The following is a 57671-nucleotide window of genomic DNA, read 5'->3' as shown; positions in this document are numbered from 1 at the left end:
CGCCCCGCTCGGCCGCGCCGAGGTCAGCCTCACCATCGACAACGGCGACGGCGCCCTGCCGATCGACTACGCCGAGCTGACGATCACCCGGACCATGTTCCGCAACGGCGGCAGCGAGTACGCGCTCAACGGCGAGACCTGCCGCCTGCTGGACATCCAGGAGCTGCTCTCCGACTCCGGCATCGGCCGCGAGATGCACGTCATCGTCGGCCAGGGCCAGCTCGACTCCGTCCTGCACGCCGACCCGATGGGCCGCCGCGCCTTCATCGAGGAGGCGGCCGGCGTCCTCAAGCACCGCAAGCGCAAGGAGAAGGCGCTGCGGAAGCTGGACGCGATGCAGGCCAACCTCAACCGCGTTCAGGACCTGGTGGCCGAACTGCGCCGCCAACTCGGACCGCTCGGCCGACAGGCCAGGATCGCCCGCCGCGCCGCCGGCATCCAGGCCGACCTGCGCGACGCACGGCTGCGGCTGCTCGCCGACGACCTGCTCACCCTGCGCCAGGCCGTCGAAGCCGAGATCGCCGACGAACTCGCGCTGCGACTGCGCCGCACCACCGTCGAACAGGAACTGGCCCGCGCCGTGCAGCGCGAACGGGTCCTTGAGGCGCAGGTCCAGCAGCTCGGTCCGAGCCTGGAGACCGCCCGGCAGACCTGGTACCGGCTCTCCGCGCTCGCCGAACGCACCCGCGGCACCATCGGACTGGCCGAGGCCCGGGCCCGGCACGCCGCCGCCGGGGGACAGGCCGAGGAGCGGCGCGGTCGTGACCCGGAGGAACTGGAGCGGGAGGCCGAGCGGGTCCGCGAGGAGGAGGCCGCCCTCGCCGAGGCACTGGAGGAGGCCCAGTACGCGTTGGCCGAGGCGGTCGAGCGCAAGAGCGAGCTGGAACGTGAGCTGGCCGCGGAGGAACGCCGGCTGCGGGACGCAGCCCGGGCCATCGCGGACCGCCGGGAGGGCCTGGCCCGGCTGCAGGGGCAGGCGGTCGCCGCCCGCTCCAAGGCCGCCTCGGCCGAGGCCGAGATCGGCCGGCTCACCGAGGCCCGGGACGAGGCGCTGCTGCGCGCCGAGGCCGCCCAGGGTGAACTGGACGAGCTCCAGCAGCAGGTCGACGGCCTGACCGGGGACGACGAGCAGGCCGAGGCCGGGCACCGGCAGGCCCGGGAACGGCTGGCCGCGGTGGAACGGGAGCTGGCCGCCGCCCGGGAGACAGCCGGGGCCGCCGAGCGCGAACGGGCCGGTCTCACCGCGCGACACGAGGCGCTCTCGCTCGGGCTGCGCCGCAAGGACGGCACCGGCGCGCTGCTGGACGCGGGGGCGCGGCTGACCGGACTGTTGGGCCCGGCGGCCGCGCTGCTGCGGATCGAGACCGGGTGCGAGGTACCCGTCGCCGCGGCGCTCGGGGCGGCGGCCGACGCGGTGGCCGTGGACTCGCCGTCCGCCGCCGCCGGGGCGCTGCGGCTGCTGCGCGACCAGGACGCCGGGCGGGCCGCGCTGCTGATCGCCGGGGCCGCGGAAGTTCCGCATCCGGCCGGGGAGTTGCCGGACGGGGCCCGCTGGGCCGGAGAACTGGTGGACGGCCCGGCCGAGTTGCTCGCCGCCGTCCGGAACCTGCTGGCCGGGGTGGCGGTGGTCGCCGACCTGGAATCGGCGCTGCGACTGGTCGCCGAACGCCCCGGACTGTCCGCCGTCACCGCCGAGGGGGACCGGCTGGGCGCCGGCTTCGCTCAGGGCGGTTCCGGCGGCGCGCCCAGCCTGCTGGAGACCCAGGCGGCCGTGGACGAGGCGGCCCGGGCGATCGGGGAACTCGCCCTGCGCTGCACCGAGTCGGCCGAGCGGCTGGCCGAACTCACCGAGCTGCGCCGGGAGTCGGCCGCCGAGGTGGACCAACTCGCCGAGCTGCGGCGGCAGGCGGAGAAGGAGCGGGCCCAGGTGGCCGGTGCGCTCGGCCGCCTCGGGGGGCAGGCCCGCGCCGCCGCCGGGGAGGCCGAACGGCTGTCGGCCGCCGCCGCCCGGGCCGAACAGGGCCTGGCCGAACTGCTCGCCACCGCCGAGGAGCTGGCCGAACGGCTCGCCGTGGCCGAGGAGTCGGCGGACGCCGGGGAGGACGAGCCGGACCCCGCCGAGCAGCAGCGGCTGGCCGAGGCCGCCTCCGCCGCCCGGCAGGCCGAGCTGGAGGCCCGGCTCGCGGTGCGCACCCACGAGGAGCGGGTCCGCGCCCTGGCCGGCCGGGCCGATCAGCTGGACCGGGCCGCCCGCGCCGAACGGGAGGCGCGCGCCCGGGCCGCCGAGCGCCGCCGCCGCGCCGAGCACGACGCCGGGGTGGCGACGGCCGTCGCGGCGGGAGCCCGGCAACTGCTGGCCTGCCTGGAGGTGTCGCTGTCCCGCGCGGACGCCGGGCGTGCGGCGGTCGAACAGGCGCGTGCCGAGCGTGAGGACGAACTACGGGAGCACCGGGAGCACGGCCGCGGTCTCAAGGAGGAGCTGGACAAGCTGGTCGACGCCGGGCACCGGGACGAGGTGCTGCGGGCGGAGAAGCGGCTGCGGATCGAGCAGCTGGAGGCCCGGGCGCTGGAGGAGTTCGGCATCGACGGGGGCGAACTGCTCGCCTCGTACGGGCCGGACCAGCTCGTCCCGCCGACCGCGGCGTCAGCCGCTGATGTCGCTACGCCCGAGGAGGGGCAGGAGCCGGGGGAGCCGTACCCGTACGTCCGGGCCGAGCAGGAGAGGCGGCTGAAGGCCGCCGAGAAGGCGTACCAGCAGCTCGGTAAGGTCAACCCGCTGGCGCTGGAGGAGTTCGCCGCGCTGGAGGAGCGCCACCAGTTCCTCGGCGAGCAGCTGGACGACCTCAAGCGCAGCCGGCGCGACCTGCTGGACATCGTCCGGGACGTGGACCAGCGGGTCGAGCAGCTGTTCACCTCGGCGTACCACGACACCGCGGCCCAGTTCGAGGGCGTCTTCGCCCGGCTCTTCCCGGGCGGCGAGGGGCGGCTGGTGCTGACCGACCCGGACAACATGCTCACCAGCGGGGTCGAGGTGGAGGCCCGCCCGCCCGGCAAGAAGGTCAAGCGGCTGTCGCTGCTGTCCGGCGGCGAGCGCTCGCTGACCGCGGTGGCGCTACTGGTGGCGATCTTCAAGGCCCGGCCCAGCCCGTTCTACGTGATGGACGAGGTGGAGGCGGCGCTGGACGAGACCAACCTGCGCCGGCTGATCGGGATCATGGAGGAGCTGCGGGAGAGTTCCCAGCTGATCGTGATCACCCACCAGAAGCTGACCATGGAGTCCGCCGACGCCCTGTACGGCGTGACCATGAAGGGCGACGGGATCTCGCAGGTGATCAGCCAGCGGCTGCGCGAGGGGGCACCTCCGGGGCGCCCGGCCGGGGAAGAGCGGCGCGAGCGGCGGCCGGCGGGCGTCCGTACGGTGACGGTCTAGGTCGGCTGCGGCCCATCCGGGCTCCGGTCGCGGATACTGGAGCAGTTATGGAATACGTGATCCTTGCCGTAGTCATCGCCGTGATCGCCATCGGCGCGATCGCGGGCCTCGTCGTTTCCGGCAGACGACGCCAGCAGCTGCCCCCGAAGTCGCAGGCGCCGGTCATCACGGCGCCGAAGACCCCGCAGGAGCCCCAGGTCGGCGAGGAGGCCGCGCCGCCGACCGAGGAGCCGCGCCGCACCGTCGAGGAGGTTCCGCTTCCGGAGGCCCCCGAAGCCCCCGAAGCCCCCGAGGCCGTCGAGGTCGTCGAGGTCGAGGCCCCCGAGGTGGCCGAGGCGGCGCCCGCCGTCGAGGTCCCCGAGCCCACCGCCGGCCGGCTGGTCCGGCTGCGCTCCCGGCTCTCCCGCTCGCAGACCTCGATCGGCAAGGGCTTGCTCTCGCTGCTCTCCCGCGAGCACCTGGACGAGGACACCTGGGAGGAGATCGAGGACACCCTGCTCACCGCCGACGTCGGCGTCGCCCCGACCCAGGAGCTGGTCGAGCGGCTGCGCACCCGGGTGAAGGTGCTCGGCACCCGGACGCCCGACGAGCTGCGCGCGCTGTTGCGCGAGGAGTTGGTCGAGCTGATCGGCAAGGACTCCGACCGCACCGTCCGCTCCGTCAAGCACGAGGAGGGCCCGGCCGTGGTCCTGGTGGTCGGCGTCAACGGCGTCGGCAAGACCACCACCACCGGCAAGCTGGCCCGCGTCCTGGTCGCCGACGGCCGCAGGGTGGTGCTCGGCGCCGCCGACACCTTCCGGGCCGCCGCCGCGGACCAGCTGCAGACCTGGGGCGAGCGGGTCGGTGCGCACACCGTGCGCGGCCCGGAGGGCGGGGACCCGGCCTCGATCGCCTTCGACGCGGTCAAGGAGGGCATCGCCGAGGGCGTGGACACCGTGCTGATCGACACGGCCGGCCGACTGCACACCAAGACCGGCCTGATGGACGAGCTGGGCAAGGTCAAGCGGGTCGTCGAGAAGCACGGCCCGGTGGACGAGGTGCTGCTGGTGCTGGATGCCACCACCGGTCAGAACGGCCTGATCCAGGCCCGGGTGTTCGCCGAGGTGGTGGACATCACCGGCATCGTGCTGACCAAGCTGGACGGCACCGCCAAGGGCGGCATCGTGGTCGCGGTGCAGCGCGACCTGGGCGTGCCGGTCAAGCTGATCGGTCTGGGCGAGGGCGCGGACGACTTGGCGCCGTTCGAGCCGGGTGCGTTCGTGGACGCGCTGATCGGGGACTGACCGGGGCTCTCCGTCGGTCGAAGGGTCCGCCCCTGCGGGGGCGGGCCCTTTCGCGTGCCCGGCGAGGGCCCGCCCCGAGCCGAAGGGGCGCGCCGGTGCCGAAAGCGAGAAGCGACCAGCGACCGACGGAGGAGGGAGTGCCGGAGCGAAGAGCGTCGGCGCCGGGTCAGAGCGCCCCGGAGGCGAGCGGGCGAGTCACGAGGCGATCCAGGCGGGCTCGGCGGTGCGCTCACGGCCGCGGTGGCAGGCGTAGGCGAGGGTGCCGAGCAGCAGCCGGGCCTCGGGCGGGCAGCCGGCGTTGTCGCGAGTGGGGCGGCGCAGCCAGCGGACCGGGCCGAGCTCGCCGAGGACGGTGGGCGGGGCGGCGACGTAGCCGCCCTCGCCGTGGCAGGTCAGGTCGAGCGCGGCGTCGTCCCAGCCCATCCGGTAGAGCAGGTCGGGCAGTCGGCGGGCGGTGCCGGCGGCGACCAGGAACTGCAGCCGGCCGGTGGGCGGGGCGAGCACCGGCCCGACCTGGGTGCCCATCCGCTCCAGCCGGACCAGCGCCTGCAGGCCGGCCTGCTCGGGGACGTCCAGGACGTCGAAGGCGCGGCCGGTGGGGAACAGTACGGAGCCTTCGGCGCCGACGGTCCGGGCCCGGCTCCCGGCGCCCGGCACGGGGTGCAGGCCGGGTGCGGCGCAGCGGTGGGCGCCGCAGGGACAGCGGGTCGGGGAGGTGGCGCCGGTGGCCGGGGTGCCAGTGGCCGGGTCGCCGGTGGCGACCGCCCAGCCCCAGCGGCCGGTGTACTCCGCGGCGGCCTGGGACGCGGTGACCTTGGTGCGGCGGCGCGCGCCCAGCGGTGCCAGCCGCAGGTGTCCCAGTCGAAGTTCGCCGAACAGGTTGTCCATGCCTCCCCCAACAGGTTCTCGTTGCCGATGGTTACGGGATGGTGACTGTGCGTTGATTGTCCGTTGCGTGGTGCGTTGTGCGGTGGCGGCGCGCAGCGCTTGGCGTGCGCCTGTTGCGGTGGTGCGCCTCGGGCGCCGCCTTGTGGGGGCGGCGCCGATGCCGGATCGTCGTGTGCGTGAGGCTGTTGCTGTTCCGAGTGGGCGGCGAACTCGCTTGTGACTGCGGTGGATTGTGAGGTCCGCCGGGTCCGCCGGAGCTGGCCGGAGGACTTGGCGGCCCGCATATGCCGGACTGTCGGGGCCTATCCAGTGAAGCGTGTGCTCCCTGGCTTCGGTTCACTCCTGGGGGTGGCGAATGGTGGCGTTTCGCCAGGGCCGCTCCCACGGGTGCCTCGCGGGGCACTACGTTCAGCACACGGACGTCGCCATGGAGCCTGCTCCGGGCCGCCGGGGAACGGGAGTTGGGGATCTGAACGTACCGTCCGGGGCGATGGCACACCAGTACGACGAGGCGGTACCGCAACACCTCAGGCACGGCACGTCTGGCAAGAGCCCGCAACCGTCGGGCGGTCACGATCGGGGGCCCCGAAGGGGCCGGGCGGGATGGGGACGTTCCCATGGCAGAGAAGCAACCCAATGAGAAGCTGACCACGTGGTTCGCCCGCAGCGGCTGGTCCAAGGGGGAGTTGGCCCGCCAGGTCAACCGCCGGGCCCGGCAGATCGGCGCCCACCACGTGTCCACCGACACCTCCCGGGTGCGCCGCTGGCTCGACGGCGAGCAGCCCCGCGAGCCGATCCCCAAGATCATGTCGGAGCTGTTCTCCGAGCGCTTCGGCTCCGTGGTCTCGATCGAGGACCTCGGCCTGCGCGCCGCGATCCCGGTGTCCACCGTCGGCGGCGGCGTGGACCTGCCCTGGAGCGCCCCGCAGACCGTCCAGCTGATCAGCGAGTACTCCCGCAGCGACCTGATGCTCAACCGCCGGGGCTTCCTCGGCACCTCGCTCGCGCTGACCGCCGGCGCCGCGCTGATCGAGCCGATGCAGCGCTGGCTCGCCCCCGGCCCGACCGGCATGCCCACCCCGATCCTCACCGCAGCCAACGGCGGCGAGGCGTTCACCGGCCGGCTCTCCGAGCCCGAGCTGGAACTGCTGGAGCAGACCACGGTCATGTTCCGCCAGTGGGACGCCCAGAACGGTGGCGGGCTGCGCCGCAAGGCCGTGGTCGGCCAGCTCCACGAGGTCACCGACCTGCTCCAGGAGACGTACACCGAGGACACCACCAAGCGGCTGTTCCGGCTCACCGCCGAGCTCGCCCACCTGGCCGGCTGGATGTCCTACGACGTCGGGATGCACCCGAGCGCGCAGAAGTACTACGTGCTCGCCCTGCACGCGGCCAAGGAGGCCGGCGACCGCCCGTTCGGCGCCCTGATCCTCACCGACATGAGCCGCCAGATGATCCACCTCAACCGGGGTGAGGACGCCCTGGAACTGATCCACCTGGCGCAGTACGGCAGCCGGGACACCGCCACCCCGCGCCAGCAGTCCCTGCTGTACGCGATGGAGGCGCGCGCCTACGCCACCATCGGCGAGGTGAACCGCTGCGCCCGGGCGATCCGGCTGGCCGAGGACACCTTCACCGACATCCGGGACGGGGACGGCGAGCCGGACTGGCTGAAGTTCTTCTCGCCGGCCGAGCTGAACGCCGAGAACGCGCACTCCTTCCGCGACCTCGCGTACCACTCGGACAACGCCCAGCTGTACGCCTCGCTGTCCGCGCCGGTGATGGAGCGCGCGGTCGACCTGTTCCGCCAGGACGACGACCACGTGCGCTCGTACGCCTTCAACCTGATCGGCATGGCCAGCGTGCACCTGCTGCAGAAGGAGGCCGAGGAGGCGGTGGTGTACGCCGAGCAGGCGGTGGACATCGCGACCAAGGTGCGCTCGGAGCGGCTGAACTCCCGGGTGCGCAAGACCACGGAGGCCGCCTCCGCCCGGTTCAAGGGCGTGGACGCGGTGAGCCGGCTCAAGGAGCGGGTGGTCCAGGACATCCCGGAGTACGTCTCGGTGGTCTGAGCGACCCCCCGCACCGGACTCCACCGACCGTGACGGCCGCCGCCGCCGCGGTCGGTGGCTTCTGGGGCGCCGGTGGTGGCATGCGGCGGCACGGTAGCCCATCCGGCCCCTCGGCGTGGCCGCGGTTCACGTGCCCGTAACCCGCGCGACGCACGCGTCACGGCCGCGAAACAACCGACCGCACTGGCCGAAATCAGCCTTCGGCACTCTCCTCTTCATCGCCGCCACCCCGGGCGGCACGGGACAGGTACCCGGGGTGTGGAGCGGCTTTCACGCAGAGGAGACGCCGATGCCGGACGGCTTCAGCGCGGGCGACACCGCCTTCGTGCTCATCAGTGCGGCCCTGGTCATGGTGATGACCCCGGGCCTGGCCTTCTTCTACGGGGGCATGGTCAGGGCCAAGAGCACACTGAACATGCTGGCGATGAGTTTCCTCTCGCTCGGCATCGTCAGCGTGCTCTGGGTCCTCTACGGGTACTCGCTCAGCTTCGGGCCCGACTCCTTCGCCGGACTCATCGGCAACCTGGACTTCCTCGGGATGCGCGGGATCGGGCTGAACGAGCTGACCGGGTCCATCCCGGTGACCGCGTTCGCGGTCTTCCAGCTGATGTTCGCGATCATCACCCCGGCGCTGATCAGCGGCGCCATCGCGGACCGGGCCAAGTTCGCCGCCTGGGGCCTGTTCATCGCGCTCTGGGTGACGATCGTCTACTTCCCGGTCGCGCACTGGGTGTTCTTCTTCGACAACGGCCACGGCGGCTGGCTCGGCGACAGAAACGGTGTGATCGACTTCGCCGGCGGGACGGCCGTGCACATCAACGCCGGTGTCGCGGGCCTCGCGCTCTGCCTGGTGCTGGGCAAGCGGGTCGGCTTCAAGAAGGACCCGATGCGCCCGCACAGCCTGCCGCTGGTGATGCTCGGCTCCGGGCTGCTGTGGTTCGGCTGGTTCGGCTTCAACGCCGGCTCGGCGCTGGCCGCCAACGGTGTGGCCGCGATGGCGATGGTCAACACCCAGGTCGCCACCGGCGCGGCGCTGGTCGGCTGGCTGATCTACGAGAAGTTCAAGCACGGCGCGTTCACCACGCTGGGCGCCGCCTCCGGCGCGGTGGCCGGACTGGTCGCGATCACCCCGGCCTGCGGCTCGGTCAGCCCGCTCGGCGCCGTGGCGATCGGCCTGATCGCCGGCGCGGTCTGCGCCGCCGCCGTCTCGCTGAAGTACCGCTGGGGCTTCGACGACTCCCTCGACGTGGTGGGCGTGCACGCGGTCGGCGGGGCGATCGGCTCGCTGCTGATCGGCCTGTTCGCCACCGGCGGGGTCGGCCAGACCGCCAAGGGCCTGTTCTACGGCGGCGGGCTGGGCCAGCTCGGCAAGCAGGCGATGGGCGTGGCGGTGGTCGCGGCGTACTCGTTCGTGCTGTCCTGGCTGCTGGCGAAGGCGGTCGACAAGCTGGTCGGCTTCCGGGTCACCGAGGAGGTCGAGGTGGCCGGCATCGACCAGGCCGAACACGCCGAGTCCGCCTACGATTTCAGCGCCGTGGGCGCCGGCCTGGCCCGGGCCCTGCCGAGCCTGGGCGGTGTCGCCCCCGCGCCGGTTGCCGTGTCCGTCGAGAAGCCCGTTGAGAAGACCGAGGTCGACGCCTGATGAAGCTCATCACCGCTGTGATCAAGCCGTACCGCCTGGACGAGGTGAAGGCCGCCCTGCAGGCCTTCGGGGTCCACGGCCTGACCGTCACCGAGGCCAGCGGCTACGGCCGCCAGCGCGGCCACACCGAGGTCTACCGGGGCGCCGAGTACACCGTGGACCTGGTGCCGAAGATCCGGATCGAGGTCCTGGTCGAGGACGAGGACGCCGACGGCCTCATCGACGCCCTGGTGAAGGCCGCCCGGACCGGGAAGATCGGCGACGGCAAGGTGTGGAGCATCCCGGTCGACACCGCCGTCCGGGTCCGCACCGGCGAACGCGGGCCGGACGCCCTGTGAGGCCCTGACCGATCGGCGGGCCCGCACCCCTCCCGGGGCGCGGGCCCGCCGACGGCGTATCGGCGCCCGGCCGGGCCGCAGGCCGTACGGCGCCGACGACCGACCGCTCGGCGGCCCACCTGACGGACGGGACCCACGCGCATGACCACCGAGACCAGCCCCTCCGACTCCTCCGCCCCCTCCGACCACGCCGCCGCCCGGGCCCAGCTGCTCGACCGGCCCGGTCTGACCGGCCGACCCCGCCGGGCCGCGCTCGCCCGGCTCACCGACGACTGGCTGGCCGGGCTGCTCGCCGCCGCCGGCGCCCCCGCCTCCGGCGTCGCCCTGGTCGCCGTCGGCGGCTACGGGCGCGGCGAACTGTCCCCGCGCAGCGACCTGGACGTCCTGCTGCTGCACGACGGCCCGATCGCCTGCGAGCTGCCCGAGCGGATCTGGTACCCGGTCTGGGACGCGGGCGCCAAGCTCGACCACTCGGTGCGCACCGTCGCCGAGGCCCGCTCCGTCGCGGCCGCCGACCTCAAGGCCCAGCTCGGCCTGCTGGACGCCCGCCACCTCGCCGGGGACGCGGCGCTCACCGCCGCGCTGCGCTCCGCGGTGCTCACCGACTGGCGCGCCGGCGCCCCCGCGCGTCTGCCCGAGCTGCGCGAGCTGGGCCGGGAGCGGGCCGAACGCCACGGCGAGCTCTCCTTCCTGCTGGAGCCCGACCTCAAGGAGGCCCGCGGCGGGTTGCGCGACCTGGTCGCGCTGGACGCGATCGCCGCCACCTGGCTCGCCGACGCGCCCCGGGACGGCCTGGAGACCGCCGCGCTGCGGCTCGCCGACGTCCGCGACGCGCTGCACCTGGCCACCGGACGGGCCACCGAGCGGCTCAGCCTCCAGGACCAGGACCAGGTCGCCGAGCGGCTCGGTGTGCTGGACGCCGACACCCTGCTGCGCCAGGTCTACGAGGCCGCCCGGACCATCGCCTACGCGAGCGACGTCACCTGGCGGGCGGTGGACCGGATACTGGCCGCCCGCTCCGGCCGGGGCCGCCGGACGGGCCGGCGGGGCTTCCCGTTCACCGGCGCCGGCCGCGGCACCGGCGCGGTGGCCCGGGGCGCGGTCGAGCGCCGCCCGCTCGCCGAGGGCGTGGTCGAGCAGGACGGCGAGGCGGTGCTCGCCCAGGCCGCCCGTCCGGCCACCGACCCGGTGCTGCCGCTGCGCGCCGCGGCCGCCGCCGCCCAGAACGGGCTGACCGTCTCGTACGCGACGGTGCGCCGGCTGGCCGCCGAGTGCCGACCGCTGCCGGTGCCCTGGCCGGACGAGGCGCGCGCGCAGCTGGTCACCCTGCTCGGTGCGGGGGAGGCCGCCGTGCCCGTGTGGGAGGCGCTGGAGGCGGAAGGACTGGTCACCCGGCTGCTGCCGGACTGGGAGCGGGTGCGTTGCCGTCCGCAGCGCAACGCGGTGCACCGCTGGACGGTGGACCGGCACCTGGTGGAGACGGCGGTGCGGGCCGCCGCGATGACCCGCCGGGTGGCCCGGCCGGACCTGCTGCTGGTCGCCGCGCTGCTGCACGACATCGGCAAGGGCTGGCCCGGTGACCACAGCGAGGCGGGCGAGGTGATCGTCCGCGACGTGGCCGCCCGGATGGGCTTCGGGGCCGAGGACACCGAGACACTGGCGGTGCTGGTCCGCCACCACCTGACCCTGGTGGACACCGCGACCCGGCGCGATCCGGACGACCCGGCCACCGTCGAGGCGATCACCAAGGCGGTCGGCACCCTGCCGGAGCTGGAACTGCTGCACGCGCTCACCGAGGCGGACGCGCTGGCCACCGGCCCGGCCGCGTGGAGCAGCTGGCGGGCCTCACTGGTGGACGGCCTGGTGGCCCGGGCCGCCGCCCGGCTCGCCGGGGCCGGCGGCGCGCCCGCGGAGGGTGCGCCTACCGCCGGGCAGGAGCGGCTCGCGGTCGAGGCCGCCCGCACCGGCGAGCCGGCGCTGTCGCTGCTGGCCCAGGCCGCGGGGGCGGACCCGGGCACCGAACCGATGGGCGTCGAGCTGACCCTGGCCGTCCAGGACCGTCCGGGGCTGCTCGGCACGGTCGCCGGGGTGCTCGCGCTGCACCGGCTGACCGTCCGCTCGGCCGGCCTGCGCGAGCTGGACCCGATCGGCGCGGGCCCGGTGCTGCTGCTGTCCTGGCGGGTGGCCGCCGAGTTCGGCGAGCTGCCGGAGGCCGCCAGGCTGCGCGCCGACCTGCGCCGGGCGCTGGACGGCTCGCTGGACGTCTCCCGCCGCCTCGCCGAACGGGACGCCGCCGCCCCGCGCCGCAAGGGCATCCCCACCCCGCCGCCGCTGGTCGCGGTGGCGCCCGCGGTGGCCTCGGCGACCGCGACCGTTCTGGAGGTCCGCGCGCACGACGCCCCCGGACTGCTGCACCGGATCGGCCGGGCGCTGGACGGGGCGGGGGTGCGGGTGCGCACCGCCCACGTCTCCACGCTGGGCGCGGAGGCCGTCGACTCGTTCTACCTGACCGACGCGGGGGGCCGTCCGCTCACCGCCGAGCGGGCCGGGGAGGTGGCGGCGGCGGTGCGGGCGGCGCTGGGCTGAGAACCGGTCGGGGCAGGGGTTTCGGCAGGGGTGGAGACCGTACCCGGGGCGGCCGGATACCCTGGGGGACGACGACCGTACCGATACCGATGCCGCAGAGGACCCGCGCCGACGTGTTCGACACCCTTTCCGATCGCCTCGCAGCGACGTTCAAGAACCTCCGGGGCAAGGGCCGCCTGAGCGAGGCGGACATCGACGCCACCGCCCGCGAGATCCGCATCGCGCTGCTGGAGGCGGACGTCGCGCTGCCGGTCGTCCGGGCCTTCATCAAGCAGGTCAAGGAGCGGGCGCTCGGCGCCGAGGTCTCCGGCGCGCTGAACCCGGCGCAGCAGATCATCAAGATCGTCAACGAGGAGCTCATCGCGATCCTCGGTGGCGAGACCCGCCGGGTGCGGTTCGCCAAGAACGGCCCGACGGTCATCATGCTCGCCGGTCTGCAGGGTGCCGGTAAGACCACCCTCGCGGGCAAGCTCGGCTTCTGGCTGAAGAGCCAGAAGCACACCCCGCTGCTGGTCGCCTGTGACCTCCAGCGCCCCAACGCGGTCAACCAGCTCCAGGTGGTCGCCGAGCGGGCCGGCGTGGCCTTCTACGGCCCGCAGCCGGGCAACGGCGTCGGCGACCCGGTGCAGGTCGCCAAGGACTCGATCGAGTACGCCAAGCAGAAGCAGTACGACGTCGTCATCGTCGACACCGCCGGCCGCCTGGGCATCGACGCCGAGCTGATGCAGCAGGCCGCCGACATCCGCGCCGCGGTGAACCCGGACGAGGTCCTGTTCGTCGTCGACGCGATGATCGGTCAGGACGCGGTCACCACCGCGCAGGCCTTCCTCGACGGCGTCGACTTCACCGGTGTGGTGCTCTCCAAGCTCGACGGCGACGCCCGCGGCGGTGCCGCCCTGTCGGTCGCGCACGTCACCGGCCGACAGGTCATGTTCGCCTCCAACGGCGAGAAGGTCGACGACTTCGACGCCTTCCACCCGGACCGGATGGCCTCGCGCATCCTGGGCATGGGTGACGTCCTCTCGCTGATCGAGAAGGCCGAGCAGACCTTCTCGCAGGCCGAGGCCGAGAAGATCGCCGCCAAGCTGCGCGGCGGCCCGAAGCAGTTCACCCTGGACGACTTCCTGTCGCAGCTGGAGCAGGTCCAGAAGATGGGCTCCATCTCCAAGCTGCTCGGCATGCTGCCCGGCATGGGCCAGATCCGCGAGCAGATCAACAACATCGACGACAAGGACGTCAACCGGGTCGGCGCGATCATCAAGTCGATGACCCCGGCCGAGCGCGCCGAGCCGGAGCTGATCAACGGCTCCCGCCGGGCCCGCATCGCCAAGGGTTCGGGTGTCCAGGTCGGCGAGGTGAAGAACCTGGTCGAGAGGTTCTTCGACGCCCGCAAGATGATGTCCGCGATGGCCTCCGGCAAGGGCATGCCCGGCATGCCGGGGATCCCGGGCATGGGCGGCGGCGCGAAGAAGTCCGCCAAGAAGGCTCCGCAGGCCAAGGGCAAGCGGAAGAGCGGCAACCCGCTGAAGCGCGCCCAGGAGGAGGCCGCGGCCGCCGAGCGCCGGGCGCTCGGCCCGGGCGCCGGCCAGGGGCCCGCCGATGGCGGCGCGTTCGGCCTCGGTGCGGGCAAGGGCCCGGCCGACTTCGAGCTGCCCAAGGAGTTCAAGGACCTGCTGTAGTCCTCGGTCCTCGGCCCGGCCTGTTCGGCCTGAGCCGTTCTGATCGGCTTCGGTCGGTCCTGAGCCGTTCTGATCGGCCCGTCGTTCGGTGATCTCCGGGCGGCGGGCCGTTCATATGTCCGATGATGCTGCCATGTCTGATGATGTTGGCGTGCGAGTGATGATCAGGGCCCCGAGGGCCGAGGACGAGGCTGTGTACGCCGAGGCGGTCCGCCGGTCCGCCGAGCACATCGGGCGGTGGAACCCGGTCGAGCCGGACGGGCTGCCGGAACTGCTGGAGCGCCAGGGGCCGGGCCTGCGCACTTTCCTGATCTTCGACCGGGACTCCGGCGGGCTGGTCGGCAAGGTGAACGTCGCCAACATCGTGATGGGCCGGTTCTGCAACGGCGCGCTGGGCTACGACTCGTACTTGCCGTTCGCCGGCACCGGGCGGATGACCGAGGGCCTGCGGCTGGTCCTGGAACGCTGCTTCGCTCCGCAGTCGGCCGGCGGGCTGGGCCTGCACCGGCTGGAGATCAACGTGCAGCCGGAGAACGAGCGCTCGATCGCGATGGCCAAGCGGCTGGGCTTCCGGCACGAGGGCTTCACGCCGCGGATGCTGTTCCTGCAGGGGGACTGGCGCGACCACGAGCGCTTCGCGCTGACCGCCGAGGAATGGCCGGGCACCGCGGCATAGCCGCCGGGGGCGCGGGCTCCGGCGCGGCCGTACGGCCGATGGGGCGCGGCGTTGCGGTTGGCTCGTCCGAGCACCTGTCCGTATCGTCCGGTGGGTGACCGAACCCGCGCCGCCGCGCCAGACCCCCGACCAGCCCTGGCGGTCCGAGGGCGCCCCACCCCCGCCGCCGCCCCGACGCCGGATGCCCGGCGGCTGGGCGGGCCTCGTCCTCACCGCACTCGTGGTGTTCCTGATCTCCGACCTGCTGTTGTCGTTCTTCGGCAACGAGGGCGCCACCACGATCTCCTACACCGAGTTCAACAACCAGTTGAACAAGGGAAACATCACCAAGATCTACTCCAAGGGCGACGCGATCGAGGGCACCCTCAAGAGCGCCCAGCCCAAACCGGACGGCGGCAAGGGCAGCTACACCGAGTTCGACACCCAGCGCCCCTCCTTCGCGGGTGACAACCTGTGGGCCACCCTGCAGCAGCAGGGCGTCGAGGTGACCGCGACCTCGCCGGTGCAGCAGCGCAGCTTCCTCACCAACCTGCTGCTCTCGCTCGCCCCGATGCTGCTGCTGGTCTTCATCTGGGTGCTGCTCGCCCGCCGGATGGCCGGCGGCCTCGGTGCCGGGCCGCTCGGCCGCAAGGCCCCGCCCAAGCCGGTCACCGCCGAGCAGGGCAAGCGCACCACCTTCGCCGACGTGGCCGGCATCGACGAGGTCGAGGCCGAACTCACCGAGGTGGTCGACTACTTGAAGAACCCCGACCGGTACCGCAGGCTCGGCGCCAAGATGCCGCGCGGGGTGCTGCTCAGCGGCCCGCCCGGGACTGGCAAGACCCTGCTGGCCCGGGCCGTGGCCGGAGAGGCGGACGTGCCGTTCTTCTCCGCCTCCGCCTCCGAGTTCATCGAGATGATCGTCGGCGTCGGCGCCAGCCGGGTGCGCGAACTGTTCGCCGAGGCCCGCAAGGTCGCCCCGGCGATCATCTTCATCGACGAGATCGACACCATCGGCCGCCAGCGCGGCGCCGGCGGCGGCATGGGCGGGCACGACGAGCGCGAGCAGACGCTCAACCAGATCCTCACCGAGATGGACGGCTTCTCCGGCTCCGAGGGCGTCATCGTGATCGCCGCGACCAACCGGGCGGACGTGCTCGACCCGGCGCTGCTGCGCCCCGGCCGCTTCGACCGGCGGATCACCGTCAGCCCGCCCGACCGGGAGGGCCGCGCCGCCATCCTGCGCATCCACACCCGGACCGTCCCGCTGGCCGGCGGCACCGACCTCACCCAGCTGGCCAAGGTCACGCCCGGAATGACCGGCGCCGAACTCGCCAACCTGGTCAACGAGGCCGCCCTGTTGGCCGTCAAGCGCAAGCAGGACGCGGTCAACGAGCGGGACCTCTCGGACGCCCTGGAGAAGGTCCAACTCGGCGCCGTGCGGCCGCTGGTGATGCCCCAGGAGGAGCGCGAGCGGACGGCGTACCACGAGAGCGGGCACGCGCTGCTGGGCATGCTCCAGCCCGGTGCGGACCCGGTCCGCAAGATCACCATCGTGCCGCGCGGCCGCGCGCTCGGCGTCACCCTCTCCACCCCGGAGAACGACCGCTACTCGTACACCGAGCCCTACCTGCGCGGCCGGATTATCGGCGCACTCGGCGGGATGGCGGCCGAGCAGGTCGTCTACGGGGTGATCACCACCGGCGCGGAGAGCGACCTGGAGCAGGTCACCAACATCGCGCGCGGGATGGCCGGGCGATGGGGGATGAGCGAGCGGGTCGGGCGGCTCACTGCCGTGCCCGCGGACGCGCAGGGCGCGTACGGGCTCTCGGCCGCGCCGACCACGCTGGACGCGGTGGACGAGGAGGCCCGGCGGATCGTCGCCGAGTGCTACGAGGACGCGGTGCGGCTGCTGACCGAGCAGCGGCACCGGCTGGACGCGCTGGCGGCGGCGCTGCTGGAGGCGGAGACGCTGGACGAGGAGGCGGCGTACCGGGCGGCGGGGGTGCCGCGGGAGGCCTCGGACTCGGATGCGGAGCCGGCTTCGGGCTCGGGCTCGGCTTCCGCCTCGGGCTCGGGTAGGGACGGGAACGGGGACGGGCACGGGCACGGGGACGGCGGGTCGGACGGGAAGGCGCTCGACCAGGCGTGAAGTCGGTGCCGGGGGCGCTCGCCGAGATGGCGGGCGCCCCCGGTTTCCGTTGTCCGGCTTCCGTTTCCGATCGGTTCCGTTCCCGCCCGGTTCCGTCTCCGCCTGGTCCTGGCGCGGTCGTTCTCTGCGAACGCCCTACCGCGGCCGTTCGGCGACCAGGTAGCGGAAGACGTTCTCCATCCGGACCGTGTCGTCCGGGCGCAGGTACGGCTGCAGCGCCTCCTCCAGCTCCTTGGCCACCAGCGAGGCGCCGGAGAACTCCTCGGCCGCCTCGAACAGCCCGGTGGAGAGCAGGCCGCGGACCGCGCTGTCGAGGTCCGGGTAGGCGAACGGGCAGCTCACGCGGCCGCTGCCGGCCGGGCGCAGGCCGGCCGGGGCGAGCAGGTCCTCCAGCGTGCCGGGCGCGCTCAGCTCGAACGGGTCGCGCGCGGTGGTCCGGCCCGCCCTCCGGCGGGCCACGTCCAGCACCGGGGCGCTCTGGCAGCGCTCCGGCGGACCCCAGGCGGCGAGCACCACGTGCCCGCCCGGAAGGGTGAGCCCGGCCGCCTCGGCGACCACCGCGCGGGGCTCGGCGGCGCCGGGCAGCTGGTCGAAAACGGTCACCAGGGAATGGGCCGAGCGGGGGACGGCGGCGGTCGGCCGGGACCCGGCACACACCCGCAGCCGACGGTTGCGGGCCAGCTCGCGCAGCTCGTCCCGCGGCTCCTGCCCGGCGACCTGGGCGCCCCGTCCGGCCGCCAGCAGCAGGGCCAGTCCGGACCGGCAGCCCAGTCCCAGCACGCTGCTCGCCGGGCCGACCTCCAGGCGGTCGTACACCGCCTCGTAGAGCGGTACCAGCATGCGTTCCTGGATCTCCGCCCAGTCGCGCGCCCGCGCGGGCGCGGCGGCCCCGGGCTGCGGGTGGTGCGATCGTGCGCCTGTTGGTCGTACGGTCGTGCCGGTCGTCCGAGCTGAAGCCATCGCGGCCTCCCATCCGGTCCTTCGGTGTGCTGCTACGGCTCCCCCAAAGTCCCGCCCCACTCCAGCGAACAGCGGGTCGGGCCCGGCGTCCAGAGGGGTGCAGGGTGGTGCGCGCGTGTCGCGGTCGTGCGCCCCCTGCGGGTGCCGTACCACTGCCGCGGGTGTGATACCGATTCGAAACCGGAGGGCCGCGCCCCGTACGATTCGGCCCATGGCTAAGGCACCCGTTCTCACCCCCCAGGCGGAAGACTTCCCCCGCTGGTACCAGGACCTCATCAACAAGGCCGAGCTGGCCGACAACGGTCCGGTGCGCGGCACCATGGTCATCCGACCGTACGGCTACGGCCTGTGGGAGCGGATGCAGCAGGAGATGGACGCGCGCATCAAGAAGGCGGGCGCGCAGAACGCCTACTTCCCGATGTTCATCCCGCAGTCCTACCTGACCAAGGAAGCCGAGCACGTCGAGGGCTTCGCGCCCGAGCTCGCGGTGGTCACCCACGGCGGCGGCAAGCAGTTGGAGGAGCCGGTCGTCGTCCGGCCGACCTCCGAGACGATCATCAACGAGTACTTCTCCAAGTGGGTGCAGAGCCACCGCGACCTGCCGCTGCTGATCAACCAGTGGGCCAACGTGGTCCGTTGGGAGCTGCGCCCGCGCGTCTTCTTGCGCACCACCGAGTTCCTCTGGCAGGAGGGGCACACCGCCCACGCCACCTACGAGGACGCCCGTGAGTACGCGTCGATGATCCACACCCAGGTCTACGGCGACTTCATGACCAATGTGCTCGGCATCGACGTCGTCCTCGGCCGCAAGACCGCCAAGGAGCGCTTCGCCGGCGCCATCAACACCCTCACCCTCGAGGGCATGATGGGCGACGGCAAGGCCCTGCAGATGGGCACCAGCCACGAGCTGGGCCAGAACTTCGCCAAGGCGTTCAACACCACCTACCAGCTGCAGGGCGCCGAGCGCGAGCACGTCTGGCAGACCTCCTGGGGCGTCTCGACCCGCATGGTCGGCGGCCTGATCATGTCCCACGGCGACGACAACGGCCTGCGGGTGCCCCCGCGCCTGGCCGCGGTCCAGGCCGTCGTGCTGGCCATCAAGGGCGACGACGCCGTCATCGCCAAGGTCCGCGAGATCGGTGCCGCGCTGGAGGCGGCCGGCATCCGGACCGTCGTCGACGACCGCACCGACACCCCGTTCGGCCGCCGCGCCGTCGACTGGGAGCTCAAGGGCGTTCCGCTGCGCATCGAGGTCGGCCCGCGCGACCTGGAGAACGGCACCGCGATGCTGGCCCGCCGCATCCCGGGCGGCAAGGAGCCGGTCGCCATCGACGCCCTGGCCGCGCTGCTGCCGGGCATCCTGGAGGAGGACCAGGCGCTGCTGCTGCGCCAGTCCCGCGAGCGTCGCGAGGCCCGCACCGTCGACGTCAAGACCCTCGACGAGGCCGTCGAGGCCGCCGCGACCGGCTGGGGCCGGATCTCCTGGGCCGACCTCGGCCCGGAGGGCGAGGCCAAGCTGTCCGAGCAGGGCGTCACGGTGCGCTGCATCGTCGCGGCCGACGGTTCGGTGCCGCAGTCGGACGACCAGGAGGGCAATATCGCGATCGTCGCGCGTGCGTACTGATGCCTGTCACCCGCAGGCGATGACCGTTAGCGGCGACATTTGCCCGGAATGCGGATTGGTAAGAATCCGGTAACGCTCCCGGGGGACCACCGACACCCGACATCCCTACTGGCCGGTCAACTGCCGGTATTAACGGAATAGCGGTACGGTGTACGGCCCGTGGCCCTGTCAACTTCGGCGGGTCCACGGGCCGTACGTCCCTGGGGCGACAGCCCGCCCCTCGGACGGAATTCACGAGGCCCGTCGACTCTGCGGCGGGCCGAAACCGGCAGGGGGTTGGTCTTGCGTCAGATCCGGAACGCGCAATTCGCGCACAGTCGCGCATTCCTGGGAGTTCCCTGGGAATTCCCGGAGAACGGGAACATGCGGAACATCGGCTCGCCCTGCATCGTTGGTCTAGCGTGAGCACGACACAGCCCCTCGTCCTCGCGGCCGAACTGGCCGCCGCCTGGAGTGACATCCAGGCCTACCACCAGGACCTCCCGGACCTGGCCTCGCCCGAGGCCCTGATCGGCGAGTCCTCCTCGGCCTGTGGCACGCGGCTCGGTTTCGAGCGGCTCCTCCACGAGGCTGCCCACGGTCTGGCCGCGGCCCGGGACATCCGGGACACCTCGCGCGCGGGCCGCTACCACAACCGGCGCTTCCTGATGCTCGCCTCCGAGCTGGGCCTGGCGCACCCGGTCGAGCCGCACGCTAGCAGCGGCTTCTCCCAGGTGACCATGCTCAAGGAGACGCAGGAGCGCTACGCCGAGACCATCGAGCGCCTGGACCGCGCCCTCGGCGCGCACCAGGAAGCGGTGGCCGGCGACGGCGCCAACCGAGCCTTCCGCGGCCCGGCCGCCCGGCACGGGTCCTCCGGCGGCGGCGTCCGGGTCAAGGCGGTCTGCGGCTGCGGACGCAACGTCCGGGTCGTGCCGTCCGTGCTGGCGCAGGCGTCCATCGTCTGCGGCGCGTGCCAGCAGCCGTTCAAGATCGCGTAACCGGTCGGCCGGGACCGGTCGGCGACTGTGCGGGCAGTCGGTGCGACCGGGATGATCGGACGGTCGGAGTCGGTGAGTCTGTGGGCTGTGACCGGGAGCGGGGGCTCCCGGTCGAGCCCTGAACCTTGGGTTCCGGGCCTTGAGTGCCACTGTCCCCGGTGCTCTGAGCAGCTCAGTCCGCGGAGGTCGGGTGAAGACCGTCCTCGCCGGTATGGCAGAATGGACAGCTGAGTACTCGGCAGCCGGGCAGGACCCCTCTCTCCTACGGCTGGCGTGTCCCTTGAACGCCCCGCCCCGCAACCCCACGCGGATGGCGAGGACGCTCACCCACGTCAACACCAGGAGAATCCACTCCCGTGGCAGTCAAGATCAAGCTGAAGCGTCTCGGCAAGATTCGCTCCCCGCACTACCGCATCGTCGTCGCCGACGCCCGCACCAAGCGTGACGGTCGCGCGATCGAGGAGATCGGCATCTACCAGCCGACCTACAACCCCTCGAAGATCGAGGTCGACAGCGACCGCGCCCAGTACTGGCTGTCCGTCGGCGCCCAGCCGACCGAGCCGGTGCTCGCCATCCTGAAGCTGACCGGCGACTGGCAGAAGTTCAAGGGCCTGCCGGCTCCGGAGCCGCTGAAGGTCGCCGAGCCGAAGGTCGAGGACTTCTCGCACCTGTTCGCCAAGGCCGTCGCCGGCTTCGAGGACGCCACCACCGGTGTCGCCATCACCCCGAAGGCCAAGAAGTCGGACAAGGCCGAGGCTGAGGCCGACGCCGCCGCCGAGGCCTGATCGTGATCGAGGACGCCCTCGACCACTTGGTGAAGGGCATCGTCGAGCACCCCGACGAGGTGCAGGTGCGCTCGCGCAACCTGCGTCGGGGCAACACCATCGAGGTGCGAGTGCACCCCGATGACCTCGGCAAGGTGATCGGCCGGGGCGGCCGCACGGCGCGCGCTCTGCGCACCGTGGTCGGCGCCCTCGGCGGTCGCAACGTCCGGGTCGACCTGGTCGACGTGGACAACATTCGCTGACGCAGCTGCTCGTTCAGCCGTCGGGCTTGAGGCCGACCGGGACGCATGTCGTCCCGGTCGGCCTTTTTTGCTGGCTCCCGCGGCGCGTGTGCCACGCGCCGCCACGTGCCGGCTGCTCTGCTTACCTGTCTCTGCCCTCTCGCTCAGCAACTCCAGGAGAACGATCACCGTGCAGCTCGTCGTCGGCAGGATCGGCCGCGCCCACGGCATCAGGGGGGACGTCAGTGTCGAGGTCCGCACCGACGAGCCGGAACTCCGGCTCGGCCCCGGTGCCGTCCTGCTCACCGACCCGGCCTCGGCCGGACCGCTGACCATCGAGTCCGGCCGGGTACACAGCGGCCGACTGCTGCTGCGCTTCGCCGGCGTCAAGGACCGCAACGCGGCCGAGGCGCTGCGGGGCACCCTGCTCATCTCCGAGGTCGACCCGGAGGAGCGGCCCGAGGACCCGGAGGAGTACTACGACCACCAGCTGATCGGCCTCGACGTGGTGCTGCTCGACGGCACCCCGGTCGGCGAGCTGACCGAGGTGGTCCACCTCCCGTACCAGGACCTGCTCACGGTGAAGAAGGCCGACGGGACGGAGGTGCTGGTGCCCTTCGTCAGCCAGATCGTGCCGACCATCGACCTGGAGAACCAGCGGGCCGTGATCACCCCGCCGGCCGGGCTGATCGACCCCGAGCAGGCCGAGGTCGCCGGTGCGGCGGCTGAGGCGTCGGCTGAGCCCGGCGAGGCGGGCGGGTCCGGCGAGTCCGGTGATTCGGCGAAGCCGGGGGAGTCGGAGTGACCGGCGAGCAGACCCCTCAGGTCGACGGGCCGGGTGTCGTTCCCGATGCCGGTCCGGGAGCCGGTCCGGGCTCCGGCCGGGATGCCGCTGCGGGCGTCCAGTCCGGGATGCGGATCGACGTCGTCACGATCTTCCCCGAGTACCTGGAGCCGCTGAACATCTCGCTGGTCGGCAAGGCCCGCGCCCGAGGCCAGCTGGACGTGCACGTCCACGACCTGCGCGAGTGGACCCACGACGTGCACCGCACGGTGGACGACAGCCCGTACGGCGGCGGCCCCGGCATGGTGATGAAGCCCGAGCCGTGGGGCGAGGCGCTGGACGCGGTCGTCGCCGGCGGACCCGAGGGCGAGCTGCCCACGCTGGTCGTGCCCACCCCGAGCGGGCGCCCGTTCACCCAGGAGCTCGCCCAGGAGCTGGCCGGCCGCCCCTGGCTGGCGTTCACCCCCGCGCGGTACGAGGGCATCGACCGCCGGGTGATCGAGGAGGCGGCCACCCGGATGCCAGTGGTCGAGGCCTCGATCGGCGACTACGTGCTGGCCGGCGGCGAGGTCGCGGTGCTGGTGATGGTCGAGGCGATCGCCCGGCTGCTGCCCGGCGTGCTCGGCAACGCCGAGTCCCACCGGGACGACTCCTTCGCCCCCGGCGCGATGGCCGACCTGCTGGAGGGCCCGGTCTTCACCAAGCCCGCCGAGTGGCGCGGCCGGACCGTGCCGGACGTGCTGCTCAGCGGCAACCACGGCAAGATCGCCCGTTGGCGCCGGGAGCAGGCCTTCGCCCGCACCCTGGCCAACCGGCCCGACCTGGTCGAGCGCTGGCAGTACGGCGCCTTCGACAAGAAGGACCGCCAGGCGCTCAGCGCCCTGGGCCTGGCCTGGGACGAGGAGCTCGGCCGATTTCGGTCCGTGGCCGGTGGTGTGGAAGAATAGGCGGCTGCTGTCTGTCGCTGGTCCCCTCCCGTAGGGGGCACGTGGACCGGCGCCCCCGCCACGGGGGGATCGCCGTCAGCCGACGCGGCCCGCAGCAGACCCCATTGTGACGAACTTCCGTGGGCGGCCCGTGGCGCCTGCGATGGAGAGCAACATGAGCAACAAGCTCGCTGCTGTCGACGCGGCCTCGCTGCGTAGCGACATCCCGGCCTTCCGCGCCGGTGACACCCTGAAGGTCCACGTCCGGGTCATCGAGGGCAACCGCTCCCGTGTCCAGGTCTTCCAGGGCGTCGTCATCCGTCGCCACGGCGCCGGTGTCGGTGAGACCTTCACCGTCCGCAAGGTCAGCTTCAACGTCGGCGTGGAGCGCACCTTCCCGGTGCACACCCCGGTCGTCGAGAAGATCGAGGTCGTGACCCGCGGTGCGGTTCGCCGCGCCAAGCTGTACTACCTGCGTGACCTCCGCGGCAAGGCCGCGAAGATCAAGGAGAAGCGCGACCGCTGATCCACCGGCCCCCGGCCACGCCGGGGGATCGGAGCGCTCTGAAGGGCCGGGCGGCCGCAAGGTAAGCTCAGCCCCCGATGAGCACGCACGAACCACCCGCGGACCGCGACGGCATTCCCGCACCCACCGGTGCGGACTCGCTGTCGCGGTCCGCGGTCGTTTCCGGGGGTGTTTCGGGGGAGGCTTCCGCGGCGGTTTCTGCTGCGGGTGCGGGTGTCAGCGTCGGTACCGGTGTCCTCGCCGAGGAGCCGCGTGAGGCCGAGGACTCGTGTGAGGGCGAGCAGCGGCACGAGGGTGCGGAGCCGGGCGAAGGCGAGGGCGAGGAGCCGGACGAGGAGTCCGGGCACCCGCGGTCGCGGGACCTGTTGTTGTTGGTCGGTATCTGCTTGGCGGCCGTGCTCCTGGTGAACGCCTTCGTCGCCCGTCCGTTCACGGTGCCCTCCGGCTCGATGGAGGACACCCTGCGGCCCGGTGACCGGCTGATCGCCAACCAGCTCGCCTACGCCTTCGGTGGCCACCCCCAGCGGGGCGATGTCGTGGTCTTCGACGGGACGGGCTCCTTCCTCCCCGAGTCGGCCGTGCAGCCGGGCTTCTGGGACAACCTTCGTTCGCTCGGCCGGGACCTCGGGCTCGCCCCGGCCGGGGACACGCTCTACGTCAAGCGCGTGATCGGCGTCGGCGGAGACCGGGTGACCAGCACCGGCCCGGGCAAGCCGATCACCGTCAACGGCGTGCCGGTCGACGAGACCTCCTACCTGGACCCGGGCGACCAGCCGTCCGACGTGGCCTTCGACATCGTGGTGCCGGCCGGCAAGCTGTTCGTGCTGGGCGACCACCGGAGCGCCTCCCGGGACTCCCGCGACCACCTCGGCGAGCCCGGCGGAGGCTTCGTGCCCGAGGACAAGGTGATCGGCCGGGCGGACTGGCTGGTCTACCCGTTCTCGCGCTGGACCGGCCTGGACCGGCCTGCGGCCTTCGCTGCGATTGCGGGGACGGGTGGTCATGGGGACCAGAGGTAGGGGGCGGGTCGCCGACCATCCGGCCCCGGAGCAAGGTGACACCGGACCGGGCGGTGCCGGGCCCGACCCTGCCCCGCCGGTCCGCCGCCGTGCCGAGCGCCGCCGTGCCGAGCGCCGCCGCGCCGAGCGCCGCCGCAGCGCCCGACGCGCGGCCCGTCGGCGCAAGCGCTCGCTGCTGCGCGAGTTCCCGCTGATCATCCTGGTGGCGCTGCTGGTGGCGCTGGTGATCAAGACCTTCCTGATCCAGGTCTTCGTGATCCCCTCGGGCTCGATGGAGCAGACCATCCAGGTCGGGGACCGGGTGCTGGTGGACAAGTTGACCCCCTGGTTCGGCAGTGAGCCGCAGCGCGGCGATGTGGTGGTGTTCAAGGACCCGGGCGGCTGGCTGGAGAACGATCACAAGCCGTCCGACGACGGTCCGGTGCTGGGCGCGGCCAAACACGTACTGACCTTCGTCGGGCTGTTGCCGTCCGACAACGAGCAGGACCTGATCAAGCGCGTCATCGGTGTCGGCGGGGATACCGTCGAGTGCTGCGACCCGCAGGGCCGGCTCAGCGTCGACGGCCGCGCGGTGGCGGAGCCGTACCTCGCGTCGGGCAACCCGCCGTCCCGGCAGCCCTTCAAGGTGACGGTGCCGAAGGGGCGCCTGTGGGTCATGGGTGACCACCGCGACGTCTCCGCCGACTCCCGCTTCCACATGGGCAATCCGGGGCAGGGGACCATCCCGCTGAGCGGTGTGGTCGGTCGCGCGTTCGTGATCGCCTGGCCGCTGGACCGCTTCCATCAACTCGATGAGCCGAGTTCACTCTCCTCTCTTGCCGGGGCTTCGCCGCCCGGCGGAACTGCGCCGAAATCGATGGGCGTTGGGCCGGTTCCAATGCAACCTCCGCTCGTTATGGGTTTGTTGGGCATCCTGCCGCTCGTCATTCGCCGACCGGGGACGGCCTCCCGAGTGAGCCGCTCCGGCCGTTGAACGGCCGGGCCGCGCGTGTGGAACCGCGAGCCGGATGCCTTGGAGTGATAGAGAAGTGCAGGTGCGGCCGGGATCCCGGCTGTGCGCCGAGGCCGCGTTGGTGTCAGGGGAGCCCCTTGTGGGCAGCCCTGATGCGTTCATGGTCGTGGCGAGCGTGGTGCCCGCTGTGCGGCACTCTGAGCGCGGGCGCGCGGGCGTCCGCACAGCAGGGAGGAGACGTTGTGGGGGATTTGGTGATCGGTGCCCGTTCGGGCGCCGGGGAACCCGAGCGCCCGGGCGGTGGCCGGGTGACCCGGTCCGCTGATTCCTCGGCGCCCTCGGCCGCGGTCGATGACACGACCGCTCAGACCGCCGACGAGCATGGCACCGGACCGGAGGACTCCTCGGAGCCCCTGCGGCGGGGGACCGAGCCGGCGGAGGAGTCGGAGTCGGAGGCTCCGGCCGAGCCGCACAAGCAGCGGTCCTTCCTGAAGGAGCTGCCGATCCTGATCGGCATCGCGCTGATCCTCGCGCTGGTGATCAAGACCTTCTTCGTCCAGGCGTTCTCCATTCCGTCGGAGTCGATGCAGAACACGCTGCAGGTCGGCGACCGCGTCCTGGTGGACAAGCTGACCCCCTGGTTCGGGGCCGAGCCCGAGCGCGGTGAGGTCGTGGTGTTCCACGACCCGGGCGGCTGGCTGAACGACGAGCCGTCCCAGCGGAGCAACAACTCCTTCGTCCGGGGTTTCCAGGACGTGCTCAGCTTCATCGGCCTGATGCCCTCCACCAATGAGAAGGACCTGATCAAGCGCGTCATCGCGGTCGGCGGGGACACCGTCGAGTGCAAGGGCGACGGGCCGGTCATGGTGAACGGCGTCGCGCTCGACGAGCCGTACATCTACCAGGGCAACACCCCCTGCGGGACTCAGCCCTTCGGCCCGGTGAGGGTGCCGAACGGCCGGATCTGGGTGATGGGAGACCACCGCGCGGACTCGCTGGACTCCCGTTTCCACATGGACCAGCCGGGTGGCGGGGCCGTGCCGGTGGATAACGTGATCGGGCGTGCCTTTGTGGTGGCCTGGCCGATCGGCCACTGGTCCACGCTGCCGGTGCCGGACACCTTCGACCAGAAAGACTTGGCGGAGACCTTGCCGATGGTGCCTCCCGCGGCCGGTGCGGTGGGTGCCGTCGTCCTGCTTCCGCTGGTGCGTCGGGTCGGGACCCGGGCGGACCGCCGGAAGGAGTCCTGAGCTCCACCGGGTCGTCTCCAGCTCTTGCGCGGGCCGTGGTACCGACGAGTAATCTGCTCGGACGTGCCACGGCCCGTCGGCGTTCGCGCCCGAGCCACCGGCGTGCCAGTGGTGTTCTCCGGTCGGCCTGAGGTGGACGGTGTCGATGAGCAGTGTCGTGGAACAGTCGGCCGACCGTCCGACCACTCCCGCCCCTCCCCGCCGCGGGCCCGCCGCGGTGCTGCAGGGCATCGCGCTCGCACTCGGGCTGGTGCTGATGATCGGCGGCTTCGCCCTCATCGCGGTCGACTACCGGCCGTACAAGGTCCCCACCGCCTCGATGTCCCCGGCCCTCCAGGCCGGGGACACCGTGCTCGCCCGGAAGGTGGACGGCGGTGCTATCGGCCGGGGCGATGTGGTGGTCTTCCGCGACCAGGCCTGGGGCGGGGAACTCATGGTCAAGCGGGTGGTCGCGGTCGGTGGGGACACCGTCGCCACCACCGACAGTGACCACCGGCTGACGGTCAACGGCCAGCCGGTGGAGGAGCCCTACCTCGCGACCCAGGGCCGCCAGGGCGAGTCGTTCAGCGCGACGGTGCCGCAGGGACGGCTGTTCCTGCTCGGCGACAACCGGGTCGGCTCGCTCGACTCCCGCACCCACCTGGAGGTCGAGGGCGGGAGCATCCCGACCACCGAGGTCGAGGCCAGGGTCGAGGCCACCCTGCAGCCCTTCGGCCGGATGGGCCTGCTCGACCGCACCACGGCCTTCGACTCCTTCGCGGGCCCCAAGGCCAGCGAGCCCGGGCCGCTGGAGCCGGCCGCCTACGCCAGCGTTGCGGGCGCGGCGCTGATCGTCGTGACCTCGGCGGTGGGCGGGGTGGCCGGCCTGGCCCGCAGGCTTCGCCGGGGGCGCAGCTCCTGAGCGCGGCCGTCGACGGCCGGGCCGCTCTGCCGAACATCGCCCCGGACGGACGCGTCGGGTGGCAGGATCGATAGCGCCACCGATGCGTACGGAAGGAGCGTGGAGCGCTGCCGTGACAACACAGCGCCGCCGGGCGGCGCGGATCCTGCTGCTGGACGGGCTGGACCGCATCCTCCTCTTCCTGGGCGCCGATCCGGCCGTGCCCGGGGAGACGTGGTGGTTCACGCCCGGGGGCGGCTTGGAGCCGGGGGAGGACGTGCGCGAGGCCGCCGAACGGGAGCTCGCGGAGGAGACCGGCTTGCGAGGTGTGGACCTGGGGCCCTTGGTGGCGTACGGCACGGTGTCGTTCTCCTTTCAGGGACAGCGCTACGAGCAGGAGCAGTGGTTCCACCTGGCCCGGACCACGGAGACGGGTCTGGACCACTCGGGTATGGGCGAGGACGAACACGCCCAGCTGCTCGCGGCGCGCTGGTGGACGGTCGAGGAACTGCGGGGGACTGCCGAGACGGTCCATCCGGCCGGACTGGTGGACTTCCTCGGGCGGCTGCTGGCAGAGGGCCCGCCGGTCGATCCGGTACGGCTCTGAGCGTGGGTGCGGTGGTCCACAATGGGTGGACGTGACAAGTTGAGGGGACGCCTGGATGAGTGCCGAAGATCTCGAGAAGTACGAGACCGAGATGGAGCTCAAGCTCTACCGGGAGTACCGGGACGTCGTCGGCCTGTTCAAGTACGTGATCGAGACCGAGCGACGGTTCTACCTCACCAATGACTACGAGCTGCAGGTGCACTCGGTCCAGGGCGAGGTGTTCTTCGAGGTGTCGATGGCGGATGCGTGGGTCTGGGACATGTACCGGCCGGCCCGGTTCGTCCGCAAGGTCCGGGTGCTGACCTTCAAGGACGTGAACATCGAGGAACTCGCGAAGAGCGATCTGGAGCTGCCCTCGGACGAGCCCGGCTTCGGGAACTGACGTTGGACGACTCCGTCCCGCGTTGTCCAGCCGAATTTCGCGCGACGGGGGCTTCTCACTCCTGCGGGTGACAAAAGTTATCCACAGGGCCGAGTTATCCACAGGGCCAGGGAATTCCCCGGCTTCGTCGCGCACGGTGGTGCAGCCTCCTCGGCGGAGGTGGTCACCGTGCAGAACACCGTCGTGCAGGACCAGGCCGTACCGAACGCGGCCGCAGCCGGGGCGGGCACCGGGAAGAGCCCGGACCGCAACACCAAGAACGGGCTCGGCCGCTACGGGGAGCGGGTCGCCGCCCGCCGCCTCGCGGAGGCCGGGCTCCGCATCCTGGACCGCAACTGGCGCTGTGTCGAGGGCGAGCTGGACATCGTCGCCCTCGACGGCGACACCGTCGCGGTCTGCGAGGTGAAGACCCGCTCCGAGCGGGGCTTCCAACAACCCAGCGAGGCCATCGGCCGGGCCAAGGCCGCCCGGCTGCAACGCCTGGCCGAGCGCTGGATGGCCGAACGCTGGCCAGGCCATTTCGCCCGGCTCGCCGGGCCCGGGTACGACCCCGGTCCGGCCGATCCGCAATGGCCGCCCGCTCCACCGGGCGGGGTGCGGATCGACCTGGTGGCCGTGGTCAACCGGGCGCGGGGTGCGGCTCTGGTCGACCACCTGCGGGGGGTGGTCTGAGATGGCCTTCGCCCGAACCTGTTCCGTCGCGCTGGTCGGGGTCGACGGAGTGATCGTCGAGGTCCAGGCCGATCTGGAGCCCGGGGTGGCCGCGTTCACCCTGGTCGGCCTGCCCGACAAGGCACTCACCGAGGCCCGCGACAGAGTCCGCGCCGCGGTCTGCAACAGCGGGGAGGCCTGGCCGCAGCGCAAGCTGACCGTCGGCCTCAGCCCCGCCTCGGTGCCCAAGAGCGGCAGCGGTTTCGACCTCGCGGTGGCCTGCGCCGTGCTGGCCGCCGCCGAGCGGCTCGACCCGTCCTCCATCGCCGACCTGCTGCTCATCGGCGAGCTGGGACTGGACGGCCGGGTGCGACCGGTCCGCGGGGTGCTGCCGTCGGTGCTGGCCGCCGCCGACGCCGGGTACGAGCGGGTGGTGGTCGCCGAGCAGACCGCGCCCGAGGCCTCGCTCGTCCCCGGGGTGACGGTGATCGGTGTCCGCAGTCTGCGCCAGCTGGTCGCCGTCCTGACCGGGGCGACGGCGCCGGAGGAGCCGCCCGACCCGATCGGTGGCCGACCGGATCCGCTGATGGCCGGCCTGATGCTGCCCAGCGCCTGCGTGCGGGGCTTGCCCGACGACCGGGCGTTCCGCCTCGACATGGCCGACGTGGCCGGCCAGTACGAGGCCCGGCGGGCGCTGGAGATCGCCGCCGCCGGGGGACACCACCTCTACTTGAAGGGGCCGCCGGGTGCGGGCAAGACGATGCTGGCGGAGCGGCTGCCCTCGCTGCTCCCGCCGCTGACCCAGAAGGAGGCGTTGGAGGTCACCGCCGTCCACTCGGTGGCGGGCCTGCTCCCGGCCGGGCGCCCACTGATCGACACCGCGCCCTACTGCGCCCCGCACCACTCCACCACGATGCCCGCGATCGTCGGCGGCGGCAGCGGCCTGCCGAGACCGGGGGCGGTCTCGCTGGCGCATCGGGGCGTGCTCTTCCTGGACGAGGCACCGGAGTTCCCGGTGCGGGTGCTCGACGCGCTGCGCCAGCCGCTGGAGTCGGGCGAGGTGGTGATCGCCCGCTCGGCCGGATCGCTCCGGCTCCCGGCCCGGTTCCTCCTCTGCCTGGCCGCCAACCCCTGCCCGTGCGGCCGGTATTCACGGCGGGGCGAGGGCTGCGAGTGCACGCCCGCGATGGTCAGCCGGTACCAAGGGCGGATCTCCGGCCCGATGTTGGACCGGGTCGACCTCCAGGTCCAGGTCGCCCCGGTGACCAGGGTCGAGCTGATGGAGCGGGACGTCACGGCGGAGAGCACCGAGACCGTCGCGGCCCGGGTGCTGGCCGCGCGGGAGCGGGCGGCGGCCCGGCTGGAGCACACCCCGTGGCGGACTAACGCGGAGGTGCCGGGCCACGAACTGCGCACCCGCTGGCAGCTGGCGCCCGGCGCACTCAATGACGCCGCGCGCCAGCTGGAGCGCGGCCTGCTGACCGCCCGAGGCCTGGACCGGGTGCTCCGGGTCGCCTGGACGGTCGCCGATCTGGCCGGCCGCGACCGGCCGGACCAGCGGGACGTGCGCACCGCCCTGGTCATGCGCACCGGGGTCGAGCAGGGCCTGCCGCTGACCGAACGCCCCTTCGGCCGGCTCCGGGGCATCCCGGCCCAGCGCCGGAGCGGCCCGGACGACGACTGGCCGCAGGAGCGGGAGCAACCCCCGGCGAAGGAGGAGGACGCGGCATGAACCGGCTGTTGAGGAACCCTCAAGCACCCCGGACGGCGGGGGTCGGCAACGGAGCCGTGCCGGAGACCGTGGCAGGTCCGGAGGCCGGAGCCGCGCTGGACATCGCAGCCGCGGCCGGCATCGCGGCGGAGCCCGACACCACTGCCGTCCCCGATCCGGAGCGTCTCGCCCGCGTCCTGCTCAACCGGCTGAGCGAACCGGGGGACGCGGTGGTCGGCCGCTGGCTTGGCCAGCTCTCCGCCGTGGAGGTGGTCCGGGCGATTCGGGCGGGTACCGTCCCCGACCACCCCGGGCTGGATGCGGCCCGGCTGGCCGCCTACCAGGCTCGGCTGCCCGGCCTCGACCCAGCGGACGACCTGAAACGGGTACGAGCCGTCGGCGGACGCTTCATCATTCCGGGGGACACGGAATGGCCCAGCCAACTGGACGACCTGGGCGACGGACGCCCGATCGGGCTGTGGACCAGCGGCACCGGATCACTGCGGCTGCTCGCCCTGCGCTCGGTGGCGGTGGTGGGCTCCCGGGCCTGCACGGCCTACGGCGCCCACGTCGCGGGGGAGCTGTCGGCCCAGCTGGCGGAGCGCGGGTGGGTGGTGGTCTCCGGAGCCGCCTACGGGATCGACGCGGCCGCCCACCGAGGGGCGCTCGCCGTCGGTGGGATGACGATCGCCGTGCTCGCCTGCGGGGTCGACGTGGCCTACCCGAAGGGGAACGCCGAACTGATCCGGCGGATCGGCGTCCAGGGCCTGCTGGTCAGCGAACTCCCGCCGGGGGAGCACCCGAACCGGTTCCGCTTCGTGCTCCGCAACCGGGTCATCGCGGCGCTCACCCGGGGCACCGTGGTGGTCGAGGCGGCCGTGCGCAGCGGAGCCCTCAGTACGGCCAGACGGGCGCGGGACCTCAACCGCCACACCATGGGCGTGGCCGGCCCGGTCACCTCGGAGCTCTCCGCCGGGGTGCACGCCCTGATTCGCAGCGGCAGCGCCACCCTGGTCACCGACGCGGCCGAGATCACCGAGCTGATCGGGGCGATCGGGGAGGACCTGGCGCCACAGCGCAGCGGTCCGGTGCTGCCACGGGACCTGCTGGAGCCCGCAGTGGCCAGGGTGCTGGAGGCCGTCCCGGCCACGGCGGAGGGCGCCCCGGTCGAGCGGCTGGCCCGTCAGTCCGGACTCTCGCCGGACGAAGCCCTGCAGCGGCTCTACGAGTTGACGTCGCTCGGTTTCGTGGAGCGGCAAGGTGCGCACTGGCGCGTGGTGCGGAGAAGGGGGTGACCGTCGGGAAGGAGAACGCACGTGCGCCTGGGGAGGGCGCGCCGGGACGGCCCGGCTGACCTGCTGATCCGGTTCTTCCGCTCGCGTGGCCGGATCCGGTGGGCGAACGCCACCGGATCGGGGGACCACCGAGTGGCGGTAGCGCTTTGCAGTGAGTCGGTCACGCTACGCTCCACCTGCCTTCCCTATCAGCACATGACTCGGCAGAACGGCGCAGACCAACGTATGCCCACACACATTCCCGGACACAGAGTGACCGGTGGCGCTCGGTCCTCGGGAGGGCCGCGGACCGAGCGGCGACCGGCGACCGAGTTCCCGTCCAAGTCGGCGGGGACGATGGGAGGTCTGTCGCGCCAGGGCGGCCGGCCGACGGTGGTACCGGGCCAGCCCGCGGACGCGGCCCGCGACACCGAACCGGCCCACGCCAACAGGGCGGCCGGTGAGGCGGGCGCGGCAGGCGGCGCGACCGCCGACCGCGCGCCCGGCAGCGCCCCCACCCCGGGCGTCACCTCCCCGCCGGGCGTCACCTCCCCACCGGACGCCACCTCCCCGCCCGGCACCCCGGGGCGCAGCGCGCTCGAAGAGCTCTGGCGCTCCTACAAGGAGACCGGCGATCAGCGGCTGCGCGAGCAGCTGATCCTGCACTACTCACCGCTCGTCAAGTACGTCGCGGGCCGGGTCGGTGTCGGTCTGCCCTCCAATGTCGAGCAGGCCGACTTCGTCTCCTCCGGGGTCTTCGGGCTGATCGACGCGATCGAGAAGTTCGACATCGACCGCGCCATCAAGTTCGAGACCTACGCGATCAGCCGCATCCGCGGCGCGATCATCGACGAACTGCGCGCCCTCGACTGGATCCCCCGCTCCGTGCGGCAGAAGGCGAAGGCCGTCGAACGGACGTACGCGACGCTGGAGGCCCGGCTGCGCCGGACGCCGTACGATCCCGAGGTCGCGGCCGAGATGGGCATCGCGATCGAGGACCTGCACGCGATCTTCAGCCAGCTGTCGCTCGCCAACGTGGTGGCCCTGGACGAGCTGCTGCACCCGGTCGGCGAGGGTGGTGACCGACTGAGCCTGATGGACACCCTTGAGGACCACGGCGCGGACGACCCGGTCGAGGTGGCCGAGGACCGCGAGCTGCGCAGGCTGCTGGCCCAGGCGGTCAACACCCTCCCCGAGCGGGAGAAGACCGTGGTGACCCTTTACTACTACGAGGGACTCACCCTCGCCGAGATCGGACAGGTGCTGGGGGTGACGGAGAGCCGGGTGAGCCAGATCCACACCAAGTCCGTCCTCCAGCTGCGTGCCAAGCTCTCGGACGTCCGGTAGCGCACGCCGGATCCACCCGGCGGGCCGGTACCTCGTCCGAACGCGCGGCACCGTATCGGCCGCAGGTATGGGCTCCGTACAGTGGGGGCGTGCCCAAGATCCGAGCGGCCACGGTGGCCGAGCATCGCCAGCTGCAGCGGGCAGCCCTCCTCGACGCTGCCCGCACCCTGCTCACCGAGGGCGGCATGGAGGCCCTGACCTTCCCCGCGCTCGCGGCGCACACCGGGCTGGCGCGCTCCTCGGTCTATGAGTACTTCCGCTCCCGGGCCTCCGTGGTCGAGGCGCTCTGCGAGGTGGACTTCCCGCTCTGGGCGGCCGAGATCGAGGCCGGGATGGACAGCTGCGACACCGCGGCCGAGCGGATCGAGGCATATGTCCGGGGCCAGCTGGCGCTGGCCGCCGACCCGAGGCACCGCGCGGTCGTGGCGATCTCGGCGCTGGAGCTTGACGAGGCCGCGCGCGAGCGCATCCGGGCGGCGCACGGCCGACTGATCGGCCCAGTCGTCCAGGCGCTGGAGGACCTCGGCCACGAACAGCCCCGGCTTGCCGGGGCTCTGCTGCAGGGGGTCGTGGAGGCGGCCGTCCGCAGGGCCGAGCAGCTGGCAGCCGGGGACCGCGCGGGCTGCCAGGCCGAGACCCCCGAGGCGATCGCCGACGCCGCCGTCGCCCTGGCGCTGCACGGCCTCGCCCGCGCCTGAGCCACCGCCCACGCCTGAACCATCACCCACGACGGGGCCACTAGATGACTGATGCCAAGGGCTCGCTGGCACGCATGACATGAAGCGAGGGAGTCCAAAGATCGGTTGTGACGCCTGATCTGGACTCCCTCGCGACCGCACTCTACGTGAAGACCGACGACCTGCTGAAGGAATCGCCGCATCTGGCGCCGTGGCGTCCCAAGATCGGCATCGAACCGCAGCTCAGCGATGCCGAACTGGTCACGCTGTCGGTGATGCAAGCACTGCTCGGCTTCGTCTCCGAGCGCCGCTGGATCCGCTACGCCCACTCCAACCTCCAGCACCTGTTCCCGTACCTTCCAGGGCAGTGCGGCTACAACCGGTGCCTGCGCAAGAGCGCGGACCTGATCGCCCGCGTCAACCGGCCACTGGCCACCGACACCAGCCTGTGGACGGACAACGTCTGGGTGGTCGACTCCACCCCGATCGAATGCGGACGCTCCCGCGAGACGGTCAAGCGCTCCGATCTGGCCGGATGGGCCGAGTACGGCTACTGCGCCAGCCATTCGCGGTTCTTCTGGGGCCTGCGGCTGCACCTGGTGTGCACCCTGCACGGCCTGCCCGTCGCCTTCGTGCTCACCGGCGCCAAGGCCGACGAGCGCACCACCCTGCTGGACATCCTGGACACCGAGACCGCCCTCGTGGCCGCCCGGCCCGGCCAGACCCTGATCGGGGACAGGAACTACTACGGCGCCGCGTTCGAGCGTGAGCTCGCCGAGCTGGAGATCCGGCTCCTGCGACCGGCCCGCAAGGGCGAATCCGTGCGGGCCGGATCACAGCTGTTCAAGCCGCTACGGCAGGTCATCGAGTCCGTCAACGACACCTTCAAGGGCCAGCTCGACCTCGAACGACACCACGGCCGCACACCCGGCGGCGTCATGGTCCGCGTCCTCCAGCGGATCCTCGCACTGACCGCCGCGATCTGGCACAACGACCACACAGGCCAGCCCGTCATGCGCTCGCTGACCGCCTACGACCACTAAACCCCTTGGCATCAGTCATCTAGCTACGCCCGAACCACCGCCCACAACAGGGCCACCGCCCACAACAGGGCCACCGCCTACGACGGGGCCGCCCGCAGCCGGCCCGTGCAACCCGGAGCCATCCGCCCGCTCGGCCCCGCCCAGCGGCAGCAGTCGCGCCGCGCCGACGCCGAGCAGGGCCAGCGGATCGAGGTAGCGGCCGCCGCGCAGCAGCCCCCAGTGCAGGCAGTCCCGCGCGCCGCAGTGCCGCCCGCCCGGGGCGACCTGCCCGATGACCTGCCCGGCGGCCACCGCGGTGCCGACCGGGACGGCGCCGGTGACGGGCAGGTAGGTGGTCCGCAGCGGCGGAGTCCCCGAGCCCGGGTGGGTGACGGTCAGCACCGGCCGCCCGGCCACCAGCCCGGAGAACGCGACCACCCCGTCGGCCGCCGCCCGCACCTCGGCCCCGGGCGCGGCGGCGAGGTCCACTCCCCGGTGCCCGGCCGCCCAGGGCTTCGCCGGCGGCTCGAACCGCCTCAGCACTCCATCGGGCCCGCCCGTCGGCCAGGCCCGCGCCACCGCTCCGCGACCGGAAGCGCCACCCGGGCCGTCCGCACCGGGCGCGGCGGCCGCCGCCCCCGCACCGCCCGGCCATCCGAGCACCAGTGCCGCCACCACGGCCAGCACCAGCACCACCCCGCCGAACACGGCAAGCACGGTGAACGCGGCGGACACGGCGGACACCCCTCGAACCCCACTGAGCCCAGTCATGCCCCGAGGCTGATCCCACGCCCGCCCCCACACCACCCCGTTCCGGATTCCTGTGGACAAACCGCCCCCGCCCCCGACCGCCGTCCCCCCAACGGGTGTACGGACGCCGCCATCCGGTGTACAAACGGCATGCGAGCACCGAACCGCGGGCAGGCAGCCGGCCGACGCGCACTCGGCCCGCACTGCTCTCCCGCCGTCGCGGACCCACCCGTCGCGACCGTTCCCAGGCTTCTCCCAGGCCCTCCGCAGGCCCTCCGTCGCTTGCGAAGTCGCTCGCCCCTCGGGGCTTCCCGTACACTTCACACGCGACCCGGTCCACCGGGTCGACTTCGCACGCCCCGCCACCGGTGGTCGGACGCGGTTCTTCCGCGGCCCCGCCAGGTGCGAGTGCCGCTCGGTCCGCCGAGCCCGACCGGTCCCCGGACCGAGCGGGTGGAAGCGGCTCGGCACGATCGGGGCGTCAGGCGTGGCTGTCACCTGGCCGCCACGGACAAAACCGAGCCTGACCTGGCCGCAGGCGGTTGCCCGACGGGAAAACCTCACGGGAGCGCCGCAGCCGGGCCGTAACACCTGAGGAGCACGGCAATGGCCGTCGTCACGATGCGGGAGCTGCTGGAGAGCGGCGTCCACTTCGGTCACCAGACCCGCCGCTGGAACCCGAAGATGAAGCGCTTCATCATCACCGAGCGCAACGGCATCTACATCATCGACCTGCTGCAGTCGCTGAACTACATCGACCGCGCCTTCGAGTTCATCAAGGAGACCGTTGCCCACGGCGGCAGCGTCCTCTTCGTCGGCACGAAGAAGCAGGCCCAGGAGGCCATCGCCGAGCAGGCCACCCGCGTGGGCATGCCCTACGTGAACCAGCGCTGGCTCGGCGGCATGCTGACCAACTTCTCGACCGTCTACAAGCGTCTGCAGCGCCTGAAGGAGCTCGGCGAGCTGGACTTCTCGGACGTGGCCGGCTCCGGCCTGACCAAGAAGGAGCTCCTGGTCCTCCAGCGCGAGCACGACAAGCTGGAGAAGACCCTCGGCGGTATCCGCGACATGCAGCGCGTTCCCAGCGCTGTCTGGATCGTGGACACCAAGAAGGAGCACATCGCGGTCGGCGAGGCCCGCAAGCTCAACATCCCGGTCGTCGCCATCCTCGACACCAACTGTGACCCGGACGAGGTCGACTACAAGATCCCGGGCAACGACGACGCGATCCGCTCCGTCACCCTGCTGACCCGTGTGATCGCCGACGCCGTGGCCGAGGGCCTGAAGGCCCGCGCCGGTGTCGCCAAGGGCGACGCCAAGGCCGAGCCGGGTGCCGACCAGCCGCTGGCCGACTGGGAGAAGGACCTCATCGAGGGCGAGAAGAAGGCCGAGGAGGCCCCCGCCGCCGAGGCTCCGGCCACCGAGGCTCCGGCCGAGCAGGCCTGACGCACCAAGGGTGAGGGGCGCCCGCCGGTGCGACACCGGTAGGTGCCCCTCTCTCCCGCGCCGGGGCCGAACCATCGGTCCCGGCGCATCCCCACGCAGACACGCGAGACGCGAGAAGAGATTCACACCATGGCGAACTTCACCGCCGCGGACGTCAAGAAGCTCCGTGAGCTCACCGGCGCCGGCATGATGGACTGCAAGAAGGCCCTGGACGAGGCCGAGGGCAACGTCGAGAAGGCCGTCGAGCTCCTGCGCATCAAGGGCCAGAAGGGTGTTGCCAAGCGCGAGGGCCGTGACGCCTCCAACGGCGCCGTCGCCGCGCTGATCGCCGAGGACAAGAAGTCCGGCGTTCTGGTCGAGCTGAACTGCGAGACCGACTTCGTCGCCAAGGGTGACAACTTCGTCCAGGTCGCCGACGCGATCGCCGCCCACGTCGCCAAGACCGCCCCGGCCGACCTGGAGGCCGCCCTGGCTTCCGAGATCGAGGCCGGCAAGACCGTCCAGCAGTTCGTGGACGAGGCCAACGCGACCCTGGGCGAGAAGATCGTCTTCCGTCGCTTCGCCCAGTTCGACGGTGACGGCTTCGTCGCGGTCTACCTGCACAAGACCAGCCCCGACCTGCCGCCGGCCGTCGGTGTCCTGGTCGAGCTGGACAAGGAGAACGCCGAGGTCGCCAAGGACGTCGCGCAGCACATCGCCGCCTTCGCGCCGAAGTTCCTGTCCCGCGAGGACATCCCGGCCGAGGAGCTCGAGAACGAGCGCCGCGTCGCCGAGGCCACCGCTCGCGAGGAGGGCAAGCCGGAGGCCGCCCTGCCGAAGATCGTCGAGGGTCGCGTCACCGGCTTCGTGAAGGAGAACTCCGTCCTGGAGCAGGCCTTCGCGAAGGACAACAAGAAGACCGTCGCCAAGGTCCTCGAGGAGAACGGCGTCGCCCTCAAGCGCTTCGCTCGCTTCCGCGTCGGCGCCTGAGCCACGTTCCACCTGGTCCCGGCCCCCTTTAGGCTGGGAACCGCCCCCGCCCGCTGACCAGGGCGGGCGGAACGCCGAACGGGCTCACCCAGCGCCAACCGTCCATGGGCGGGCCGCTTCGGCACCATGAACGACGAGGAGGCCATTGCCGTGCAGGACACCGAACCGGTTCCCGCGGCAGTGGCCTCCTCGCGTGTACGCGCAGGCCGGGTATCCGCACACCCAGGCCTGTGAGCCAGCAGGTGCAAAAAGGAGAAGTCCATGCAGGAGACGCAGGAGACCGCGCAGGACCCCAAGGCGGGCTCGCGCCGCCGGGTGCTGCTCAAGCTGTCCGGTGAAGCCTTCGCCGGTGGCGGCGGGCTCGGCGTCGACCCGGACGTCGTGCACGCGATCGCCCGGGAGATCGCCACGGTCGTCCGCGCCGGTACCGAGGTCGCGGTGGTCATCGGCGGCGGCAACTTCTTCCGGGGCGCCGAGCTGCAGGTCCGCGGGATGGACCGGGCCCGCTCGGACTACATGGGCATGCTCGGCACCGTGATGAACTGCCTGGCGCTGCAGGACTTCCTGGTCAAGGAGGGCATCGAGACCCGGGTCCAGACCGCCATCACCATGGGCCAGGTCGCCGAGCCGTACCTGCCGCTGCGGGCCGTCCGGCACCTGGAGAAGGGCCGTGTGGTGATCTTCGGCGCCGGTATGGGCATGCCGTACTTCTCGACCGACACCACGGCCGTCCAGCGCGCCCTGGAGATCCACGCCGACGTCCTGCTGATGGGCAAGAACGGCGTGGACGGCGTCTACGACTCCGACCCGCGGACCAACCCGGACGCGGTGAAGTTCGACGCGCTGGAGTACTCCGAGGTCATCGCGCGCGACCTCAAGGTCGCCGACCTCACCGCTATCACGCTGTGCAAGGACAACAACCTCCCGATGCTGGTCTTCGAACTGCTGGCGGAGGGCAATATCGCGCGTGCGGTGAAGAGTGAGAAGATCGGCACACTCATCAGCCAGGATTCCGTCCGGGCCTGAGCAGCAACCAGCCGTACGGGACGGCGTCCGCCGCGACCGGCCCCGATGCCGACACCGGTCGGGACAACAGCAGATGAACCGGACAGGGAGACCACAGTGATCGACGAGATCATCCTCGAGGCCGAGGAGAAGATGGAGAAGGCCGTCAACGTCGCCAAGGACGACCTCGCGGCCATCCGAACCGGCCGTGCCCACCCGGCGATGTTCGCCAAGATCGTCGCCGAGTACTACGGCGCCGTGACGCCGATCAACCAGCTGGCCTCGTTCTCGGTGCCGGAGCCCCGGATGGCGGTCGTCTCGCCGTTCGACAAGACCGCGCTGAAGGCCATCGAGCAGGCGATCCGCGACTCCGACCTGGGCGTCAACCCGTCGAACGACGGCTCCATCATCCGGGTGGTGCTGCCCGAGCTCACCGAGGAGCGCCGCCGGGAGTTCATCAAGATCGCCCGTACCAAGGGCGAGGACGCCAAGGTCTCGATCCGTTCGGTGCGCCGCAAGGCCAAGGACGCCATCGACAAGCTGGTGAAGGACGGCGAGGTCGGCGAGGACGACGGCCGCCGCGCCGAGAAGGAGCTCGACGACCTCACGGCCAAGTACGTGGCCCAGGTTGACGTGCTGCTGAAGCACAAGGAATCCGAGCTGCTCGAGGTCTGATGAACGACGCCCCTGACGCCCCTGGCTACTGGGGCCCGTCCGACCAGCAGTTCCAGCCCTACCGCCCGGCGCCGCAGCCGCAGGCACCCCGGCCGTCGGCCCAGCCGACGCCGGGGTACGGCGAGCACCCGGCGCCGGTCCAGGGACAGCCCGTCCCGGGGCATGCCGCTCCGGGACCCGCCGTCCCCGGGCACCCCGCCCAGGGACACCCCGGCCAGGCAGCCCATCAGGGCGGGCCGGGCGCTGTCCCGGGTGGCCCCGCCCTCCGTTCGGATCACTCGCAGCAGCCTCCGGTGTACTGGGGCGGAGACGCGGAGGACACTCAGGTCATGCCTCCCGTACCGGCCGGTCCCGGTCCGCACCCCGGTGTGCCCGACCAGGGCCCCACCCAGGGCCGGTCGGCATCGCACCACGGGCAGGCGACCCCCGGTCAGCACGCGGCGCACGGTCAGCCGGCGGTCCCCGGCCAGCCGGCCGATCCCGACGCGGGCCCGGCCCGGGAGGCCGGTCGGCTGAGCGGCGGCCCGCTGTTCCGGGACGAGCAGCCCGAGACGGCGTCGCCGGGCGTGACGGAGACGGTCGTGCTGCGCGCGATAACCGACGACGTCACCCCCGCCCCCGGTCCCGGCGCCCAGCCGTACCCGGGGGCTCCGGTGCATCCCGCGCCGCCGCAGAGCCACCAGGCGGCCGGGCAGCCCCACTTCGTGCCGTCGTCCCACCCAGGGCAGGAGACACCCGTGGCCGCCCAGCCCGCCCCGCAGCCGGAGCCGCGCAAGCAGCGCGGTGGCCGTAACCTCCAGGCCGCCATAGGTGTGGGGGTGGGCCTCGGCGCGGTAATCGTCGCCTCGCTGTTCGTGGTCAAGGCGCTGTTCCTCGTGGTCGTGATGGCCGCGGTGGCGGTCGGCAGCTGGGAGCTGACGTCCCGGCTCGCCGAGCGCAAGCAGATCAAGGTGCCGCTGGTCCCGCTGGTGGTGGGCGGCGTCGCGATGGTCGCCACCGGCTACTGGGCCGGGGTCGAGTGGGCCGCCGCCTCGCTGGCGCTGACCGGGCTGGCGGTGATGGTCTGGCGGATGGCCGCACCGCCGGAGAACTACCTGCGGGACATAACGGCGGGTGTGTTCACCGCCTTCTACGTGCCGTTCCTGGCCACCTTCGTGGCGATGATGCTGGCGGCCGACGACGGCCCCCAGCGGATCGTGCTCTTCCTGATCGTCACGATCTGCAGCGACACCGGCGCCTACGCCGTGGGCTACAAGTTCGGCAAGAACAAGCTGGCTCCGACGATCAGCCCCGGCAAGACCCGCGAGGGCCTGGCCGGCGGCATCGGCCTGTCGATGCTGGCGGGCGCCCTGCTGATGCAGCTGATCATCGACGACGGCAGCTGGTGGCAGGGCCTGATCCTGGGCGGCTGCGCGGCGGTCACCGCGACCCTGGGCGACCTGGGCGAGTCGATGATCAAGCGCGACCTCGGGATCAAGGACATGGGCACGCTGCTGCCCGGCCACGGCGGCATCATGGACCGGCTGGACTCGCTCCTGCCGACCGCCCCGGTGGTCTGGCTGCTGCTGGCCGCCTTCGTCGGCAGCTAGCGCGACGGCTCAGACAGCTCAGCGCGGGGGCCCCGGACGCCAGGCGTCCGGGGCCCCCGCGCGTCTGCGACACTGGAACAACCATGCCTAAGCCCGGAGAACTCACCTTTGTCGCGCCGCGCGGTGCCAAGCCCCCGCGACACCTCGCCGACCTGAGCCCCGCCGAGCGCAAGGAGGCCGTCGCCGAGCTGGGCGAGCAGCCGTTCCGCGCCAAGCAGCTCGCCAACCACTACTTCGGCCGGATGTCCGACGACCCGGCGAGCTGGACGGACATCCCCGCTGCCAGCCGGGAGAAGCTCACCGAGAGCCTGCTGCCCGAGCTGATGTCGGTGGTGCGGCACGTCTCCTGTGACGACGACACCACCCGCAAGACGCTCTGGAAGCTGTTCGACGGCACCCTCGTCGAGTCGGTGCTGATGCGCTACCCGGACCGGGTCACCATGTGCATCAGCTCGCAGGCCGGCTGCGGCATGAACTGTCCGTTCTGCGCCACCGGCCAGGCCGGGCTGACCCGCAACCTGTCCACCGCCGAGATCGTCGAGCAGATCGCCGCCGGGATGCGCGCGCTCAAGGCCGGCGAGATCCCCGGCGGCGAGGCGCGGCTGTCCAACGTGGTCTTCATGGGCATGGGCGAGCCGCTGGCGAACTACAACCGGGTGCTGGCCGCGATCCGCCGGCTGACCGACCCGGCGCCGGACGGCTTCGGCCTGTCCCAGCGCGGCATCACCGTCTCCACCGTCGGCCTCGTCCCGGCGATGAACCGGCTGGCCGACGAGGGCCTCAGCTGCCGTCTGGCGCTGTCGCTGCACGCCCCGGACGACGAGCTGCGCGACGAGCTGGTCCCGGTGAACACCCGGTGGAAGGTCGCCGAGGTGCTGGACGCGGCCTGGAACTACGCGGAGAAGTCCGGCCGCCGGATCTCCATCGAGTACGCGCTGATCAAGGACATCAACGACCAGGCCTGGCGCGCCGACCTGCTCGGCCGGCTGATCAAGAACCACCGGGTACACGTCAACCTGATCCCGCTGAACCCGACCCCGGGTTCCAAGTGGACGGCCTCCCGGCCCGAGGACGAGCGCGAGTTCGTCCGCCGGCTCCAGTCCCACGGCGTGCCGACGACGGTCCGCGACACCCGCGGCCAGGAGATCGACGGCGCCTGCGGCCAGCTCGCCGCGGCCGGCTGAGCCCCACTACGAGCTGAGCCCCCACTACGAGCTGAGCCCCACTACGAGAGGACCGGCTAGCGCAGCCCGGCGGCCGCCAGCGCGGCGGTCGCCCCGCCGGTCAGCAGCAGCGTGGTGCCGACCGCCAGGGTGCGCAGCAGGACCGCGCCGAACAGCAGCCGCGGCGAGGTGCCGAGGCGCAGCAGCGCGTCGGTGACCTCGCGCCGGTCGGTGCGGACCTCGGCCAGTCGGGAGACCACCGCGGCGGCCGCGCAGCCGAGCACCAGGCAGGCCTCGACGGCGGGCAGCGCGTCGGCGCTGTCGGGCGTGCCGATCCAGTAGCGGATGGTGGTGAGCACCAGCGCGACGACGAGGGTGAGGACGGCCAGCGGCGGGCCGAGGCGGCGGGCCTGGGCGGTCAGGCCGCGACCGGCGAGCAGCCGCAGCGGGGTGGGCCGGCCGAGGGCGAGCAGCCGTCCGGTCCAGGCGAGCAGCGGGCCGGTGAGCAGTGCGAGCCCGAGCGCGCTGGCGGCCCAGCCGCCGAGAGCGGCGGTGCTGGTGGTGCCGAGTCCGGCGGGCAGGTGGATCGGGCGGCCGTCGGACTCGGCGTCGGGCCGCAGCGCGATGAGTTCGAGCGCGGCGCCGATCACCACCAGTCCGATCGGCAGGGCGATCCGCCAGGCGCCGAAGCCGCTCCGGCCGCGGGCGCGGCCGCCGGGCAGGGTGTCGGCGACGGGCACCGCACAGGCGGCGGCGATGCCGGCGGTGAGCGGGACCAAGGCGAGCAGCGTGACGGGCGCGGCGGCCGGCAGCGGTACGCCCATGCCGAGGTCGGGGGCGAGCGAGGGCCCGGCGATGTCGTTGCGCAGGACCAGGAAGAGCAGCAGGGTGAGCACGCTGCCGAGGGTGCAGGCGAGGGCGACCTCGCCGGCGATCAGGGTGCGGATCCGGCGGGAGCCGACCCCGGCGGCGGTGAGTCCGGCGATCCGCTCGGGCCGCCGGGCGGGCACCGAGCGAGCGGCGACGGCCGCGAACCAGGCGACGGCGGCCAGCGGGGGCAGGCACCAGAGCAGCCGGACCAGCGCGTCGGTGCCGCCGAGCGGTTCGCTCAGCGCCCGGCCGAGGGAGCGCAGCAGGAACGCGGCGACGGCGGCGGCGGCCAGTGCGGTGAGCAGCCAGCGGCCGAGGTCGGGCACCCGGTAGCCCCGGGCCAGACGGAGGTAGAACACGTCGACTCTTTCAGCGGCTGGGCGTCGTCAGTGGCGGGTGGCCGTGACGGCGGACGCACCGGTCGTCCCCGGGGCGGCGATGCCGCGCGGGACAGGGGCGGCGGGGGCGGTGAGCCGTCCGTCGACGAGGGCGACGGCGCGGTCCGCGAACCGGACGAGCTCGGGGTCGTGGGTGGCCAGGACGAGGGTGAGCTGGTGCGAGCGGGCCGCGCTGGTCAGTATCCGCAGCACCTGGTCGGCGGCCTCGCGGTGCAGCGGGGCGGTGGGGTCGTCGGCGAAGACGACCGGCGGCAGCGGGGCGAGGGCGCGGGCGACGGCGATCCGCTGGCGCTGGCTCTGGACCAGCTGGTCGGGGCGCTGCCGGCCGATCTCGCCGACGTCGAGGCGCTCCAGCCACTCGTCGGCGGCGGTGTAGGCGGCCTTGTTGCCGGCCCCGGCGAGGAGCAGCGGCAGGGCGACGTTCTCGCGGGCGGTCAGTTCGGGCACCAGGTGCGGTTCGGAGCCGACGAAGCCGAAGCGGTCGCGGCGCAGCCGTTCGCGGCCGGCGCGGCCGAGGGTGTGCACGGGCGAGCTGTTGAACCAGACCTCGCCCTCGTCGACCGGGAGCTGGGCGGAGAGGCAGCCGAGCAGGGTGCTCTTGCCGGAGCCGCGCGGGCCGGTGACGGCGAGCACCTCGCCGTCGCGGACGCCGATCGAGATGCCGCGCAGCGCGGGGGTGCCGTAGTGGGACTTGACGATCCCTCGGGCCCACAGCACGTCGTTGTCAGGCGGTGCCGCTGACATGAGGTTCCATCCTGGGTGCCGCAGGGATATGACAGTCGTCAGATTAGAACGACCGGGGCCTCGCGTGGTTGCGGCGCACTGGTCCATCACGGGCAAATCACCCGCATTCAGGCATGTTTGGTCGTGCGACTGTGATGTTGGCGGGTCATCGGAGCGCGGACGCCGAAGGGCGGCCCCGGGGATCGGGGCCGCCCTTCGGCGGAGGGTGGGGAAGAGGGCTCAGGGGATCAGAGCTTCGCCCACGCGTCGGTGAGGCTGGTCCGCAGGATCTGCTCGATCTCGTCGAAGGTCGACTGGTCGGAGATCAGCGGCGGGGCCAGCTGGACGACCGGGTCGCCACGGTCGTCGGCGCGGCAGTACAGGCCGTTGTCGAAGAGGGCCTTCGAGAGGAAGCCGTAGAGCACGCGCTCGGTCTCCTCGTCGTTGAAGGTCTCCTTGGTGGCCTTGTCCTTCACGAGCTCGATGCCGTAGAAGTAGCCGTTGCCGCGGACGTCGCCGACGATCGGCAGGTCGCGCAGCTTGCTCAGGGTGCCCAGGAAGCGCGACTCGTTGTCGAGCACGTGCTGGTTCAGGCCCTCGCGCTCGAAGATGTCGAGGTTGGCGAGCGCCACGGCCGAGGAGACCGGGTGGCCGGCGAAGGTGTAGCCGTGCAGGAAGGTGTTGTCACCCTTGTAGAACGGCTCGGCGATGCGGTCCGAGATGATCGTGGCGCCGATCGGGGAGTAGCCCGAGGTCATGCCCTTGGCGCAGGTGATCATGTCCGGCACGTAGCCGAACTTGTCGGCGCCGAACATGGTGCCGAGGCGGCCGAAGGCGCAGATGACCTCGTCCGAGACCAGCAGTACGTCGTGGCGGTCGCAGATCTCGCGCAGGCGCTGGAAGTAGCCGGGCGGCGGCGGGAAGCAGCCACCGGCGTTCTGCACCGGCTCGACGAAGACGGCGGCGACGGTCTCGGGGCCCTCGAAGAGGATGGCCTCCTCGACCTGGTCGGCGCACCAGCGGCCGTACGCCTCGGGGTCGACGGTGCCGTCGGGGCCCTCGAGGTAGTGCGGGGCGCGGTAGATGTTGGTGTTCGGGGCCTTGTGGGTGCCCGGCACCAGCGGCTCGAACGGGGCCTTCAGGCCCGGCAGGCCGGTGATGGACAGCGCGCCCTGCGGGGTACCGTGGTAGGCGATGGCGCGGGAGATGACCTTGTACTTGGTCGGCTTGCCGGTCAGCTTGAAGTACTGCTTGGCGAGCTTCCAGGCGGTCTCGACGGCCTCGCCGCCACCGGTGGAGAAGAAGACCTTGTTCAGGTCGCCCGGGGCGTAGTTGGCCAGGCGCTCGGCCAGCTCGACGGCCTTGGGGTGCGCGTAGCTCCAGATCGGGAAGAACGCGAGTTCCTTGGCCTGCTTGGCGGCGACCTCGGCGAGCTCGGTGCGGCCGTGACCGGCCTGCACGACGAACAGGCCGGCCAGGCCGTCGATGTACTTCCGGCCCTTGTCGTCCCAGATGTACGTGCCCTCACCCTTGACGATGGTCGGCACGGGGGAGTTCTCGTACGACGACATGCGGGTGAAGTGCATCCACAGGTGGTCGTAGGCGGTCTTGGAAAGGTCCTTCTGCGCCGGGTCGGCTGTCATCGGGTGCCCCAGGTGTAGGTCTGTTTCCGGAGCTTCAGGTAAACGAAGCTCTCGGTGCTCCGCACGCCGGGAAGCGCGCGGATGCGCTTGTTGATCAGTTCGAGCAGGTGCTCGTCGTCCTCGCAGACCAGTTCGGCCAGGAGATCGAACGAGCCTGCGGTGCAGACGACGTAGTCGACCTCGTCGAGGGCGGCCAGCGCGTCGGCGACGGGCTCGATGTCGCCCTCGACCCGGATGCCGACCATCGCCTGGCGGGTGAAGCCGACGGTGAGCGGGTCCGTGACGGCGACGATTTGCATCACGCCCTGGTCGAGCAGCTTCTGGACGCGCTGCCGTACGGCTGCCTCGGACAGGCCGACGGCCTTGCCGATGGCGGCGTACGGGCGGCGCCCGTCCTCCTGGAGCTGCTCGATGATCGCCTTGGAGGCGGCATCGAGGGGAACGCTCGCGTTCCGGTCGCGGTTGGCCACGCGGCCACTGTGCCTGATCGTTTCCCTGTTCGCAAGCGTGGAAACTGCTGATTTCGTCGCGATCTTGGAAATCCCATGCGGATTTCATCGCGTATGCGACTCCAGCCTGTCGATACCGGCAGTCTTGCGGCTACCCTGGCACGGTACGCGCGCGCCCCCGCAGGACGGCGTGCGTTCCGCCACCAGTGGACCGCGCCGCTTCGGGCCCGGCCACTCGGCACCCTTCGTAGGCCGGATCCGTCGACGTACCATGGCGCCGGAATCTGCAACGCCGCAGGCCCAGACCGAGGAGAGACCCGTGAGCGACCTTCGCACGCTGCGCAACTACATCAACGGTGAGTTCGTCGACGCGGCTGACGGCCGCACGCTCGACATCGTCGACCCGGCGACCGGCGAGGTGTACGCGACGTCGCCGCTGTCCGGTGCCGCTGACGTGGACGCGGCCATGGCCTCGGCCGCCGCCGCGTTCCCGATCTGGCGCGATGCCACCCCGAGCACCCGGCAGAAGCTGCTGCTCAAGATCGCCGACGCGGTCGAGGCGCGGGCCGACGAGATCGTCGACGCGGAGGTGCGCAACACCGGCAAGCCCCGCGCGCTGACCCTCTCCGAGGAGATCGGCCCGATGGTGGACCAGATCCGCTTCTTCGCCGGTGCCGCCCGCCTGCTGGAGGGCAAGGCCGCCGGTGAGTACATGGACGGGATGACCTCGATCGTGCGCCGCGAGCCGGTCGGTGTCTGTGCCCAGGTCGCGCCCTGGAACTACCCGATGATGATGGCGGTCTGGAAGTTCGCCCCGGCCATCGCCGCCGGTAACACCGTCGTGCTGAAGCCCTCGGACACCACCCCGGCCTCCACCGTGCTGCTGGCCGAGATCATCGGCGGCATCCTCAAGGAACTGGAGCTGCCGGCCGGCGTCTTCAACGTCATCTGCGGTGACCGCGAGACCGGCAAGCTGATGGTCGAGCACAAGACCCCGGCGATGGCCTCCATCACCGGTTCGGTCCGGGCCGGCATCCAGGTCGCCGAGTCGGCCTCCAAGGACGTCAAGCGCGTCCACCTGGAGCTGGGCGGCAAGGCCCCGGTCGTGGTCTTCGAGGACGCCGACATCGCCGAGGCCGTCGAGGGCATCTCGGTGGCCGGCTACTTCAACGCCGGCCAGGACTGCACCGCCGCCACCCGCGTGCTGGTGCACGAGTCGATCCACGACGCCTTCGTCGAGGCGCTGGCCAAGGCCGCGGCCGAGACCAAGACCGGCGGCGTGGACGACGAGGACGTGCTGTACGGCCCGCTGAACAACGCCAACCAGCTGAAGCAGGTGGCCGGCTTCATCGAGCGGCTGCCCGCCCACGCCAAGGTCGAGGCCGGTGGCCACCGGGTCGGCGACAAGGGCTACTTCTACGCCCCGACCGTCGTCTCCGGCCTGCAGCAGGACGACGAGATCATCCAGAACGAGGTCTTCGGCCCGGTCATCACCGTGCAGAAGTTCACCGACGAGGACCAGGCCGTCGAGTACGCCAACGGCGTCGAGTACGCGCTGGCCTCCTCGGTGTGGACCAAGGACCACGCCCGCGCCATGCGGATGTCGCGCCGCCTGGACTTCGGCTGCGTCTGGATCAACACGCACATCCCGCTGGTCGCCGAGATGCCGCACGGTGGCTTCAAGAAGTCCGGCTACGGCAAGGACCTGTCGGCGTACGGCTTCGAGGACTACACCCGCGTGAAGCACGTCATGACCGCGATCTAGCGGGTCGTGACCATCGAGCGCGGTATGACCGCGATCTAGCGGGTCGTGACCGTCGAGCGCGGTATGACCGCGATCTAGCGGGTCGTGACCATCGAGCGCAGTATGACCGCGATCTGATCTCGGTCAAACTCATCTGAACAGACAAGGGGCCCGGGTCTTTCGACCCGGGCCCTGTCGCTTTGCACCCTGTCGGCGGGTCGGGTGACCGACTGACAGGATGAAACTGCACTTCGGGGACCGGCGGCCCTAGCCTTACCGGCATGAGCATCCCCACCGCTGACTCAGCCACCGGCCAGGCCGTCAAGGCCGCCGACCGCGCGCACGTCTTCCACTCGTGGTCCGCCCAGGCGCTGATCGACCCCCTCGCGGTGGCCGGCGCCGAGGGCTCGTACTTCTGGGACCACGACGGCAACCGCTACCTCGACTTCTCCTCGCAGCTGGTCAACACCAACATCGGCCACCAGCACCCGAAGGTGGTCGCCGCGATCCAGGAGCAGGCGGCGAAGCTCTGCACCATCGCCCCCGGCTTCGCGGTCGAGTCGCGCAGCGAGGCCGCCCGGCTGATCGCCGAGCGCACCCCGGGCGACCTGGACAAGATCTTCTTCACCAACGGCGGCGCCGAGGCCGTCGAGAACGCCATCCGGCTGGCCCGGCTGCACACCGGCCGGCAGAAGGTGCTGTCCACCTACCGCTCGTACCACGGCGCCACCGCCAACGCGATCGCCCTCACCGGCGACCCGCGGCGCTGGGCCAACGAGACCGGCGTCTCCGGTGTGGTGCACTTCTGGGGCCCGTACCCCTACCGCTCCAACTTCCACGCCGAGAACGAGGCGCAGGAGTGCGAGCGCGCGCTGGAGCACCTGGAGCAGGTGATCGCCTTCGAGGGGCCAGGTACGGTCGCGGCGGTCATCCTGGAGACGGTGGTCGGCACCGCGGGCATCCTGATCCCGCCGGCGGGATACCTGGCCGGGGTGCGGGAGATCTGCGACCGCTACGGGATCGTGTTCATCCTGGACGAGGTGATGGCCGGCTTCGGCCGCACCGGCGAGTGGTTCGCCGCCGACCACTGGGGCGTCGTCCCGGACCTCATGACCTTCGCCAAGGGCGTCAACTCGGGCTACGTGCCGCTGGGCGGCGTGGCGATCAGCGCCGAGATCGCCGCCACCTTCGCCGAGCGGCCGTTCCCCGGCGGGCTCACCTACTCCGGGCACCCGCTGGCCTGCGCCTCGGCGGTGGCCACCATCAACGCGATGGCGGAGGAAGGCATCGTCGAGAACGCCAAGCACATCGGCGAGACGGTGCTCGGCCCGGGTCTGCGCGAGCTGGCCGAGCGGCACCCCTCGATCGGCGAGGTGCGCGGTCTGGGTGTGTTCTGGGCGCTCGACCTGGTCAGGGACCGGGAGACCCGCGAGCCGCTCGTCCCGTACAACGCCGCGGGCGCCGACAACGCGCCGATGGCCGAGCTGGCCGCCGCCTGCAAGCAGCGCGGGCTCTGGCCGTTCGTCAACATGAACCGCTTCCACGTCGTCCCGCCGTGCACCGTCACCGAGGAGGAGGCCAAGACCGGCCTCGCGGTGCTGGACGAGGTGCTGTCGCTGACCGACGCGCACGCTGTCTGACGTACCTATCAGGACGGCCCCGGGCACCCGTGTCCGGGGCCGTCCCACGCTCCGGAAGGCCTCACATGTCGAGTAGTTCCACCCTGACCCGCCGCCCCGCCCCCGACCGCCCGCAGGGCCCCGCGCGCATACGCCGACGTTCCGTGCTCGGCGGGGCCGCGCTGCTCGGCACCGGGACGCTGACCGGCTGCGGCATCCCGTCCGCGTACGTCGCCGAGGACCGCCGCTCGGCGCCGGACCGCTCGGAGAGCGACAAGCGGCTGAACTTCTCCAACTGGACGCAGTACATCGACACCGACGACCAGGGCAGGCGCCCGACCCTGGACGCGTTCAGCGAGAAGACCGGGATCGCGGTCACGTACACCGAGGACATCAACGACAACGACGAGTTCTTCGGCAAGATCAGCCCGGTGCTCACCCAGGGCGCCGACCCGGGCCGGGACCTGATGGTGATCAGCGACTGGATGGCCGGGCGGTACGTCTCGCTGGGCTGGGTGCAGGCGATGGACCGGGCCAACCTGCCCAACGTCACCGCCAACTTGGACCCCCAGCTGTCGAACCCGGCCTTCGACCCCGGGCGCAGGCGCAGCGTGCCCTGGCAGTCCGGGATCACCGGCATCGCGTACAACCGCAAGGCGCTCGGCCGGGAGCTGCGGTCCACGGCCGACCTGTGGGCGCCCGACCTCAAGGGCCGGGTCACCCTGTTCGCCGGGCTGGACGAGGCGCTCGGGCTGCTGATGCTCTCCCAGGGCGCGGACATCACCGCCTTCAGCGACGACGACGCGCACCGGGCGATGGACCTGGTGCAGAAGATGGTCGACACCGGCCACGTCCGCCGCTTCACCGGCAACGACTACACCAGCGACCTCGCCTCCGGCGCCGCGGTGGCCTGCCAGGCCTACTCCGGCGACGCCGTCCAACTCACCGCCGAGAACCCGGACATCGCTTTCGTGGTGCCGGAGGAGGGCGGCGAGCTGTGGGCGGAGAGCCTGATGGTCCCCAACCGGGCCGTCCACAAGCGCAACGCCGAGCTGCTGATCGACTACTACTACCAGCCCGAGGTGGCCGCCGAGCTCGCCGCGGCCGTCCAGTACATCTGCCCGGTGCCGGCCGCCCGTGCGGTGCTGGCGGACAGCGGCGACAAGGACCGGGCCGAACTGGCCGAGAACCCGCTGGTGTTCCCGACCGAGGAGATGCGCGCCCGGCTGCACGGCATGCGCGACGTCACCTCGGCCGAGCGGCCCGAGCTGCACAAGGTCTGGGGGCGCATCACCGGAGTGTGAGGGGTACCGGGGTGTGAGCCCGGCGGGTCAGCGCCGTACGGCGTCCAGCGCGAGCAGCGCCACGTGCAGGGACAGGCAGGACTCCACCTGGTCGAGGTCGACGCCGAGGATGCGCTCGACCTTGTGCAGCCGGTCGTAGAAGGACGGCCGGGACAGGTGCGCGGCGTCGGCCGCCGCCGACTTGTTCCGGCCCTGCTCCAGGTAGATCCGCAGCATCTGCACCAACTGGCCGTTGTGCTCGGCGTCGTGGGCCAGCAGTGGGCCCAACTCCCGTTCCACGTACGTCTGCAGGCGGGCGTCGTCGCGCAGCAGGTGGAGCAGGCCGCGCAGCCGGACGTCGGGCAGCCGGTAGTAGGAGGCGGTCCGGCCGCCGCCGGGCGCGTCGTGCAGGGCCGCGTCGGCGACCTGGGCGGCCTCCAGCAGGGTGCGCCGGGCGTCGCGGACCGAGCCGACCGAGGAGCCGACCGCGACCACCGGGCCGGGGGCGTCGGCGCCCTCCCGGCCGGCCTCGGCGGACATCCGGCGCAGGGTGGCAGAGAAGGAGTCCAGCGCGGCGTGCTCGTCCTGCTGGGCGCCGAGCGCGATCAGCAGGCCCACGCCCTCGTCGTCGAGCGCGCCGACCAGGGCGGACAGCCGGCAGGACCGGACCGCGCCGGCGGCCAGCTCGGTGAAGTCGCGCAGCCGGGCCTGGGCCTCCAGTGCGGCCGGGATCGGCCCGCGGCGTTGGCGCAGCACTGCGCCGACCAGTCGGCGCCCCTCCAGCGGGACGCCGAGCGCCTGGGCGCGCAGGGCCACCTCGGAGACGGTCAGCGCGTGGGTGAGGATGCCGGAGAGCAGGGTGCGGTGGGTCTGCCGTTCCAGGCTCTCCCGGTCGCGCACCACCAGCCGGTTGAGCGCCAGTGCCGAGGCGCCGCGCTCCAGCAGCATGGCGTGCGGGTGGGTCTCGCCCTCCGGCAGCGGACCCGGATCCTGGACCAGCACCAGCCGGCCCCAGTCCTGGCCGCGGGCGCCGACGGTGGTCACCAGCCAGCCGCTGCGCGGGTCGTGGCCGGTGCGGCCGGGCGGGCGGACCCCGCGCGAGCGGCGCTCCCAGTCCTCCAGCAGCTCGGCCTCCGGGCGTCCGGCGCTGTCGTGGGCGAGCACCTGGTGGGCCAGGTTCTCCAGGACCACCGGAGCGCCCGCCATCCGGGCCACCTGGCGGATCACCTCGGGCGGCTCGGCGCCCTCCACCACCAGCTCGTTGAACACCTGGTGGACCGACTCGGAGACCCGCAGCTGCTCCAGCTGGGCGTTGACCACCAGGGCGTGCACGGCCTCGGTGACGGCGACGAAGCGCACCTCGCGGCGGAGCGTGATCAGCGGCAGCCCGCACTGCTCGGCGGCGTTCACCAGGGCGCGCGGCAGCGAGTCGAAGTAGCGCCGCCCGAACTCGACCACCAGGCCGGCCACCCCGACCTCGTCCAGGTCGCGGACGTAGCGGGCCAGGCCCGCGCGGTCCTCGGGCAGCGCGATGCCGGTGGTCAGCACCAGCTCGCCGCCCTGGAGCATCCCGGCGACGTCGGGCAGCTCGCTCACATGGACCCAGCGGACCGGCCGCTCCAGGCGGTCGGCGCCGGCCACCACCTGGGGCAGGCCGCGCCGCATCACCTCCAGGTCGAGCACGCGGGCGACGGTGGGAAGCATCGCGGGCCTCCAGGCCGGGGAGGGAACGGGAGCAGGGGGACCAGAGTGTCAGGTAAATCATCCATCGCGGCGACGACCTGTTGCCCTCCGAAGGGCCTTGCACTCTGTAAGGCCCTTCGCGCTGAGACTGCCGAAGTGACCCTTGTCACGTCAACCCCGCAACGGGCAAGGTCAGCGGGACCGCAGACCCCCGCGGCGGAAGCGCCAACCCGCAGCGTGCGGTCGGACCGCCGGCACTTGGAGGAACCAGATGGACCTGACCGACTTCGGCGCGGGCGCGCAGTACATCGCGGGCCGTCAGAGCCGGGGCGGCGGCGCACCCTTCCAGGTCGTCAACCCCGCCGACGGCAGCGTGGTCGAGCAGGTCACGCTGGCCACCGCCGCCGACGTGGACACCGCCGTCGCCGCCGCGAGGGCCGCCCTGCCCGGCTGGTCCTCCGCCACCCCAGGCGCCCGGTCCGAGGCACTCACCCGGCTGGCCGCCGTACTGACCGACGCGGCGCGGGACCTCGCCCGGGTGGAGACCGCGCAGACCGGCAAGCCGGTCAAGCTGGCCACCGAGTTCGACGTCCCCGGCACCATCGACAACACCGCCTTCTTCGCCGGCGCCGCCCGCAACTTGGAGGGCAAGGCGGCCGGCGAGTACTCCGGCGACCACACCTCCTACGTGCGGCGCGAGGCGATCGGCGTGGTCGGCTCGATCTCGCCGTGGAACTACCCACTGCAGATGGCCGCCTGGAAGATCCTCCCGGCCATCGCCGCCGGCAACACCATCGTGCTCAAGCCGGCCGAGCTGACCCCGCTGACCTCGCTGATGTTCGCCCGGGCCTGCACCGAGGCGGGCATCCCGGACGGCGTGGTCAACGTGGTCACCGGCGCCGGGCGCACGGCCGGCGAGCACCTGGTCGCCCACCCCGACGTCGCGATGGTCTCCTTCACCGGCTCCACCGCGGTCGGCCGGCGGGTCGCCGAGCTCGCCACCGCGAGCGTCAAGCGCACCCACCTCGAACTCGGCGGCAAGGCCCCGTTCGTGGTCTTCGACGACGCCGACCTGGACGCCGCGGTGCACGGCGCCGTCGCCGCCTCGCTGATCAACGGCGGCCAGGACTGCACCGCCGCCACCCGCGCCTACGTCCAGCGCCCGCTGTACGAGGCCTTCGTGGCCGGGGTGGCCGAGCTGTACGCGGCGATCCGGATCGGCGACCCGCGCAATCCGCACACCGACCTCGGCCCGCTGGTCTCGTACACCCACCGGGACCGGGTGGCCGGCTTCGTGGAGCGCGCCCGCTCCTACGCCACCGTGGTCACCGGCGGCCCCGCGCCGGAGCGGGGCCACGACGGCACCGACCTCACCCGGGGCGCCTACTACGCGCCGACCCTGATCACCGGCGCCGCCCAGGACAGCGAGGTGGTCCAGGGGGAGGTGTTCGGCCCGGTGCTGGTCGTGCTGCCCTTCGACGGCGACGACGAGGGCCTGCGGCTGGCCAACGACACCCCGTACGGCCTGGCCGCCTCCGCCTGGACCGGCAACGTGCACCGCTCGCTGCGCGCCACCCGGGAGATCGCGGCCGGGTGCGTCTGGGTCAACGACCACGTCCCGATCATCAGCGAGATGCCGCACGGCGGGTACAAGGCGTCCGGCTACGGAAAGGACATGTCCCAGTACTCGCTGGACGAGTACACCCAGGTCAAGCACGTCATGTTCGACACCACCGCGGTGGCCCGCAAGGACTGGCACCGCACCGTCTTCGGCGACAGATAACCCCCGGACCGGGGTGCTTCCCCCACGCACCCCCATTCCCCCCAGGAGGCCCGATCCATGGCGTTCAAGGCGTTCAACGAGCTCACCGACGGTCTGCCCGAACCGGTCCGCAGGGCCTGGGAACGCAGTCTGACCGGCGGTCGGGCCGCGGTCGGCCGCCGCACCCTGCTGCGCGCCGCCGCGCTGACCGCCGGGGCGGGCACCCTGGCCGCCTGCGGCATCCCGGCGGCCCCCCGGGCGACCGGCGACTCGACCGCGGGCGCCGCCAAGGACCTCTCGGACGGCGAGAGGGAGGTCGACTTCTCCAACTGGCCGCTGTACGTGGACACCGACGAGAAGGACAAGCAGAAGCACGGCACCCTGGACGCCTTCACCGCCGCCACCGGCATCGAGGTCAAGTACAACGAGGACGTCAACGACAACGTCGAGTTCTTCGGCAAGATCAAGCCGCAGCTCGCGTCCGGCCAGGACACCGGCCGCGACCTGATGGTGCTCACCGACTGGATGGCCGCCCGGCTGATCCGGCTCGGCTGGGCGCAGAAGCTCAACCCGGCGAACGTCACCACCGCGATCACCAACATCGAGGCCCGCTTCCGCGCCCCCGACTGGGACCCGGGCCGGCTCTACTCCTACCCGTGGGCCGGGATCCAGACCGTCGTCGCGTACAACCGCAAGGCGACCAAGGGGAGGGAGGTCACCAGCGTCTCGCAGCTGCTGGACGACCCCGACCTCAAGGGCCGGGTCACCTTCCTGTCCGAGATGCGCGACACCATCGGGATGGTCCTGCTGGACCTGGGCAAGGACCCGGCCAAGTTCACCGCGGACGACTACGACGGCGCGATCGCCCGGGTGCAGAAGGCCGTCGACAGCAAGCAGATCCGCCGCTTCACCGGCAACGACTACGGCCAGGAGCTCTCCTCCGGCGACATCGCGGCCTGCGTCGCCTGGGGCGGTGACCTGATCCAACTGCGCGCCGACAACCCGGACATCGAGTTCGTGATCCCGGAGAAGGGCTACCTCGCCTCGACCGACAACATGCTGGTCCCGGCCAAGGCGCGGCACAAGACGAACGCGGAGAAGCTGATCGACTTCTACTATCAGCCGAAGATCGCGGCGCAGCTGGTCGCGGGCATCGGCTTCGTCTCCGCCGTCACCGGGATGAAGGACGAGCTCGCCACCCTCGCCCCGGACAGCGCGGCCAACCCGCTGGTCGTACCCACCCCCGAGATGGCGGGCAAGGCGCACGTGTTCCGCACGCTCACCGAGAGCGAGGAGAGCGACTTCGAGCAGAAGTTCTCCAAGCTCATCGGCGCCTGACCCCCGTTCACGGCCGAGAAACCCAGGAAGACACCCCATGACAGACCAGCTGCGCGACGCGGCCGGCGGCGACGTCCGCCTCACCGGCATCGGCAAGACCTACGGCTCCTTCACCGCCGTCCACCCGCTCGACCTGACCGTCCCCCAGGGCTCCTTCTTCGCCCTGCTCGGCGCCTCCGGCTGCGGCAAGACCACCACCCTGCGCATGATCGCCGGCCTGGAGGAGCCCACCAGCGGCACCGTCCTGATCGGCGGACAGGACGTCACCGCCCTGCCCCCGTACAAGCGACCGGTGAACACCGTCTTCCAGAGCTACGCGCTCTTCCCACACCTGGACATCTTCGAGAACGTCGCCTTCGGCCTGCGCCGGCGCGGCAGGAAGGACGTCAAGAAGCAGGTCGACGAGATGCTGGAGCTGGTCGAACTCGGCCAGTACGCGCGGCGCAAGCCGCACCAGCTCTCCGGCGGCCAGCAGCAGCGCGTCGCGGTCGCCCGCGCGCTGATCAACCACCCCCAGGTGCTGCTGCTGGACGAGCCGCTCGGCGCCCTCGACCTCAAGCTGCGCCGCCAGATGCAGCTGGAGCTCAAGCGGATCCAGACCGAGGTCGGCATCACCTTCGTGCACGTCACCCACGATCAGGAGGAGGCCATGACCATGGCCGACACCATCGCGGTGATGAACGGCGGCCGGGTCGAGCAGCTGGGCGCGCCCGCCGAGCTGTACGAGAACCCCGCCACCACCTTCGTGGCCAACTTCCTCGGCCAGTCCAACCTGCTGCCCGCCGAGGTCACCGGCGGCGCGGGCGAGGACCTGCTGCTCACCGTGGCCGGCACCCGCCTCGCCGTGCCGAAGGCGCGCTGCGCCACCGACGCCAAGCGGGTCCACCTGGGCGTGCGCCCGGAGAAGATCACCATCACCCACGGCTCCGAGAAGGCCGCCGAGGGCCGCAACACGCTGGCCGGCACCGTCGTCGACTCCAGCTTCATCGGCGTCTCCACCCAGTACCTGGTGCGCACCGACGGCGGCCAGGAGGTCACCGTCTTCGAGCAAAACATGGAGCGCGACGCCCGGATCGTCCCCGGCGCCGCCGTGCTGCTGCACTGGAACCCGGCGCACTCCTTCGCCCTGGACGCCTCGCAGGCGATCGACGCGGGCACCGCGGAGGAGTCTCAATGATTGAGTCAAGCCGTCTGCGCGGCCGGATCGGGGGTGAAGACCCGGTTGTCGCGCAGGAGGGCCCACAGGACGCTGACCCGTC

General features: G+C 72.2%; 48 protein-coding genes (1 of these 48 running past the window's edge). 40 read left to right on the top strand and 8 right to left on the bottom strand.

Annotated elements, in window-relative coordinates; translation table 11 throughout:
* Positions 1 to 3430: the 3' portion of a chromosome segregation protein SMC gene (gene smc, locus ACZ3UD_RS06560; protein ID WP_465582962.1), read on the top strand. 215 nt of this gene lie to the left of the window's left edge; 3430 of the gene's 3645 nt are visible here — the last part of the coding sequence; its start codon lies off the left edge, out of view; it ends in the stop codon at positions 3428 to 3430.
* Positions 3431 to 3477: 47 nt separating this feature from the next.
* On the top strand, positions 3478 to 4713 hold the full coding sequence (ftsY, locus tag ACZ3UD_RS06555) for a signal recognition particle-docking protein FtsY (protein ID WP_465582959.1): 1236 nt from the start codon (positions 3478 to 3480) through the stop codon (positions 4711 to 4713).
* A 195-nt stretch (positions 4714 to 4908) separates the two neighbouring features.
* On the opposite strand, the gene ACZ3UD_RS06550 is transcribed toward ftsY, so the two are convergent.
* Positions 4909 to 5601, bottom strand: coding sequence for a bifunctional DNA primase/polymerase (locus tag ACZ3UD_RS06550; protein WP_465582957.1), 693 nt, complete (start codon positions 5599 to 5601; stop codon positions 4909 to 4911).
* A gap of 617 nt (positions 5602 to 6218) precedes the next feature.
* On the opposite strand from ACZ3UD_RS06550, the gene nsdA reads away from it, so the two are divergent.
* From nsdA to ftsH, 7 genes are all read left to right on the top strand, one after another.
* Positions 6219 to 7673 carry a transcriptional repressor NsdA gene (nsdA, locus tag ACZ3UD_RS06545; RefSeq protein ID WP_465582954.1) on the top strand — a complete coding sequence of 485 codons (1455 nt, stop codon included), beginning with the start codon at positions 6219 to 6221 and terminating at the stop codon, positions 7671 to 7673.
* A 289-nt stretch (positions 7674 to 7962) separates the two neighbouring features.
* Positions 7963 to 9315 (top strand): ammonium transporter, encoded by a 1353-nt coding sequence (locus tag ACZ3UD_RS06540; RefSeq protein WP_465582951.1) that lies wholly within the window; start codon positions 7963 to 7965, stop codon positions 9313 to 9315.
* Positions 9315 to 9653 carry a P-II family nitrogen regulator gene (locus tag ACZ3UD_RS06535; RefSeq protein ID WP_380612682.1) on the top strand — a complete coding sequence of 113 codons (339 nt, stop codon included), beginning with the start codon at positions 9315 to 9317 and terminating at the stop codon, positions 9651 to 9653. The genes ACZ3UD_RS06540 and ACZ3UD_RS06535 overlap by 1 nt, the downstream gene beginning before the upstream one ends.
* Positions 9654 to 9794: 141 nt before the next feature.
* Positions 9795 to 12239 carry a [protein-PII] uridylyltransferase gene (locus tag ACZ3UD_RS06530; RefSeq protein WP_465582948.1) on the top strand — a complete coding sequence of 815 codons (2445 nt, stop codon included), beginning with the start codon at positions 9795 to 9797 and terminating at the stop codon, positions 12237 to 12239.
* 113 nt (positions 12240 to 12352) lie between these two features.
* Positions 12353 to 13918, top strand: a complete 1566-nt coding sequence (gene ffh / locus ACZ3UD_RS06525) for a signal recognition particle protein (protein ID WP_402951544.1) — start codon at positions 12353 to 12355, stop codon at positions 13916 to 13918.
* A gap of 133 nt (positions 13919 to 14051) precedes the next feature.
* Complete coding sequence (locus tag ACZ3UD_RS06520) at positions 14052 to 14594, top strand: GNAT family N-acetyltransferase (RefSeq protein WP_465582946.1); 543 nt, start codon at positions 14052 to 14054, stop codon at positions 14592 to 14594.
* Between the two features lie 94 nt (positions 14595 to 14688).
* On the top strand, positions 14689 to 16725 hold the full coding sequence (gene ftsH, locus ACZ3UD_RS06515) for an ATP-dependent zinc metalloprotease FtsH (protein ID WP_465582943.1): 2037 nt from the start codon (positions 14689 to 14691) through the stop codon (positions 16723 to 16725).
* A 135-nt stretch (positions 16726 to 16860) separates the two neighbouring features.
* Here the strand turns inward: ftsH and ACZ3UD_RS06510 are convergent, their stop codons facing one another.
* The gene (locus ACZ3UD_RS06510) at positions 16861 to 17685 is read right to left on the bottom strand and encodes a class I SAM-dependent methyltransferase (RefSeq protein WP_465582941.1); all 825 of its coding nucleotides are present in this window, start codon (positions 17683 to 17685) and stop codon (positions 16861 to 16863) included.
* 211 nt (positions 17686 to 17896) lie between these two features.
* Here ACZ3UD_RS06510 and proS point away from each other — a divergent pair, with 211 nt between their 5' ends.
* The 19 genes from proS to ACZ3UD_RS06415 all read left to right on the top strand — a co-directional run bounded on the left by proS (position 17897) and on the right by ACZ3UD_RS06415 (position 35324).
* Complete coding sequence (proS, locus tag ACZ3UD_RS06505) at positions 17897 to 19309, top strand: proline--tRNA ligase (RefSeq protein ID WP_465582938.1); 1413 nt, start codon at positions 17897 to 17899, stop codon at positions 19307 to 19309.
* Positions 19310 to 19710: 401 nt separating this feature from the next.
* Positions 19711 to 20289: a hypothetical protein gene (locus ACZ3UD_RS06500; RefSeq protein ID WP_350741716.1), complete on the top strand. Its 579-nt coding sequence runs from the start codon at positions 19711 to 19713 to the stop codon at positions 20287 to 20289.
* Between the two features lie 356 nt (positions 20290 to 20645).
* A complete protein-coding gene (gene rpsP / locus ACZ3UD_RS06495; RefSeq protein ID WP_196946892.1) occupies positions 20646 to 21074 on the top strand; it encodes a 30S ribosomal protein S16 in 429 nt (142 codons plus the stop codon).
* 2 nt (positions 21075 to 21076) lie between these two features.
* Positions 21077 to 21316 (top strand): RNA-binding protein, encoded by a 240-nt coding sequence (locus tag ACZ3UD_RS06490; RefSeq protein ID WP_030056773.1) that lies wholly within the window; start codon positions 21077 to 21079, stop codon positions 21314 to 21316.
* 169 nt (positions 21317 to 21485) lie between these two features.
* Positions 21486 to 22100, top strand: a complete 615-nt coding sequence (rimM, locus tag ACZ3UD_RS06485; RefSeq protein WP_465582934.1) for a ribosome maturation factor RimM — start codon at positions 21486 to 21488, stop codon at positions 22098 to 22100.
* 107 nt (positions 22101 to 22207) lie between these two features.
* Entirely contained in the window at positions 22208 to 23026 is an 819-nt protein-coding gene (gene trmD / locus ACZ3UD_RS06480) for a tRNA (guanosine(37)-N1)-methyltransferase TrmD (protein ID WP_465583630.1), read from the top strand.
* Between the two features lie 154 nt (positions 23027 to 23180).
* Entirely contained in the window at positions 23181 to 23531 is a 351-nt protein-coding gene (rplS, locus tag ACZ3UD_RS06475; RefSeq protein ID WP_063347674.1) for a 50S ribosomal protein L19, read from the top strand.
* Between the two features lie 77 nt (positions 23532 to 23608).
* Positions 23609 to 24550, top strand: a complete 942-nt coding sequence (gene lepB / locus ACZ3UD_RS06470; RefSeq protein WP_465582931.1) for a signal peptidase I — start codon at positions 23609 to 23611, stop codon at positions 24548 to 24550.
* Positions 24534 to 25523, top strand: a complete 990-nt coding sequence (lepB, locus tag ACZ3UD_RS06465; protein ID WP_465582929.1) for a signal peptidase I — start codon at positions 24534 to 24536, stop codon at positions 25521 to 25523. The genes lepB (ACZ3UD_RS06470) and lepB (ACZ3UD_RS06465) overlap by 17 nt, the downstream gene beginning before the upstream one ends.
* Positions 25524 to 25744: 221 nt before the next feature.
* Entirely contained in the window at positions 25745 to 26752 is a 1008-nt protein-coding gene (lepB, locus tag ACZ3UD_RS06460; protein WP_465582927.1) for a signal peptidase I, read from the top strand.
* A 145-nt stretch (positions 26753 to 26897) separates the two neighbouring features.
* Positions 26898 to 27653 (top strand): signal peptidase I, encoded by a 756-nt coding sequence (gene lepB, locus ACZ3UD_RS06455; protein ID WP_465582924.1) that lies wholly within the window; start codon positions 26898 to 26900, stop codon positions 27651 to 27653.
* A 112-nt stretch (positions 27654 to 27765) separates the two neighbouring features.
* Positions 27766 to 28239 carry an NUDIX hydrolase gene (locus ACZ3UD_RS06450; RefSeq protein WP_465582922.1) on the top strand — a complete coding sequence of 158 codons (474 nt, stop codon included), beginning with the start codon at positions 27766 to 27768 and terminating at the stop codon, positions 28237 to 28239.
* A gap of 55 nt (positions 28240 to 28294) precedes the next feature.
* A complete protein-coding gene (locus ACZ3UD_RS06445) occupies positions 28295 to 28621 on the top strand; it encodes a DUF2469 domain-containing protein (RefSeq protein WP_030306725.1) in 327 nt (108 codons plus the stop codon).
* A gap of 168 nt (positions 28622 to 28789) precedes the next feature.
* Complete coding sequence (locus ACZ3UD_RS06440; RefSeq protein ID WP_402951483.1) at positions 28790 to 29293, top strand: YraN family protein; 504 nt, start codon at positions 28790 to 28792, stop codon at positions 29291 to 29293.
* 1 nt (position 29294) lies between these two features.
* A complete protein-coding gene (locus tag ACZ3UD_RS06435; protein ID WP_465582918.1) occupies positions 29295 to 31004 on the top strand; it encodes a YifB family Mg chelatase-like AAA ATPase in 1710 nt (569 codons plus the stop codon).
* Positions 31001 to 32278 (top strand): DNA-processing protein DprA, encoded by a 1278-nt coding sequence (gene dprA, locus ACZ3UD_RS06430; RefSeq protein ID WP_465582916.1) that lies wholly within the window; start codon positions 31001 to 31003, stop codon positions 32276 to 32278. Before ACZ3UD_RS06435 ends, dprA begins: the two co-directional genes overlap by 4 nt.
* 336 nt (positions 32279 to 32614) lie before the next feature.
* Positions 32615 to 33604: an RNA polymerase sigma factor WhiG gene (whiG, locus tag ACZ3UD_RS06425; RefSeq protein WP_465582913.1), complete on the top strand. Its 990-nt coding sequence runs from the start codon at positions 32615 to 32617 to the stop codon at positions 33602 to 33604.
* A 113-nt stretch (positions 33605 to 33717) separates the two neighbouring features.
* Entirely contained in the window at positions 33718 to 34302 is a 585-nt protein-coding gene (locus ACZ3UD_RS06420; RefSeq protein WP_465583628.1) for a TetR/AcrR family transcriptional regulator, read from the top strand.
* Positions 34303 to 34409: 107 nt separating this feature from the next.
* Complete coding sequence (locus ACZ3UD_RS06415; protein ID WP_465582910.1) at positions 34410 to 35324, top strand: IS982 family transposase; 915 nt, start codon at positions 34410 to 34412, stop codon at positions 35322 to 35324.
* 15 nt (positions 35325 to 35339) lie between these two features.
* Here ACZ3UD_RS06415 and ACZ3UD_RS06410 read toward each other — a convergent pair whose 3' ends face one another.
* Positions 35340 to 36038, bottom strand: coding sequence for a murein hydrolase activator EnvC family protein (locus ACZ3UD_RS06410; RefSeq protein WP_465582907.1), 699 nt, complete (start codon positions 36036 to 36038; stop codon positions 35340 to 35342).
* 621 nt (positions 36039 to 36659) lie between these two features.
* Between ACZ3UD_RS06410 and rpsB the strand changes: the two genes are divergently transcribed.
* The 6 genes from rpsB (at position 36660) to rlmN (ending at position 42921) form a co-directional block, all read left to right on the top strand.
* Positions 36660 to 37499, top strand: a complete 840-nt coding sequence (gene rpsB / locus ACZ3UD_RS06405) for a 30S ribosomal protein S2 (RefSeq protein WP_207814583.1) — start codon at positions 36660 to 36662, stop codon at positions 37497 to 37499.
* A gap of 129 nt (positions 37500 to 37628) precedes the next feature.
* Complete coding sequence (tsf, locus tag ACZ3UD_RS06400; protein ID WP_465582904.1) at positions 37629 to 38468, top strand: translation elongation factor Ts; 840 nt, start codon at positions 37629 to 37631, stop codon at positions 38466 to 38468.
* 261 nt (positions 38469 to 38729) lie between these two features.
* On the top strand, positions 38730 to 39494 hold the full coding sequence (gene pyrH, locus ACZ3UD_RS06395; protein WP_030056790.1) for a UMP kinase: 765 nt from the start codon (positions 38730 to 38732) through the stop codon (positions 39492 to 39494).
* A gap of 96 nt (positions 39495 to 39590) precedes the next feature.
* A complete protein-coding gene (gene frr, locus ACZ3UD_RS06390; protein WP_380612700.1) occupies positions 39591 to 40148 on the top strand; it encodes a ribosome recycling factor in 558 nt (185 codons plus the stop codon).
* Positions 40149 to 40477: 329 nt separating this feature from the next.
* Positions 40478 to 41737 carry a phosphatidate cytidylyltransferase gene (locus ACZ3UD_RS06385; RefSeq protein WP_465582901.1) on the top strand — a complete coding sequence of 420 codons (1260 nt, stop codon included), beginning with the start codon at positions 40478 to 40480 and terminating at the stop codon, positions 41735 to 41737.
* 83 nt (positions 41738 to 41820) lie between these two features.
* Entirely contained in the window at positions 41821 to 42921 is a 1101-nt protein-coding gene (rlmN, locus tag ACZ3UD_RS06380; RefSeq protein ID WP_465582898.1) for a dual-specificity RNA methyltransferase RlmN, read from the top strand.
* A 56-nt stretch (positions 42922 to 42977) separates the two neighbouring features.
* On the opposite strand, the gene ACZ3UD_RS06375 is transcribed toward rlmN, so the two are convergent.
* The 4 genes from ACZ3UD_RS06375 to ACZ3UD_RS06360 all read right to left on the bottom strand — a co-directional run bounded on the left by ACZ3UD_RS06375 (position 42978) and on the right by ACZ3UD_RS06360 (position 47004).
* The gene (locus ACZ3UD_RS06375) at positions 42978 to 44129 is read right to left on the bottom strand and encodes a hypothetical protein (RefSeq protein ID WP_465582895.1); all 1152 of its coding nucleotides are present in this window, start codon (positions 44127 to 44129) and stop codon (positions 42978 to 42980) included.
* Positions 44130 to 44156: 27 nt separating this feature from the next.
* The gene (locus ACZ3UD_RS06370; protein WP_465582893.1) at positions 44157 to 44912 is read right to left on the bottom strand and encodes an ABC transporter ATP-binding protein; all 756 of its coding nucleotides are present in this window, start codon (positions 44910 to 44912) and stop codon (positions 44157 to 44159) included.
* 227 nt (positions 44913 to 45139) lie between these two features.
* Positions 45140 to 46534 (bottom strand): aspartate aminotransferase family protein, encoded by a 1395-nt coding sequence (locus ACZ3UD_RS06365; RefSeq protein ID WP_387629674.1) that lies wholly within the window; start codon positions 46532 to 46534, stop codon positions 45140 to 45142.
* A complete protein-coding gene (locus tag ACZ3UD_RS06360) occupies positions 46531 to 47004 on the bottom strand; it encodes an Lrp/AsnC family transcriptional regulator (RefSeq protein ID WP_030243538.1) in 474 nt (157 codons plus the stop codon). The genes ACZ3UD_RS06365 and ACZ3UD_RS06360 overlap by 4 nt, the downstream gene beginning before the upstream one ends.
* A 250-nt stretch (positions 47005 to 47254) precedes the next feature.
* Here ACZ3UD_RS06360 and ACZ3UD_RS06355 point away from each other — a divergent pair, with 250 nt between their 5' ends.
* From ACZ3UD_RS06355 to ACZ3UD_RS06345, 3 genes are all read left to right on the top strand, one after another.
* Positions 47255 to 48748 (top strand): gamma-aminobutyraldehyde dehydrogenase, encoded by a 1494-nt coding sequence (locus tag ACZ3UD_RS06355; RefSeq protein ID WP_465582890.1) that lies wholly within the window; start codon positions 47255 to 47257, stop codon positions 48746 to 48748.
* 260 nt (positions 48749 to 49008) lie between these two features.
* Positions 49009 to 50367 carry an aminotransferase class III-fold pyridoxal phosphate-dependent enzyme gene (locus ACZ3UD_RS06350; RefSeq protein WP_465582887.1) on the top strand — a complete coding sequence of 453 codons (1359 nt, stop codon included), beginning with the start codon at positions 49009 to 49011 and terminating at the stop codon, positions 50365 to 50367.
* 65 nt (positions 50368 to 50432) lie between these two features.
* Positions 50433 to 51650: a polyamine ABC transporter substrate-binding protein gene (locus ACZ3UD_RS06345; protein ID WP_465582884.1), complete on the top strand. Its 1218-nt coding sequence runs from the start codon at positions 50433 to 50435 to the stop codon at positions 51648 to 51650.
* A gap of 27 nt (positions 51651 to 51677) precedes the next feature.
* Here ACZ3UD_RS06345 and ACZ3UD_RS06340 read toward each other — a convergent pair whose 3' ends face one another.
* Entirely contained in the window at positions 51678 to 53333 is a 1656-nt protein-coding gene (locus tag ACZ3UD_RS06340; RefSeq protein ID WP_465582880.1) for a PucR family transcriptional regulator, read from the bottom strand.
* Between the two features lie 250 nt (positions 53334 to 53583).
* On the opposite strand from ACZ3UD_RS06340, the gene ACZ3UD_RS06335 reads away from it, so the two are divergent.
* Genes ACZ3UD_RS06335 through ACZ3UD_RS06325 form a run of 3 tightly spaced genes read left to right on the top strand, consistent with a single transcriptional unit; the run spans position 53584 to position 57589 of the window.
* Positions 53584 to 55095 carry a gamma-aminobutyraldehyde dehydrogenase gene (locus ACZ3UD_RS06335; RefSeq protein ID WP_465582877.1) on the top strand — a complete coding sequence of 504 codons (1512 nt, stop codon included), beginning with the start codon at positions 53584 to 53586 and terminating at the stop codon, positions 55093 to 55095.
* Positions 55096 to 55152: 57 nt separating this feature from the next.
* The gene (locus tag ACZ3UD_RS06330; protein WP_465582874.1) at positions 55153 to 56412 is read left to right on the top strand and encodes a polyamine ABC transporter substrate-binding protein; all 1260 of its coding nucleotides are present in this window, start codon (positions 55153 to 55155) and stop codon (positions 56410 to 56412) included.
* A gap of 37 nt (positions 56413 to 56449) precedes the next feature.
* Complete coding sequence (locus ACZ3UD_RS06325) at positions 56450 to 57589, top strand: ABC transporter ATP-binding protein (protein ID WP_465582871.1); 1140 nt, start codon at positions 56450 to 56452, stop codon at positions 57587 to 57589.
* The last annotated feature ends 82 nt before the right edge of the window (positions 57590 to 57671 follow it).

The organism is Kitasatospora sp. NPDC023118, from assembly GCF_055560875.1.
This window is presented reverse-complemented; position numbering and strand designations above follow the sequence as displayed.

What these genes read in the sequence shown, in the direction of transcription:
- ACZ3UD_RS06385 (WP_465582901.1), top strand. Translation starts at nt 40,478, where the DNA reads ATGCCTCCCGTACCGGCCGGTCCCGGTCCGCACCCCGGTGTGCCCGAC.
- nsdA (WP_465582954.1), top strand. Translation starts at nt 6,219, where the DNA reads ATGGCAGAGAAGCAACCCAATGAGAAGCTGACCACGTGGTTCGCCCGC.
- rlmN (WP_465582898.1), top strand. Translation starts at nt 41,821, where the DNA reads ATGCCTAAGCCCGGAGAACTCACCTTTGTCGCGCCGCGCGGTGCCAAG.
- ACZ3UD_RS06435 (WP_465582918.1), top strand. Translation starts at nt 29,295, where the DNA reads ATGGCCTTCGCCCGAACCTGTTCCGTCGCGCTGGTCGGGGTCGACGGA.
- tsf (WP_465582904.1), top strand. Translation starts at nt 37,629, where the DNA reads ATGGCGAACTTCACCGCCGCGGACGTCAAGAAGCTCCGTGAGCTCACC.
- dprA (WP_465582916.1), top strand. Translation starts at nt 31,001, where the DNA reads ATGAACCGGCTGTTGAGGAACCCTCAAGCACCCCGGACGGCGGGGGTC.
- ACZ3UD_RS06550 (WP_465582957.1), bottom strand. Translation starts at nt 5,601, where the DNA reads ATGGACAACCTGTTCGGCGAACTTCGACTGGGACACCTGCGGCTGGCA.
- ACZ3UD_RS06335 (WP_465582877.1), top strand. Translation starts at nt 53,584, where the DNA reads ATGGACCTGACCGACTTCGGCGCGGGCGCGCAGTACATCGCGGGCCGT.
- rplS (WP_063347674.1), top strand. Translation starts at nt 23,181, where the DNA reads ATGAGCAACAAGCTCGCTGCTGTCGACGCGGCCTCGCTGCGTAGCGAC.
- ACZ3UD_RS06540 (WP_465582951.1), top strand. Translation starts at nt 7,963, where the DNA reads ATGCCGGACGGCTTCAGCGCGGGCGACACCGCCTTCGTGCTCATCAGT.
- lepB (WP_465582929.1), top strand. Translation starts at nt 24,534, where the DNA reads ATGGGGACCAGAGGTAGGGGGCGGGTCGCCGACCATCCGGCCCCGGAG.
- ACZ3UD_RS06535 (WP_380612682.1), top strand. Translation starts at nt 9,315, where the DNA reads ATGAAGCTCATCACCGCTGTGATCAAGCCGTACCGCCTGGACGAGGTG.
- ACZ3UD_RS06330 (WP_465582874.1), top strand. Translation starts at nt 55,153, where the DNA reads ATGGCGTTCAAGGCGTTCAACGAGCTCACCGACGGTCTGCCCGAACCG.
- ACZ3UD_RS06520 (WP_465582946.1), top strand. Translation starts at nt 14,052, where the DNA reads ATGTCTGATGATGTTGGCGTGCGAGTGATGATCAGGGCCCCGAGGGCC.
- rpsB (WP_207814583.1), top strand. Translation starts at nt 36,660, where the DNA reads ATGGCCGTCGTCACGATGCGGGAGCTGCTGGAGAGCGGCGTCCACTTC.
- proS (WP_465582938.1), top strand. Translation starts at nt 17,897, where the DNA reads ATGGCTAAGGCACCCGTTCTCACCCCCCAGGCGGAAGACTTCCCCCGC.
- ACZ3UD_RS06325 (WP_465582871.1), top strand. Translation starts at nt 56,450, where the DNA reads ATGACAGACCAGCTGCGCGACGCGGCCGGCGGCGACGTCCGCCTCACC.
- ACZ3UD_RS06355 (WP_465582890.1), top strand. Translation starts at nt 47,255, where the DNA reads ATGGCGCCGGAATCTGCAACGCCGCAGGCCCAGACCGAGGAGAGACCC.
- ACZ3UD_RS06510 (WP_465582941.1), bottom strand. Translation starts at nt 17,685, where the DNA reads ATGGCTTCAGCTCGGACGACCGGCACGACCGTACGACCAACAGGCGCA.
- ACZ3UD_RS06370 (WP_465582893.1), bottom strand. Translation starts at nt 44,912, where the DNA reads ATGTCAGCGGCACCGCCTGACAACGACGTGCTGTGGGCCCGAGGGATC.
- ACZ3UD_RS06340 (WP_465582880.1), bottom strand. Translation starts at nt 53,333, where the DNA reads ATGCTTCCCACCGTCGCCCGCGTGCTCGACCTGGAGGTGATGCGGCGC.
- ACZ3UD_RS06445 (WP_030306725.1), top strand. Translation starts at nt 28,295, where the DNA reads ATGAGTGCCGAAGATCTCGAGAAGTACGAGACCGAGATGGAGCTCAAG.
- lepB (WP_465582931.1), top strand. Translation starts at nt 23,609, where the DNA reads ATGAGCACGCACGAACCACCCGCGGACCGCGACGGCATTCCCGCACCC.
- ACZ3UD_RS06350 (WP_465582887.1), top strand. Translation starts at nt 49,009, where the DNA reads ATGAGCATCCCCACCGCTGACTCAGCCACCGGCCAGGCCGTCAAGGCC.
- lepB (WP_465582924.1), top strand. Translation starts at nt 26,898, where the DNA reads ATGAGCAGTGTCGTGGAACAGTCGGCCGACCGTCCGACCACTCCCGCC.
- whiG (WP_465582913.1), top strand. Translation starts at nt 32,615, where the DNA reads ATGGGAGGTCTGTCGCGCCAGGGCGGCCGGCCGACGGTGGTACCGGGC.
- ACZ3UD_RS06530 (WP_465582948.1), top strand. Translation starts at nt 9,795, where the DNA reads ATGACCACCGAGACCAGCCCCTCCGACTCCTCCGCCCCCTCCGACCAC.
- ACZ3UD_RS06345 (WP_465582884.1), top strand. Translation starts at nt 50,433, where the DNA reads ATGTCGAGTAGTTCCACCCTGACCCGCCGCCCCGCCCCCGACCGCCCG.
- pyrH (WP_030056790.1), top strand. Translation starts at nt 38,730, where the DNA reads ATGCAGGAGACGCAGGAGACCGCGCAGGACCCCAAGGCGGGCTCGCGC.
- trmD (WP_465583630.1), top strand. Translation starts at nt 22,208, where the DNA reads ATGCGGATCGACGTCGTCACGATCTTCCCCGAGTACCTGGAGCCGCTG.
- ACZ3UD_RS06365 (WP_387629674.1), bottom strand. Translation starts at nt 46,534, where the DNA reads ATGACAGCCGACCCGGCGCAGAAGGACCTTTCCAAGACCGCCTACGAC.
- ftsY (WP_465582959.1), top strand. Translation starts at nt 3,478, where the DNA reads ATGGAATACGTGATCCTTGCCGTAGTCATCGCCGTGATCGCCATCGGC.